The sequence below is a fragment of the Lachnoclostridium phytofermentans ISDg genome, from assembly GCF_000018685.1.
In the GTDB taxonomy this organism is placed as follows: Bacteria; Bacillota; Clostridia; order Lachnospirales; family Lachnospiraceae; genus Lachnoclostridium; species Lachnoclostridium phytofermentans.
Window position 1 is genome coordinate 507,672 of record NC_010001.1, and the last position, 57,671, is coordinate 565,342.

The window sequence follows — 57,671 nt, forward strand, 5'->3', positions numbered from 1 at the left end:
ATCAATGCCAGATTTACAGCAGATGAGTCTGAGCGCGGTAATGTAATCGAAAATGATTTATATACCTATGTAACAATGATGACAACCAAGTTTATCATTGGTGAAGTAAGTATTGATAAGTTTGATGAATATATTGACACTTTAAATAAAACAGGTCTTCCAGAGCTATTAGAAATCAAGAGAGCAGCTTTAGCAAGATGGAATGAGGCTATGAACTAAAAAATTAAGATAAGGCTGCTGTGAAATGAAATTGTATGTAGGAAGTTCATTTGTCAGCAGCCTTTTTAAGAGGTTAAATAATGCAAAAAGAGAAGACATCCTTTGAGACAGACTTTAGTAGATTCGGAATACTAGATGGCTCTGTCTCGGCAGATACTGCATTGGAAGAGATGCTTTCAGATGAGACAATTCGAGTAATCCATGCGTATACGCCACTTAATTTTACAAAAAGGCATCTTATAAAACGTAGTAATATTACCTTTGATTTTCATGGGAATATGGTAACCGCGATAGGGATAGAACATGCAAATCATAACGATCCCTTCTCTGCGCTGTTTCATATTACCGGAGAGAGGCTGAGTGATATAAGAAGCGTCAGTTTATCTCATCCGTTACAGGAACTCTATGATATTTTTGAAGTGGATGATTCCGACCAATTTGAACTGGATTCTTGGTGGATTGTCACTTGCAATGCGTTATGCGGAAGAGAAGAAAAAGAAATTGATAAGATGCTTCAGGTAACAGAAATCATTGATAAGACTCATGTTCGGTTTAACTATAAGATGGGATGGCCCTTTGAAGCGGGTAGGGTATTAACTTACCAAAAAGTAAAGCCCATTTTTGATGTTTCGGTTAATAATATGAGGTTTACTGGAAACCAAGAAGGAGAGGAAACAGGTGTTGAACCTCTTGCCTATGAATATGCAGTTAATTGTAATGCTAGTAATATTCATGCAAGGTTTACCTATTGGCCAGTAATATTACGAAGGCATAACACAGGCTATGTGACGGAAAGGTGCTCTTTACATAATCCCATCGAGGTGGTGGTAGGGGGGACTGGTTATCTGACACAGCAAATACATTGTCTATATGGAAAGGTTAGAGATTGTGAAGCAAGCAATGCAAGGCACCTAAACGACTTTACGGGTAGTGCATACTGCATGGTGGAGAACTGCCATGGTGACGGTGATTTCCATGGTGCCTTTGTTACTCATGGACAATTTGAGCACGACCTTACCTATACTGGGAACTCTGGCTTGCTATCATTTGCAAACAGTGGACCTACTTGGGGATCCAGCGCAAAAAGAATTACGGTGATACGCCATGTGGGTTGCTGGGGACTGGCTTTTGCAAAGGTAAGTGATTTAACACTACAGGATGTGGTAATTCAAAAGACAGAAAAATATGAGGAATGCGGAAATCTTCTGTTAAACGCAGACGGACTTCAGGTGAGAGGATGTACGGCAGAACGCTTAGTCCTGACACAGCGTTCCAATCGTTCCAAACGCCCTGTTGTTATTGAGAACAGTTATTTTACGGAAGGTGTTGAGATAACAAAGACAGGAGAGGCAGCAGTGAAAACTAAGATTAGAATTATAAATACAATAGACAAAGATGGAAAGGAATGTTGAAAAAATCGCGATTCAACATTCTATGATTAATTGAGACCAGAGTAGTTTCAGTTTAACTAGCGCGTCGCAACGCGCAGATAGGTACTCATATGTTAAATATATTGGTTACGATCCCAACATTAAGTGCAGTATTCCCAACATTTTTTGATGATAAGCGAAAGAGAGAACTTGAAAGCATCGGTAATGTTATCTGGAATGTTTCTGACAAGCAATTTTCAAAAGAGGAATTTACGGAAAAATTAAAAGACATCGATATTTGTGTAACAGGCTGGGGAACTCCTGTGATGGAGGAAGAAGTATTAACCTACGCGAATCGTCTTCGATTTATCGCTCATACCGGTGGTTCCGTAAAACCTTATGTAACGGATGCTTGCTATGAGAGGGGAATTCGTGTAGTTAGTGGTAACTCAGTTTTTGCAGAAAGCGTTGCAGAAGGTGTAATAGCCTATGCTCTTTCTTCCTTAAGAGATATTCCGAGATTTTCTTATGAGCTTAAGCAGGGAATATGGCCAGCCCAATTTTATAATCGTGGGTTATTGGAACGAAAGGTTGGCATTGTTGGTTATGGAATGATTGCCCGCTATGTAGTATCGATGCTAAAACCATTTCATTGTGGGATAAAAGTATATTCCCGCCATATTGCTAACGAAGAGTTAGAGCAGCATCAGATGGAAAAGGCTACCTTGGATGAGATTTTCAGTACTTGTGATATTATCTCTATTCATAGTGGGATGACACCGGAGAATCACCACCTAATAACAGAAGAACTATTAAATCAAATGAAACCTGGAGCCCTATTAATCAATACAGCAAGAGGAGCTATTATTGACGAAGAAGCATTAATTAAAGTTTTAGATAAGAAGGAGATTTATGCAGCTCTTGATGTCTATGAAACAGAGCCATTGCCTTCTGACCATCCTTTACTAGAGTGTGAAAATGCTTTACTGCTTCCTCACATGGGAGGGCCGACCATTGACCGCAGATTGTCTGTAACTTCCTCTGTGATTACGGATATTCATAATTTTATAGATGAGAAGCCTCTCCTCTGTGAGATAAGCGCGTCATATGCCGCAAAGATGTCAATGTATTAAAAATTTGACTGGATTTATATAGGAATTTAAAAGAAAGGATCAAACTATTCAGCTTTAAGGCCACTATTTTATAGTTAGCTTACAGTAACTTATTAGTTATGGTTACATAGAAAATTCTGAATAGGAAAAGGATGAAAGATGGAAAAAATTAAACTAGCATTAGTAGGGGCAGGAGAGCGTGGTCAGAATAGCTATGCACCTTATGCAAAATTGCATGGCTATGAGATAGAGTTCGTCGCAGTAGCGGAGCCGGATTTCGGTAGAAGAGAACAGTTTTGTAAGGATTATGGTGTATCGAAGGAGCATGCATATGAAAGTGCAGAGGACTTCTTATCCCAAGGAAAAATCGCCGATGCAGTTCTTATTTGTACACAGGATAAAGACCATTTTGATTATGCCTGCACAGCAATCCATTTAGGGTATGATATATTATTAGAAAAACCAATATCACCAGATCCTCTTGAATGTATCCAATTAGAGGAGCTTGCGGTGAAACATGGGACGACAATTGTAGTATGCCATGTTATGCGTTATACCAAATTTTATAGAAAAATAAAAGAAATTATGGAGTCCGGTGTGATAGGAGATGTGGTATCCATTACTCATACCGAAAATGTGGCTTATTGGCACTATGCACATAGTTATGTAAGAGGAAACTGGCATAGAAGAGAGGATTCCTCTCCAATGATACTTGCAAAATGCTGTCATGATATGGATATCTTAGCATGGCTGTTAGACAGTCGTTGTAAGAGTATCTCTTCCTATGGGGATTTAACTTATTTTAAAGAAGAAAATGCTCCGGTTGGCTCACCAAAACGATGTATGGATGGGTGCCCGCATAGTTCTACCTGTCCATATTATGCACCAAAGATTTATCTTACTGAGGATACGAAATGGCCTACCTCTTGTCTTGGAACAGATACCAGCTATGAGGCCAGAAAGAAAGCTTTGCAGGAAGGACCTTATGGCGTTTGTGTATTTCATAATGACAACGATGTTGTGGACCATCAGGTGGCATCTATCTTATTTGAAAATGGAGTAACGGTTGCATTTACCATGTGTGCCTTCTCTAATGCTTGCGATAGAACAATAAAGTTCATGGGAACAAAGGGTGAGATTCGTGCCAGTATGGAAAAGAATACAATTGAAGTAACTGAGTTTGGTCAGGGAATCATGACAGGAACAACAAATGTATATACTCTGATTCCTGGGGATACCGGTCATAGTGGCGGTGATGAAGGAATTATGGAAGAGTTCGTTTCCATTCTAAAAGGAGTTAGAAAGAATACCAATACAATTTCACAGTCCGTTCATAGCCATATCATGGCGTTTGCAGCAGAGGAATCAAGACTTCAGGGGAAGACAATAGAGATTGTAGATTATGAAAAAAAATTCAGATCATAAAAGAATTCAGATCATAAAAAATTTTAGATTATAAAAGAATTCAGATCATAAAGGAATTAGGAGAAGTCATGGAATATAAAACGGGAAACGGCTATCCCATCGAGAAGTTCATTGAATTTGGCAATGAAGTATTTGGAGATGAGGTTTTACCTGGTGGTTTTGAATGTTTACTTCCAAAGTTAAAGAAGGATACGGAATTACCGAAGCATTTTCGCGTGATAGAAGAGGAGGGGGAGTTAAAGGCGATGTTACTCTCCCTGCCACTAACCCTCAATGTGTATGATCAAATGCTATCCATCCGATACATAGGTCTCGTGGCTGTTCATGAAAGTGCCAGAGGCAAGGGATATATGACTTTTTTAATGGAGCAAGTGATCAAGGAAATGAAGGAAGAAAAAACAATGCTTAGTGTTCTTGGTGGCCAGCGACAGCGTTATGAATACTTTGGATATGAACCGGCTGGTTTGGAATTTCATTGTGCAGTGAACAAAACAAATCTAAAGCATAGCATGTTATCAAAGCCGATGGATAGCGGTATTACAATTGATTTATTAAAACAAGAATCAGTAGAAGTTGGTCAAGCTTATAAACTTTTTATGTGCATACCAGTAAGGACATTACGGGAAGAGGATTCCTTTTATGAACTCTTGCAGTCATGGAGAAGTACTCCCTATGTCATCTATAAAGATGGAGATTTTAAAGGATATCTTAGTGTCAGTGTAGAAGGAGAAACAGGACAGATAAGGGAACTGTATCGGAAGGATGATTCCGTGTCTATTACCGATATTTGTTATTTATGTATGGAGAAATGTAAGGTAGAAAAATTGGAATTTGCATTATCCCTGCCAGAAATAAAAAAGGATAAGGAATTACAAAATCTTTGTGAAACCTATGAAATTACATGTAACCATTCGTTTTGCGTCTTTGATTTTGAGGCAGTTATTAAGGCTTATCTTCCTTTCTTATCGCAAACAAACACAGTACTAGAGGGAGAAGCTAGATTCTATATTGAGGATGAACTATATACCATTTGTGTTGACGAAGGCTACCAAACGGTAAGAAGGGAAAGTACACTTCGGGATGTGAAGTTAAAAGATGTTCCGTCCTACACCCATAAAGAAGCTGTGAGGTTATTGTTCACACCGCTTTCATCATTACAGGGGAATGAAAATTCAGAAGAACTACGCAAGTGGTTTCCGTTGCCTCTTTACTTATCGATTTTGGATGCATGCTAATTTCTGGATGACGGTAGTGGAATAGCGGTAGCATGCGAAACAACTCATTATACCTAATAGTACAAAAAAAGAGGCGGTTAGGAGGTAAGCATGTTTAATATTGGATTGAGTGAATTCTTACTACTGTTATTGATTGCTTTCCTTGTAGTAGGACCAAAAGATCTTCCAAAGATTGCAAGAGCAATTGGTAAAGGGGTGAGGTACTTAGGTAACTTAAAAGAGGAATTCGGAGAAATTCTTAATATTGAGGAAGAAATAAATGCAGTGAAAAATGACTTTGAAGAAATAAAAGACATTACGAAAGAAGCGGAACAAGCGAGCAGAGATATTATTGATGTAATGAACGAGGCGAAAAAAGACCTTAAGGATATTGATGGTGCTATTAGTGAGGCTAAATCAGTGGTTGAGTAAGTAGCCGGGAATCAAGTTTAAGAAAACATCAAGTAAATTATCACGTAAAACCTTAAGTAAAACCTTAAGTAAAACCTCAAGTAAAACCTCAAGTAAAACCTCAAGTAAAACATAACATAAGAAACTTTGTGGTAGTACATAAATCAATCATTGAAAGAAAAAGGAGGATTATTATGAGAATCGGTACAACAGAAGTCCTATTAATTTTGGCACTTGCATTAGTACTCTTTGGCGGCGGTAAATTAGCTGGTGTAGGGAAGGCATTAGGGACAAGTATTAAAGAGTTTAAAAAGGAGGTACATAGCGAAGATTCCATATCAGAAGCGAAAGGAAACTCATCCCATGAAAACTAAGCGGATGGAAAAGCGAAACCAGGGTTACATGGATTCAAAAGAGCTTGGCGAATCCAAGACTCTGATGGAACATCTGCTAGATTTTAGAAAGGTTCTTATATTTAGTACGGCAGTAATTGTGTTATTTTTTCTTGTGATTTGGCTTTGCTGTTCTGAATGGTTACTTAACATAGTTGCAAAACCATTAATTGACCGAAATATCACAATTGTATATACTGCAATTGCAGAGTCTTTCTCAGCCCAGATGAAGGTGTCGTTTTTATTCGCGGTCATTCTTGCCTTCCCTTTTGTACTGGGAAAGCTATGGAGGTTTGTTGCCCCTTCACTTTACCGAAGAGAAAAGTTTGTTTACGGAGGAGTATTTTTCATAGTATTATTACTATTTGTTCTTGGTATTTTATTTGCTTATCTGATTGTATTTCATATGGCGATTAATTTCTTTGTGTTTTCAAGTGGTGCACTTGCAAAACCAATGATATCAATAGAAAGCTATGTGGGATTTATGATTCGTTTTATGATTCCCTTTGGTATTACGTTTGAACTACCGTTGGTTATCTTAATCTTGACAAAACTTCAGATTGTAAAGCTTTCTCAGTTGATGAAGAGTCAGAAATACGTAATTTTACTATTGTTTGTTCTTGCAGCGATTCTAACACCACCAGATGTTATCTCCCAGATTATGCTTGGATTACCTCTAACGCTTTTATATGAGATAGGAGTATTAGGAGCTGCAATCGTAACAGCAAGGAGAAAGCGAAGAGAGAGTTATGAAGCAGAATCGTGCAGCCAGGCTTAAGTTTACTTTCTTGTATTCGCTTGAAATATTTATTAAGTATAATAAACCCGAATAACAATCCTTGCAGTAAGTCTTAAGGATTAATATTCGGGTTATTTTTAAGCATTTTATTCTTAGTTTTAAAGTCCCCTGTGACCTAGTTACATACGGAAGTTTTCTTCTTTGGTATCATCCCAGTACGAGACTATGTGAGTTAGTGATTGAAAGGAAGGAGCAGCAATGTTACCAAAAGTGAAGAGGAAGGCAGAGGTTGTGAAAAATCATTGTGTTGCTTGTGGAGTGTGTGCAAACGTCTGTCCGAAGGATGCAAGTACAATTTATCGTGGAATCTATGCAGTAGTAAACGAAGAACTTTGTGTCGGATGTAGTAAATGCAGCAAGGCTTGTCCAGCAGGAACGATTCGGATGATAGAAAGAGAGGTTTCACAATGAAAATGAAACAACAGACAAAATGGTATGAGAAGCTATGGATAGCATCTTCAATATATCTTATATTATCACCATTTAATATTTTATTTGCATGGCTAGGATTACTTTGTTTTTTTATTCCTCTTTTAATTTCCATGTTTAAGGGAAGCAAGGTATACTGTAACCGCTATTGTGGGAGGGGACAGTTACTTACCATATTAGGTGATCGCTTTAAGTTATCAAGAAATAAAGCAACACCTAGATGGATGCGTTCCAATTATTTTCGATATGGATTTTTAATATTCTTTCTTACTATGTTTGTAAATATGCTCATGAACACTTATTACGTATTAAGAGGAGCGAAGGGTTTAAAGCAAGTGATTACGATTTTATGGACTTTTAAATTACCTTGGAATTTTGCCACGTATTCTTATGCATCATCTTGGATTGTGCAATTCGGATTTGGATTTTACAGTATCATGTTAACTTCCACGATCTTAGGACTTATTACAATGCTACTTTATAAACCAAGGTCTTGGTGTGTGTATTGTCCTATGGGGACTATGACACAAGGCATCTGTAAGTTAAAAGATAAGATGTAAAAGAATCTAAATAACTATAAATAATTACACCCTCCTTTTTATTGTGGTATAATATGGGAGGGTGTTTTCTTTTACAAAGACAAAGGAGAACGGCTTGGTGATAAATGCAAATAAGGCTTTTCGATATTTGTTTTCGCACGAGAATTTCTCTTTATTAGCGAGCGCAAGGCGCTAGAATGGTGGTTAGTATGAGTGTCGGGTATTTAACGATGGATGATGGACCGTCTGATATTACACGAGATATTATCGATTATTTGACGGGAAGAGGGATAAAACCAGTTTTTTTCTTTACAGGTCAGAATATTGAAAAAAGGATGGAAGAGGGAGTTTATGCAATAAAAAAAGGAGCTATCATTGGAAATCACAGTTATTCTCATCCAAATTTTGAACAGTTAACATTAGAGCAATGCATAAGTGAAGTTGAGAAGACAGAGGAGTTAATCAATGAGCTATACAAAAAAGCAGGTGAAGTAAGAAAGTTTAAATTATTCCGATTTCCGTATGGAGCAAGAAAACTTAATGAATCGAAAGAGTTTCAGGAGTATTTAAAGAATCAAAGGTTTTGTAAATTGGATGATATGCACATAACGAGTGAGTGGTATGATAGGGAAGGTTTGATAGAAGGCGTCGATGTTTTGTGGACCTATGATTTTACAGAATATCGCATTCAAAATGATACTTCCCTGACCTATGATGATCTTGTTGCACGCATACACGAAAAGAAACAAGGAAGCAGTGATTCACTTCTTAATGAGGGAAGCAGACATATCGTATTATTACATGATCACGAGGAAACAAATGCTGTAATTTCAAGGTATTATCAGAAATTTCTTGATTATGTTATGTTGCATGGGGTAGATTTTATTGAACCGGAGTTCCGATATCTGTCCTAAGATAATGAAAAAAAATCTACATAATTAGTTCCTATGAAGGAAGAAAATTTTAAATTCACATAGTATTTAAAAAAGATCACTTTTTAATTACTTTTAACATGAAAGATTATTTATTATTAACATGAAAGATTACTTATTATTATCATGGAAGGTTTTTTGATTACTATTAACAAGAAAAATTACCTTACGAATTTTATCTTATTTAGAATCATAAAAAGTGTATCAAAATGGTTAGACACATATTCTAAACCATTTTGATACACTTTTTTATTATTTTCATGTATATTGTAAGTTTAATTATCCATGATGAGGAAAAGTACGCGAAGCGTAATTTTCTTATTTAAGGTTAGCTTTTAATGTCTCGATTAATTCCTCGTATTCCTGATCGGATAATGTTTTTTGCTTAGGGTCCATAGCAAACGTGCCACCCCATTCAAACTCATCCTTATACTTAGGAACAAGATGGAAGTGAAGATGATGTCCGGTGTCGCCGTATGCGCCGTAGTTTACTTTATCCGGATGAAATGCGTTATGAATAGCATTAGCAACCTTATTTACATCTGCAAAAAATGCATTACGTTCTTCCTCTGATAATTCAATCATTTCGCTAACATGAAATTTACTTGCAACAATACATCTTCCTTTGTGGCTTTGCTCTTTAAAAAGATAAACCTTGGATGCAGGTAATTCACAGATTTTGATGCCGAATTTAGCAACTAATTCGCCTTCAGCACAATAAGCACAATTTGGGTCTAACATATTGAGTCCTCCTAAATATATATATATGTAAACAAAGGGCGATAAATATTTTGCTCTTTGTTTCATTTAAATTTAATCTGCAATCAAAGAAGAGATTACATAGGTATAGATATCAGAGCTTTTCTGCTTCCAATTGTTACAGATGAGATTTGCTTCCCGCTCAGTTGGAACGGATAATTTTAAATCAATAATTGCACTGGAACCTTCCATAACACGAAGGTGTGTAATAAATTCATCTTTTTTAACTTCAAAATAATCCGCAAGAGTGGATACCTCCTCACGCAAACTATATTTATGCTCTTTCAGATAAATATCAATGTCGTCGCGGATGGCTTGTGCAATTGTATTGCAAAAGAAGGATAGTGTTTCCTTACCGGAGTCTGTAATTTGATAAAGAGAGCTGTTTCGAATAGTTTCAGCACTAATGTATTGATCGTCAATTAACTCAGAGATTGTCTGTTGAATGCTAAAGTAATTCGTATATTCTTTTTCTAGTATAAAATTTGTTAATTGGCCATTGGTTAGTGGAAAGTCCACCTTGTCTAAGATGTAAAGTACAATTAATTTGTAAAGCATTAGAGTTTCCGCTTGCATTGTTGTTCTCCCTTCTATTCGAGATTGGTTCGAATGTATTTTCCTTGGTAAGAATTACGCTCTTTTAGTTCTTTTTGAATTGTATTTAAAACATTGCGTTTATTGCCGCTCCATAGTGGTGCGATTAGTAGATTTTTTGGTCCATCCCCAGTTATTCTATGAATTACAATATGTGGTGGTAGGTGCTCCAAACATTCTACAAGAGCATTGATATAATCTTCTAGCTGTAAAAGTGAAAACAGAGTTGGTTCTTTCCTATAGAAAGTTTCCAAATCGGTATTCTTTAAAATATGCATGAGTTGTAACTTGATCCCGTGTATTGGTAGTTTTGCTAAATAGTCAATGGTAGATAACATCATTTCTCTCGATTCACCAGGTAAACCAAGGATAACATGTACAATAACTGGGATATTAAGATTAGACAAACGATTTAGCGCATCTTCAAAAATAGGAAGGGTATAACCACGCCGTATCAATTTAGCACTGTTTTCGTGAATGGTTTGTAGTCCAAGTTCTATATAAATTGGCTTTCTTTGATTTAATTCTGCAAGGAGTCTTAACACCTCATCAGGGAAACAATCTGGTCTGGTTGCGATGGAAAGAGCCACAATGTCTTCATGGCCCATCGCTTCTGTAAAAATAGAGCGAAGATAATCTACAGGAGCATAGGTATTGGTATATGCTTGAAAGTAAGCAACATAACGGTTACTTTTCGCCTTTTTTGCTACCCGTTCTTTCGCTGCTTCAATTTGCTCTGTAATTGATAACTTCATACTGGTGGCAAAATCACCAGAACCACCCGAACTACAAAAGATGCAACCACCAGTCCCTAAATTTCCATCTCGATTAGGACAAGTCATGCCGCCATTTAGTGATAGCTTGTATATCTTATCACCGAATTGTTCCTTATAATAAGCATCTAAGGAGTAATAACGCTTACCTTGCCATAAATTCATAATATCATCCTTTATATAAACAAATTAGTATCTATTCTGTTATCCGTTTCTTAGTACTTAATCGTTCCATTATTGAGAATTTGCTTCGGAACACAAAAATCAGAGGGCCGGTGCAAAAAAGTGGACTTTTTATGAGAAATAGCTGCACAATTTCTCATAATTGTATTAACTACTTAATATATGCTTTCACCGCATTACTTACTACTTCACAAACACGTTCGTCAAATGCTTCTGGAATAATATAATCTTCATTTAATTCCTCATTACTTACTAAGTCAGCAATCGCCTTAGCAGCACCAAGTTTCATTTCTTCGGTGATTTGAGTTGCACGACCCTCCAAAGCTCCTTTAAAGATACCAGGGAAAGCAATTACGTTATTGACTTGGTTTGGAAAATCGCTTCTTCCGGTTCCAACGACTTTAGCACCAGCTTCTTTTGCAAGGTCTGGCATAATTTCTGGAACAGGATTTGCCATAGCAAATAGAATGGAATCTTTATTCATAGAAGACACCATTTCAGGTGCAACAATATTAGGAGCGGAAACACCGATGAAGATATCAGTACCCTTTAAGGCATCAGCAAGTGTTCCAGTAGCTCCTTCTAGGTTCGTTACCTCCATCATCTCTTTTTGCATCCAGTTTAAATTCTCAGTTTGATTTGATAGAATTCCAACTTTGTCACATAGAGTCAGATGACAAAATCCGTAATTTAATAGAAGTTTTGTGATAGCGATTCCTGCGCTACCAGCACCATTTACAACAACCCTACAGTCTTCTTTTTTCTTATTGGTTACTTTCAAGGCATTGATTATACCAGCAAGCACAACGATTGCAGTACCATGCTGATCATCATGAAAGACAGGAATTGAGAGTTGCTCTTTTAATCTAGCCTCGATTTCGAAACATCTTGGCGCAGAGATATCTTCAAGATTAATTCCGCCAAACGCTGGCGCTATATGAATAATAGTTTTAATAATTTCTTCGGTATCCTGTGTATCTAAACAAATAGGAAATGCATTAACGCCACCGAATTCTTTAAAAAGGACACATTTTCCTTCCATCACAGGCATAGCTGCGTGTGCACCAATATTACCAAGACCAAGAACGGCACTACCATCACTAACTACTGCAACAGTATTTGCTTTAATTGTGTAACGATAAGCAGCTTCTGAATCATTTGCAATTACTTTACAAGGTTCTGCAACTCCAGGAGTATAGGCAAGTGCTAAATCTTCTCTTGATTTTACCTGACACTTTGAAGTTGTTTCCAATTTCCCGTTCCATTCTTCGTGCAATTTTAGTGCTTTTTCGTTAAGCGTCATATAATAACCATGCCTTTCCGTTGCTTGCAAACTTTGGGTAGCAAGCACAATATTTGAACAGTGAGTAGTTAGGCAAATCACTGTACGAAAAAACTTTGTTTTTTCACACTACTTTCTTCAAACTTTGTGATTTAATTCCTTGGAATGATAGAAAGTTTGCCCTCTTATCTGAGGGCTATACTTTCATAATAATAACACTTAGTACATGGTAAATCAAGTTGAAAGCTTTCGAATAAAATTAGTGCAATTTTGTTAAATTTTGTGTTAGTTTAAGGTTGTTGTAAAAAATACTTTTCTTTTTTAGCAAATAGTGTATAATGAAGCTATCATAAGAAATGTCTCTAGGACACATCATTTTTTCTATATCATTTCTCAACCAATCCTAAGATAGATTAGTTTAATTAAAGGAGCAGAATGAATGAGTAATTTGTATGAAACAAAGTCACTTTCTGAATTGCGTGATATTGCGAAAGAAAAGGGTTTGAAAAGTATTAGCGCATTACGTAAGCAGGAACTGATAGATGCTTTGAATGCATTGGAGAAAGGACAAGGATCAGTTGCCTCCATAAATAAAAGTACGGATGATAAACCTATAAAGCTTGGAACAGAAGAAGTTAAATTGGCAACAGAGGATACAAAGCAGAGTGTAGAGAATCGTGGTATGGAATCTTCTCATATGCAAGGAAATCGAAATAACGTGATACGCAGGCTACCAGAGCAGAATCGTCAACATGAATTGGTAAAAGCACCTGATCAATCTAAGGGAAATGATAATAGCCGAATGAGTGAGAGCTATCGCAGTAATGAAGGTCGGAACATGGATAATCGTTTAGAGAACAGAAACAACGATAATAAAAATAACGATAATAGAAATAATGAAAATCGTAATAATGAAAATAGAAACTATGAAAATAGTAGAAATTATGAAAATAGAAGTAATGAAAATAGAAACAATGAAAATAGAAACAATGAAAATAGAAACAATGAAAATAGAAGCAATGAGATGCTAAGAAATTATGATAATAACCGCCGTACGATGGATAATCGCAGACCAATGGATAACCGCAGATTAAATGAAAATCGCGGATATAATGAATCGGATCGTGTAGTCAGAATAAATCCAACAGGGGATATTTCAGGTAATCAAGCTACTGAGTTAGGCTATAATACAACTTCCTCATCGGATCGTTTTCTTTCACAAGCAAATCAACAGGAAGAAAAATTGCCAATTGATATGGAACAATTGGATTCTGGTGAAACAAAAGAAGGAATTTTAGAGGTATTATCCGATGGATACGGATTTATTCGTTGTGATAATTTTTTACCTGGGGAAAATGATGTTTATGTTTCTCCGGCACAGATTAGAAGATTTAATTTAAAAACTGGTGATATCATTGTAGGAAATACTAGAATACGTAATCAAAACGAAAAGTTCAGCGCTCTTCTTTATATCAAGCTTATTAATGGATTACATCCTTCTGAAGCAGTAAAACGGAAGAAATTCGAAGATTTAACACCGATCTTCCCAAATGAAAGAATTCATCTTGAAACGCCTGGCTGTCAGGTAGCTATGCGAATGGTAGACTTAATTTCACCAATTGGTAAGGGACAAAGAGGTATGATTGTATCCCAGCCAAAAACAGGTAAGACTACCTTGTTAAAACAAGTTGCTAAGGCTATTACAAGAAACCATCCTGAGATGCATTTAATCATTTTATTAATTGATGAGCGACCAGAAGAAGTTACCGATATTAAAGAGTCTATAGAAGGTGGTAATGTAGAAGTAATTTACTCCACTTTTGATGAATTACCAGAGAATCATAAGCGAGTTTCAGAGATGGTTATAGAACGTGCTAAGCGTCTGGTAGAGCATAAAAAAGATGTTGTTATCTTATTAGATAGTATCACAAGACTTGCAAGAGCCTATAACTTAACGGTACAAGCTAGTGGACGTACCTTATCCGGTGGTCTTGACCCTGCAGCACTTCACATGCCGAAAAAGTTTTTCGGAGCAGCAAGAAATATGAGAGAGGGCGGAAGCCTCACTATTTTGGCAACAGCGTTAGTTGAAACCGGTAGCCGTATGGATGATGTTGTATTTGAGGAATTTAAGGGAACCGGTAATATGGAACTTGTATTGGATCGTAATTTATCAGAGAAACGAATCTTCCCAGCAATTGACCTTCCAAAGTCTAGTACACGTCGTGATGATTTATTACTAAATTCCGCTGAGGTGGAAGCAAATTATCTTATGAGGAAGGCGTTAAACGGTCTTAAATCAGAAGATGCAGTAGAACGAATTATTCAAATGTTTGTTAATACAAAAAACAATGCAGAATTTGTCGAAATGATTAAGAAAACAAAGATATAAGTAAAGCTGTTTTAAGATATTTTTAAAGTTTGTCCAGTAGACAATAAAATATACAATAGGTATTGCAATCTTAGTAGGCGTATGCTATAATAAGAAAGCTGTTTATTTGAATGAACAAGTTTCCTCTTTGTTGAAGAGGAACTATCATAGGAATCGGATATAGAGAGGTGAAAATAATGCAAGAAGCTATTCAACCAAAGTACTATCAGGCAAAGGTTACATGTAACTGCGGTAATGAGTTCGTAACTGGATCTACTAAGCCAGAGATCCACGTGGAAGTTTGTTCAAAGTGCCATTCTTTCTACACAGGCCAGCAGAAAGCTGCTGCTGCTCGTGGTGCAATTGACAAGTTCAACCGTAAGTACGGTTTAAACAACTAGTTTTTGAGATAATATTGCATAAAATCAGGTTGAGGTTGTATAATCTCAACCTATTTTTAAATTGTAAATATATGGAATGCCAAACATAGGTAAAAGCATGGCAGGAAAGAGGGATGTAGATGAAATCATCAGGTATTGGTGGTCAGGCAGTTTTAGAAGGCGTTATGATGAAAAATAAAGAGCAATACGCCGTAGCTGTTCGTAAACCCGATAATGAAATCGCTGTTGAAATTAAGGAATACCAAGGCATCGGAAACGGAAATAAGATAATCAAGGCTCCAATTATCAGAGGGGTTATTGCGTTTGCAGACTCCATGGTTCTTGGCGTTAGAGCGTTAACATATTCTGCCTCTTTTTATGAGGAAGAAGAGGAAATAAAAAAAGACTCTAAGAAAAAGGATGGGGTTCTTTCTTTCTTAGTTGTGCTACTCTCCATCTGTATTGCTATAGGATTATTCGTAGCACTTCCAATGTTTTTATCTGATCTATTCTCTAAAGTTATTACATCTTCTATTGTTCTTGGGTTTATTGAAGGTATTATTCGTGTATTATTATTAGTAGGATATATCGTTTCAATTTCATTTATGAAGGACATTAACCGCACCTTTATGTATCACGGTGCTGAACATAAAACAATTAACTGCATCGAACGCGGTTATGATTTAACAGTATCAAACGTTAGAAAACAGTCTAGAAAACATAAAAGATGTGGAACCAGCTTTCTCTTATTTGTAGCATTTATTAGTATTATTGTATTTTTATTTATACGAGTAGATCAAATCTGGCTGCGAGTTGTTCTGAGAGTATTATTAGTCCCAGTCGTTGCTGGAATCTCCTATGAATTAATACGATATGCTGGAAGTCATGATAATGTCTTAGTTACAATTATTAGTGCACCTGGAATGTTAATGCAGCGTCTTACCACAAAAGAACCAGACGATAAAATGATTGAAGTAGCAATTGCGTCGGTGGATGCAGTATTTGATTGGCAGGGATATCTTGAAGGAATCAAGGGAAAAAGTGCTAAGAGAAAACATTCCAATAAAAAAGGAAAAAATCAGAGTAAATCAAATCAAAAGATAAAAGAGGATACTGAGGAAATCGAGGAAATTGAGGATATCGAGGCAGAAGTATTTGCAGCAAACCTAGAAGAAGATTTAAATATTAATACGAAACAGGAAACAAATAAGGTAGAGAAGAAATCAAAGCAAACTACTACAAATTCCACTAAAATAAATTCAAAAAATAACCAGAACAAAGCTCATCAAGCAGTGAAGGATGAGAATAAAGAAGAAATCAAAACTAAGGAAAACAATAAGGTTAGTCAGGGTAGCAAGAGTACTCAAAACAGCAAGAATACTCAAAGTGGTGAGAATGCTCAAAGCAGTAAGAATGCTCAAGGTGGCAAGAATACTCAAAGCGGCGAAAATACTCAAAGCGGCAAGAATACTCAAGAGAGTAAGAATACTCAAAACGATACCTTAACTAGTAACGTTGATTCTTCAGAGGAATTTAAAAATTTGGATAAACTGTTATATGAAATGCCAGAAGTTGCAGTAGAAGAAAAGCAAAACAAGTTAAAAGAGCGTGCACGCAATCAAGAGCAAGTGGTGTTAAGTTCTACAGAGATTGCAGCTTCTCTAGAATCTACTGAGGAAGAAGATGACGAAATTTTACGTGCACTTGATAAGTATTTTTCCAGTGGGAAAGATGCGTAGTAATTAGGATAGATAATTTAAGGAATGATAATGTCGAAAATAACTTATGAAAGTGCCTTGAGGGAGGGATGTACCCTCCTTCAGGCTTCAAGCATCCAAGATGCAGAATTAGATGCCTGGTATTTACTTGAGCATGTGACCGGGCTTAGACGAATTGACTATATGATTCGGGCTAAAGAAGATATGTCGATAGAAGTGTATGAACGCTATCAGCAACTTCTTAAAAAGAGAGCCTTGCATATTCCGCTACAGTATCTTACTGGGAGTCAGGAATTTATGGGGCTTTCTTTTCGCGTCAATGAATCTGTATTAATACCGAGACAGGACACGGAAAGATTAGTAGAAGAAGTCTTAAAAGTTAGTAAGGATAAGGATGTTTTAGAACTGTGTACTGGTTCTGGGTGCATTATTATTAGTCTTGCAAAGCTTGGAAATATAAAAAATGCGGTAGCGGTTGACATCTCTAGTGATGCAATTAAAGTGGCAAAAGAAAATGCAAAGGATAACGAGGTTTTGGTTACTTATCTTTTGAGCGATATGTTCTCTAATGTTTCTGGAACATACGATGTGATTGTTTCAAATCCACCTTATATCGAGTCTGAGGTCATAGAAGGGTTAATGCCGGAAGTAAAAGATCATGAACCAAGAATTGCTCTTGATGGTGATGCAGACGGATTAAAGTTCTATCGGATATTAGCAAAAGAATCTGGTAGATTTTTAAATAAAAATGGTAGACTTTATTTGGAAATTGGCTGTAATCAAGCAGCTTTTATAGGTGAATTATTAAGTCAGAATGGATTTGCCCAAATTAAAGTGGTGAAAGATTATGCTGGTTTGGACCGTGTGGTAAGCGCAGTATATGAGGGGTGAAATGAAGTAAAAGGAGTAAAAAGACGTTTATGAGAAATATTAGGTGTATAGAGATGGTTTTTCTCTAGCTACGTAAACTATATAACAAAGATTTCACTTGAAATACTATGTGTATTAATAGTGTAAAATAAGGAGCATCTCGCCCTTCTTGTGTAAAGCATGTAATGGGTGTTAGCATGAGAAAGATACATTAATAAGACTAGGAAAGATGATGATCTGGTGGTTATGTTAGGCATAAGGTTTTGTAAGACATAAGGTTTTATAAGACATAAAGTTATGCAAGACATAAAGCTATGTAAGGTATAAAATTATACAATGCATAACTGGCCAGTGTTAATAAAAAGCATAAAGTGCTAGAATAGAGGTTAACATGTTTGATAAATTAGAAGATCTATTAATTCGATTTCAGGAAATCCAGAATGAATTAAATGAACCAACCGTAACGAATGACCAAGCAAGATTTCGTAAATTGATGAAAGAGCAAAATGACTTAGGTGAAATCGTAGACAAATACCTTGAGTATAAGCAAACTAAGAAAAATATTGAAGAAAGCTTGGAACTATTAGATGAAGAAAGCGATGAAGAGATGCGTGAGCTTGCAAAGGAAGAATTATCAACCAGCAAAGCAAATCTAGTAGTGATTGAAGAACAGCTTAAGATTTTATTACTTCCAAAGGATCCAAATGATTCAAAGAACGTTATTGTTGAAATTAGAGGTGGCGCAGGTGGAGATGAAGCAGCTTTATTTGCAGCTGAACTTTTCCGTATGTATTCTAAATATGCTGAAACAATGCGTTGGAAAATCGATATGATGAACTTAAATGAAAATGGTATCGGTGGTTTTAAGGAAGTAATCTTCATGATCAATGGCCAAGGAGCTTACTCTAAACTTAAGTACGAAAGTGGAGTACACCGTGTACAAAGAATTCCAGTAACAGAATCTGGCGGAAGAATTCATACTTCAACAGTAACCGTTGCAATTATGCCAGAGGCAGAAGAAGTCGATGTTGAGCTTAATATGAATGATTGTCGATTTGATGTATTCCGTTCTTCTGGTAATGGTGGTCAGTGCGTTAATACGACTGACTCTGCAGTACGATTAACCCATATGCCAACCGGCATCGTAATATCCTGCCAGGATGAGAAATCCCAGTTAAAGAATCGTGATAAGGCATTAAAGGTATTACGCGCAAGATTATACGAATTGGAACTTGAAAAAGCTCATGATGCAGAAGCTGCTGCAAGAAAGAGTCAGGTAGGAACAGGAGACCGTTCTGAGAAGATTCGTACGTATAATTTCCCACAGGGACGTTGTACAGATCATAGAATTAAGCTTACCAGCCATCGTTTGGATGACATTATGAATGGTGACTTGCAAGAAGTAATTGATAGCTTAACTGCAGCAGATCAAGCAGCTAAACTTTCCAATATGCAGGATGAATATTAATATTTAAAAGAGGTTAAGTTTAAAAAGAAATCTCACTCTTGAAAACATGCCCCAAAGGCATCTTAGAAATTCTCTTCACACTTCACACTTACCATAAACAAGGAAAAGTTCGCAAAACGTGCTTTTCCTTGTTTATAGTAATATGATATTGGCAGGCAGTTGTCGTGTGCATAGAGTGTAAATTGTAATAGGAGACAGCTATGTTTCAGAAGAAAAGAAGGTTTTCAACAACAAGAATGATTGCAACTGGTTTCTTAGCAGGGATTATGCTAGGAGCTTTGTTGCTTTCTTTACCGATTGCCACGAAGGCTGGAATTGTTACTCCGCTTGAAGATTCGTTCTTCACAGCGACGACATCCATCTGTGTGACTGGACTGACAACTGTAACAACAGGGGAACATTGGAGTTTCTTTGGACAGTTAGTAATCCTGTTGTTAATACAGTTTGGAGGATTGGGAGTTGTAACCTTCACAACAACAATATTCTTACTTCTAGGTAAGAGAGTAAAATTATCAGATCGCTTGGTAATTCAAAATGCATATAACATTGATACCTTATCAGGTCTCGTAAAGTTAACGAAGAAAATAATTAAGTTTACCCTTATTGTTGAGGGAATAGGAGCTTTTTGTTATTTATTTCAGTTTGTCCCAGAGTTTGGTGTTGTAGATGGGGTATGGTATTCCATCTTTCACGCAGTATCAGCATTTTGTAATGCTGGTATTGATTTAGTTGGTGGTAATAGCTTTATACCATATCGTGATAATCTATGGATTAATCTGGTTACAATGGGCTTAATTGTTCTTGGTGGTATCGGTTTCCCGGTATGGTGGGATGTATTTCACATTTCAAAACAAGCAGTGAAGAAAGATATTAAGGTTCGCTCCATGTTTCGAAGATTAACCTTGCATTCTAAAATTGCCATTACTGTTACAGTAGTTATGATAGTGCTCGGGGCAGTTTTAACCTTTATTCTTGAATTTAACAATCCAGCAACCATTGGAGAATTATCGATAGGAAAGAAAATGCTTAGTTCGCTGTTTCAGTCGGTAACGACCAGAACTGCGGGGTTTGCGACAATTCCACAGCAAAATTTTAAAGATGCGACAAGTATTGTATACTTAGTATGGATGTTTATAGGCGGATCACCTTCTGGTACGGCCGGTGGTATAAAGACAGTAACAGTTGCAGTGATTTTACTATCAACAATATCGATTGTTCGTGGTAAAAAGGATATTGAAATCTTCCAAAGAAGAATATCAGATCAATATTTAAAGAAAGGTCTTGCAGTTGTAATGGTTAGCTTCCTAGTGTTAATGGTAACTACCATTTCATTAAGTGCAATCCAGAATAGTAGCTTTTTAGATACGCTTTATGAGACAACCTCAGCCATTGGTACAGTTGGTCTTACCAGAAATATGACAGGTAGTCTGATGACTGCTGGTAAAATTATCGTTATGATAACAATGTATTTAGGACGTATTGGTCCGATTACGATGGCACTGGCGATTAATGCAGGGAAACATCAAGGAGAAAAATCCTTACCAGAAGGTAAAATCCTGGTAGGATAGTGTGAAATGGGCGTTAGTGAGGTTTTATTAGGAGGCAGTTATGGCAAGAAAAGAATTTGTAGTTTTTGGATTAGGCCGTTTTGGTAAAAGCGTAGCAACCACGCTTGCAGAAGGTGGATGTGAAGTAATGGTTGTAGACAACGATGAAGATAAAATACATGAAATTGCGGATTATGTTACTTATGCGGTACGAGCTGATGTAACAGAAGCCGAATCATTAGAAAGCCTTGGTCTGAGAAATTTTGATGGTGCAGTTATAGCGATTGGTGAGAATTTAGAGGCAAGTGTTATGGTAACAATACTTGTAAAAGAGTTAGGAGTACCTTACGTTCTTGCGAAGGCACAAAATGAGCTACATGCGAAAGTGCTAAAGAAGGTTGGAGCTGATATGGTGGTATTTCCAGAGAAAGAAACTGGAATCCGTATCGCAAACAATTTGATGATGGGAAATTTCTTTGATGCAATTGAATTGTCTTCTACATCTAGCATGATGGAGCTTGACATCTTACAAGAATGGATAGGACATTCTTTACGAGAGTTAAATTTACGCGCTAAAAATAAAATTAATGTAATTGGGATCAAAAGAGATGACCAGCTTAATATCAATCCAGATGCAGATATGCCACTGGAAAGAAATGATGTATTAGTTATCATCGGTAAAAATGAGATATTAAATAAGTTAGCGAATCAGTAAAAATGGTAACTTACTATCTATTCTAGTACGCAAAATTGCTATTGTATAAAAATAAGCGAAAGCAGTGAAGAAATGAGGAATATATGATTACTAGTTCATCGAATAGTCAAATCAAAAACTTAATAAAACTTCAAAAACAAAGCAAGGTTAGGAATGAACTGAAGGTATTTGTCTGTGAAGGCAAGAAGATGTTTGAAGAAGTTGCAAGCCAACAGCGGAATCAAATCAAGAAGGTTTACCTAGCAGAAAGCTATTATCATCAATATACGAAACAAAATCCAGAATACTTAAAAGGGTTGGATTTTGAAGTATTATCTGATCAAGTTATGAAGGAAGCATCTGAAACGATAACACCTCAAGGAATATTAGCGATTGTTAAGCAGCCAATTTATACCCTAAAAGATATGACTTCCGGTGATTCCATCCGATTGCTTCTACTTGAAGATATCAGAGATCCAGGAAATTTGGGTACGATGGTAAGAACAGCAGAAGGTGTTGGAATGACTGGTATTGTACTTAGTAAAGATAGTGTTGATATGTTTAACCCAAAGGTAATCCGTTCTACCATGGGAGCTATATTTCGGGTGCCTTTCTTCTATGCTGAAGATTTTTATGCATGCCTAAATCAAATCAAAAATGAGGAAATAGCGATATATGCAGCTCATTTGCAAGGTGCGGTATGGTATGATAAAGTTTCTTATCAAGGGAAGTCCGCTATTCTAATTGGAAATGAAGCGAATGGGCTAAGTGATAAAGCAACTTCACTTTCTACACAGAGAATTAAGATACCGATGGAAGGCAATGTTGAATCCCTAAATGCAGCAATCGCAGCGGCTGTGTTAATGTATGAGTCTTATCGTCAGATTCGAAACCATTAGGTGGATTAGATAAAGGAATTTTATAACGGATTTTTTTGCTTAAAGTGCATTCGATAGTTTTCATTATTTTAACATTAGTTATAACTATTTTAATTCACATCAGTAAGGTGGGGCATTTACTCTTTAGATATGCAATTATCTATGAGAATGCTCTTTTTTGTTGCGAATAAGTAGCGTTTTGTCACCGTAGCTGACATCCGAATTATGAGGAACATAGAATGGCAATGTATTTCTTCCCTAGTAAAAATCTATTTTTTATTATAAAACATGGGCAGATTGTCTTAGATTTATGTATCTTTCTCTTATATTTTGTACATGGAAAAATAGAGTAGTCACGTTTTGTCAAATGGTGACTAGCGGTTTGACTTTTCAAAGCGGGATTTCTTCGTTATAATGAATGTAAAATTATGGAAAGGACAAACCACCATGAAGTTCATCGAGAGTTTTTACGATAATTATACGTTCTTGTACATCATGGGCGGGATATGTTGCATTGGAGTACTGATGAAATGCTGCCTGCTGTATGGGTACGCAAGATTAATTCGCGCCTCGGAATCGATGGCCACGACAAATACAAATTGGATGAAAAACATGAAGATGCGATTTGAAACCTCATACCAACTAAAAATCGGTGTGAATAACGTGGATATTTTTGTGGACAAGCATGTGAATAGAAGTAAATTCTGTGGAATATTGTTATCCACATGGGAGAATTTAAGTGGACAGACTATTACTTTATGCCTTGCAATAGGTACGTTTGCAGGTATTTCAGGACTTGTCTATAATTGTGGAACAGGACGCGTTTTATTCACATTCTTTGTTGGCGCTTGGACAGCTATTATTGTGAATATTGTGGATAACGTTGTGAATATCCCTGCTCATAGGCAATTATTAAGGCTGAATTTAAAAGATTATTTCGAAAATTACCTAAAGACTCGTATGGAACAGGAGCATTTAAATGCTGAAATCCGAAAGCAAACGAGACGAGAATATCTCTATGAGATAACGAACAGTGTCGCATCTCAAACAGCTGCTACCTTACAAGATCCCGAACTAGCAAAACGTTTAGAGGACGCTAAGAGAGAGGTGGAAGAGGCATTACTAGTGACGCCAGTAAAAGTAGTAAATCCAAGGCCAGTAGTGGTAAAACAAGCCCTTTCCAAAAGTGCTCCATTAAAAGTTGAAAAAGAGTTTGAGAATAAAATTGATAAGAAAGAGGATAAAATTGATAAGAAAGAGCAAAAAAATCAATTGAAACTCTTAAAAACAATGGAAATGGAAAGAGAAAAGGAACTTAGAGAAGAGAAAAAAAGATTAGAAGCTTTATCAAAAGAATCCACCAAGGAAAAGAAAAAAGAGGACAAAAAGATTGCCAAACTTGATAAGAAAAATGAAAAATTAGCCTTAAAAGAATCCTTCAAGCAAGAAAAATTTCAGAAAAAAGAAGAACTAGAACAAGCAAAGTTGCAGGCTTTCCATGAAGAAAGGCAAGAAAAACTTGCTAAAAAAGAAGAAAAGAAACAAGTGAAACAAGGCAAAAAGCAATCTAAGATAGATGCAAGTATCGCTAAAAAAGAGCAAAAAGAAAAAGAAAAGGATTTGGAAAAACAGGCTCTGATGGCAAAGCAACAAGAAAGGGAAGAAAAAAAACAAGCAATTTTAGAAAGAAAGGCTACGATAAAGCAAGAAAAAATAGATAAAAAAGAAGAAAATCGTCTTGCAAAATTAAAGGCAAAAGAGGATGCTAAAATTTCAAAGTATGTTCATAAGCAACAAAAGCTTCAAGAAAAAATAGCAAAAGCTTCTAACCCTAATGTGAACATGATGGAAAAAGAAGAGAAATCGAATGGTTCAAAAGTTTCTCAAAAAGCATATATGGAAAAGATGAGATTAAAAGAAGAGAAGCAAAGAAGTCAAGTTCGTTTGGAAGAAGAAAGAAGAATAAAAGCCCTTAATAGTGAAAAAAATGCAAATCTTCCAGAAACTAATCTTTATGAAGCTGCTCAGGACATTATTGATGAACTTGTGAAGCAAAAGAAAGAGGATAGCATTAATCTTAAACAAGCTATGGAAAATGAGAGTGAAATGAAACAAGAAGCTAATGAATGTTTAGCAACAAGTAAGGAAGATGATGAATTAATAGAGGAAGTATTAAGAGAGTTTTTCATGTAAGTAAAAATTAGTATTTGCGAAAATTTACGAAAACCTTGAAAACATTAAATAGGAATGGTAGAATAGTCATGTTTATAATAGAGCATTTGTAGAGAATAGATTTCCTGTGATAAGGAAATCCTGTAAGATATGAATGCTTTATTGATATCATTTTATAAATTTGTAGTTGATACTTTAAATACATAAGTAAGGAGTGTAAATTGGTATGGCGAAAGTAAACTTTGACTATTCTATTGCAAAACAGTTTTTTAGTAAAGAAGAATTAAGTTACATGAAAGGGGCAGCAGAAGCTGCAAAACAGATTTTATTAGAGAAGACAGGTGCGGGTAACGATTTCTTAGGCTGGATTGATCTTCCTGTAGATTATGATAAAGAGGAATTTGAGAGAATTATTACATCTGCGAAAAAGATTCAATCCGATTCTGAAGTATTGCTTGTAATTGGTATTGGTGGTTCTTACCTTGGTGCTAGAGCTGCAATTGAATTTTTACGCCATAGTTTTTATAATTCTGTGTCGAAGGAAGTTCGTAAAACACCAGAAATTTATTATGTCGGAAACAATATTAGCAGCACATACTTATCTCATTTAATTGAAGTAATTGGTGATCGCGATTTCTCTGTCAATATCATCAGTAAGTCAGGTACTACTACAGAGCCAGCGATAGCATTCCGTATCTTTAAGAAGCTCCTGATTCAAAAATATGGAAAAGTTGAAGCAGCAAAGAGAATTTATGCAACTACTGATAAATCAAAAGGTGCATTAAAGAATCTTGCGACCGAGGAAGGTTATGAAAGTTTCGTTGTACCAGATGATGTTGGAGGTCGTTTCTCTGTGTTAACAGCGGTTGGTTTATTGCCAATTGCAGTATCAGGTGCTGATATCAAGCAACTCATGGATGGTGCTGCTAGCATGAGAGAACGTTGCTTAAATAATAAATTTGAAGAAAATGATTCCCTTCTCTATGCTAGTATTCGAAACATCTTATTAAGAAAAGGAAAGAATATTGAAATCCTTGCTAATTACGAACCAGCACTCCATTATGTTGGGGAGTGGTGGAAGCAGTTATATGGTGAAAGTGAAGGTAAAGACAAGAAAGGTATCTTCCCTGCAAGTGTTGACTTAACTACGGATTTACATTCCATGGGACAGTTTATCCAAGATGGACAAAGAACCATGTTTGAGACTGTTATAAATCTAGAAAAATCCACCTGCGAAGTTATTCTTGAGGAAGAAGATGTTGATTTGGATGGATTAAATTACTTAGCAGGTAAGAGCGTTGATTTCATTAATAAGAGTGCAATGAAGGGAACCTTATTAGCTCATACAGATGGTGATGTACCTAATCTTATTGTCAATATTGCAGAACAATCTGAGTTTTGCTTAGGTGAATTATTCTACTTCTTTGAATTTGCTTGTGGAGTAAGTGGATATATCCTAGGAGTAAATCCATTTGATCAACCAGGTGTTGAAAGTTATAAAAAGAATATGTTTGCTTTACTTGGTAAGCCAGGTTTTGAGGAGCTAAGTAAGAAATTACAAGAGAGATTACAGTAAGAGAATGATGATTCATGAAAGGGTAAAGTTTGCGAAGTGTACTTTACTTGTATAAGAATCTCTGTTTTAATAAATTAGTTTATATTAAAGTTTTGAGAGGCTGTTTCGTGTAACGGCCTCTTTCTTTATCGCATTGGAAGGTTCGCAAAGTGTGCATATTGTATTAATATAATGATTATATTATACGGGATAGTTCATGTAGTATAATGATATTACGTGTGAAAATAAGTGACATTGGTTAATACTAAGCAACAAATGGTGTTTACTTTACAATATTAATTGATTACATTGTAATTATAAGAAATAGTACATAAACAAGAAAGGATATGTAGATGGAAGGATTCGATTTTTCAAAAGAATATGGAATCGTGCTGGAAGGTGGAGGTGCCAAGGGAGCTTACCAAATTGGAGTTTGGAAAGCAATGAGAGAACTAGGCATCAAAATTAAAGGAATCAGCGGAGTATCCGTAGGTGCTTTAAATGGAGCTCTCATCTGCATGGGAGATTTTGATAAGGCAATAAAGCTTTGGGAGAGCATAACTTATGACAGAGTTATGGAAGTTGATAATGAACAGATGGAACATCTGATAAAACGTGAGTTAAAGCAGTTGAAATTGGTGGATTTAACTAAGACAGGGATGAGGGTTCTTGCTTCTCGAGGTTTTAAAGTTGCGCCATTAAAAAGCATGATTGAAGAGGTTGTCGATGAAAATAAAATTCGTGAATCTAATATTGAATTTTATTTAGGAACATTTTGCATTAGTGACATGAAGCAATTAGAGATCTGCGCTGCAGAAGCTGAACCAGAAAAATTAAAAGACTATCTTTTAGCAAGTGCATATTTCCCTGCATTTAAAAATGAAAAGCTTCATGGACTTAGTTATGTAGATGGCGGAGTTATGAATAATGTGCCAATCGATACTCTGATTAAAAATGGATATAAAGACATCATTGTTGTTCGTATCTATGGGATTGGTGTAGAGAAACGTGTGAAGATACCGGAAGATGTTAGGGTAACAACAGTTGCACCGAGGGTGGATCTAGGTAGTATTTTGGAGTTTGATGGGAAAAAGACGCAGCGGAATATAACCATTGGCTATTTTGATGCGATGAGAGTATTCAAATTCTTAAAGGGAAAGATATATTATGTAGATGCAATGCTTAATGAAAGAGATTGTTTAGAGCTATTTTTAGAATGTCATCCAAGCGTTACAATGGCCTATCACGAATATTATAAACTCGATTACTCCAATGAAGCTCTTTATACCAGAGATATGTTAGAGACGATTCTACCTCTTATTGCGGAGGAACTAAAATTAGCGAAAGATTGGAGCTATTTTGATTTATATCTCGCCCTACTCGAACTTTGCGCTAAATATATGCATGTCCAAAAGTATTATATTTATACAGAACAAGAATTAGTTAACAAGATAAAAATAAAATATGAACTTCGAAAGAAGAGGCATGATTCTAAAGAAATACCACCATTTGTACAGCTTGCTCTAGGATTCATAACCATACAATAGTAATATACAGAAGAGGATAATTATTGATAAAATGATAATAATTATTTAATTAATTCTTGACTTTTCCAATCTATCACATATAATGTATAAATAAGAATTTTAAACGTATAATTATACAACCTATTACGGTAGAATTGGAGGAAATATGAATTTAAAAGGACGTTCTTTTCTTACATTAAAGGATTTTACACCAGAAGAAATTACGTATTTATTAGAATTGGCAGCAACACTAAAGGAAAAAAAGAAACAAGGAATTACCGGTAATAGTCTAAAGGGGAAAAACATAGCGTTAATTTTTGAGAAACCATCTACCCGTACCAGATGCGCATTTACGATTGGATGTATTGATGAAGGTGGTCATCCTGAATATCTCGGAAAAGATGATATTCAACTGGGGCATAAGGAGAGTGTGGAAGATACTGCTAGGGTGTTAGGGCGTATGTTTGATGGAATTGAGTATCGAGGATTTTCTCAAGAAACCGTTGAAAAGTTAGCGAAATATAGCAAAGTTCCAGTATGGAACGGATTAACGGATGAATATCATCCCACGCAAATCTTAGCAGATTTCTTAACATTAAAAGAACAATTTAAAACATTAAAAGGGCTTAAACTAGTGTTTGTCGGGGATGGAAGAAATAACATGGCAAATAGTTTAATGATTGGTTCCAGTAAGATGGGGATCCATTTTACAATCTTAGCACCTAAGAGTTTATGGCCAAAGGATGAATTGGTATCATTATGCTTAAGTTATGCTAAAGATTCAGGTAGTAAGATTACAATCACAGAGGATTTAGAGGCTGTTTCTGGTGCAGATGCAATCTACACAGATGTATGGTGTTCGATGGGAGAAGAAGATAAGGCGGCAGAACGTGTCGCATTATTAAAACCATATCAAGTAAATGAAGAATTAATAAAAAAGTCAGGGAAAGAAAGTACGGTTTTCTTACACTGTTTACCCGCTGTAAAAGGAAATGAGGTTACAGAAGAAGTATTCGAAAAGTTTGCAGATGTCGTATTTGATGAATCAGAAAACCGTATGCATACGATTAAAGCAGTTATGGTTGCAACTCTCGGAGAAGAGTAAATTGTGAAAGTCAAGATTTTTCACAATTTACTGATCAGGCGTGAAAATACCATGCATAAGAACTTTTAAATCTCACACTGAAGAATGACTCTGGAGAGCTATTTTTCTCATGGATTAATATGTTAATGGTATATTAAAAATATTAGTTTTTCATAGACTAACTCTAATGAAATATTAATTTGAATTTCTCTCACTAAGAAGGTATGATAGATACATACAAAGCAATAGGGTGCGAGAAAGACTTGTTGCTATACGACGCAAAATGAGTGCATAAGCATCATGAGCGATACTATAAATAAAACAGATTTATAGTAGGAGGGTTAAAAAAAATGAAAGGAGAGTTGGTTTATGAAAAAAAATCATTCCAGTTACATCTGGGGCGGACTACTCGTGTTATTTGGAGTATTATTAGCAGCGAGAGCAGTAGATATCTTTACTTTTGATATCTTTTTTGATGGATGGTGGACCTTATTCTTAATCATACCATGTTTTATTAGTTTATTTAATCATGGTGGTGATAAAACTGCTAATTTGATTGGTTTATCAATTGGTATCTTCATGTTATTGTCTGCACAAGGATTTATTACGTGGAGAATGTTTGGACCATTATGTTTTGCAGCAATTCTAGTTTTTATTGGATTAAATATGATCATGCCAAAGAAGCATAGAGATCAAGACTATTCCAGTCAAAATTATAAGACCTATCAAGGTAGTGGTAGTACTGATCAGACATACGATAGAACTTATACGTATGAACAGAACTTTGATGGTACTGAGAACGGACAGCAGTCTGGTAATTATGGATCCACACAGAATACAGGTGGTTCAAACGATGCAAACAGTGGGTATCAAAATACTTACCAGGGTGCCAGGCAAAGCGGACAATTCGCATGCACCGCGGTCTTAAGCGGTAGGGAATTACGTTTTGATAATGAAGTATTCCAAGGGGCTATGTTATCTGCTTTATTGGGTGGAATTGAACTAGACTTAAGAAATGCTATTATCAGAGAGAACGTTGTGATTGAATGCAAAACGATTCTCGGTGGAATAGATATCTACGTTCCAAGCTATGTTAGAGTTGTAGTTAACTGTAATCCAATTCTTGGCGGTGTAGATAACAAGACAATTACACCATTAGGAGCGAATGAACAAACTATTACAATCTATTTGAATGCAACTTGTGTTTTAGGCGGTATCGATGTAAAATAGTACATGATAACACTAAAATGATACAGGGCTGTTGAATACACAGATTCCAAGTGTGATTCAGCAGCCCTGTTTTTGGTAAAATAGCGACTTAGTTGCTAATGGGTTGCGAGTAAGGTAGCGAATTGTCAGCGTAGCTGACATTCGATTACGAGTATCCTTTGACTAGAATAAAATAATATATTTAAATTGGAAAGCATTGATAGGAAGGTAGGTACAAGAATGGAAAATGTCATCTTATGTGTTAGTAGTTCTTATGACAGGAAGTACTATTTAGACGACAAATTTGCTGGACTTCCCGAGCAAATTAAAGACGAGCTTAAAATTATGTGTGTTTTATATACAGAGGATGTTGGTGGTATTCTAACCTTAGAATTTGAAGAAGATGGGACACTAACATTTCAAGTAACCAACGATGAACGTGATTTTTTATTCGATGAGATTGGAAGCGTATTAAAAGTTAAGCAGCTTCAACATACCAAGAGAGAATTATTAGAATCGCTTGAGACGTATTATAAAGTTTTCTTTTTACATGAGGAAATATAATTAGTATAACAAAAAAGTATAGAATGTAAGTTACGATTGAACCGAAAAAAGGAGGATAACTACATGTTACTCGTTATAGATGTTGGTAATACCAATATAACTTTAGGAGTATTTGATGAGGATAAGATTGTAGGTACGTACCGAATTACAACAACTATCCCACGTACTTCGGATGAGTTTGGCCTTTTATTTTGTGATTTATTACATGTAAAAGGGATTGAAAGAACAAGTATTGATTCTGTAATCATAGCATCTGTTGTTCCTGCTATCATGTATTCTTTAACAAGTGCGATTATCAAATACCTTGGCATAACGCCACTGATAGTTGGAGCAGGAACCAAAACGGGAATTAAAGTACTAACCGCAAATGCGAAAGAAGTAGGGGCGGACCGAATCGTGGATCTTGTCGCTGCCTATGAGGAATATGGTGGACCTGTATTTGTCATCGATTTTGGAACAGCAACTACGTATGATCTTGTAACCGAAGATGGAAAGTTCACTGCAGGTATCACAAGCCCAGGAATTCGTATTAGTGCGAATGCCTTATGGAATGATACAGCGAAGCTTCCGGAAATTGAAATTCTAAAACCAGACTCCATCTTAGCAAAAGACACGGTAAGCAGTATGCAGGCTGGACTTGTCTACGGTAATATCGGTGCAACAGAATATATTATTAAAAAAGTAAAAGAAGAATCTAAGTTAGGGAGCCTAAAAGTTGTTGCAACGGGCGGTCTTGGTAAAATAATTGCAGATGCTACCGATATGATAGATATCTACGATCCAAATTTGACCTTAAAGGGATTGCGATATATTTACCAGAAGAATAGATAGAATGTTAAACATATTAGAAAGAGGATAAAATGAGTTTTACCATAGGAAATGTAAATATAAACGGTAATTTGGTACTAGGGCCAATGGCAGGTGTTACAGACCTGCCGTTTCGTCTCTTATGTAAAGAGCAAGGGGCTGACTTGATTTATACAGAAATGGTCAGCGCGAAAGGGATTTATTATAACAATAAAAATACAGAGGTACTTCTTGAAGTAGAAGAGAAGGAGCGTCCTGTTGCTTTACAATTATTTGGAGAAGATCCCTATATTATGAGTGAAATGGCAAAAAGGATTGAACATCGTAATTTTGACTTTCTCGATATTAATATGGGATGTCCAGTTCCGAAAGTAGTAAATAACGGAGAAGGATCTGCACTTATGCTAAAGCCTGAAAGAATTGGTGAGATCGTAAGTGCAATAAGTAAAGCAATTAAAAAGCCTGTTACAGTAAAAATAAGAAAAGGTTTCACGAAAGACAATATTAATGCAGTTGAGGTTGCAAAGGTAATTGAACAAAGTGGTGGAGCTGCAATCGCGGTTCATGGAAGAACTAGAGAGCAATATTACAGCGGCGAAGCTGACTGGGATATCATAAAAGCAGTAAAAGAAGCGGTTTCCATACCTGTTATAGGCAATGGTGATGTACAAACGCCAGAGGATGTAAAAAGAATGATGTCCTATACCGGTTGTGATGCTGTCATGATTGCACGTGGTGTTCGTGGGAATCCTTGGTTTTTCTCGCAAGCAAAACATTATCTTAATACAGGCGAGATTTTAGCAAAACCTAGTGTTCCTGAAGTAATTGAAATGATATTACGTCATGGTAGATTAGCGATTGAAGTTAAGGGTGAATTTACTGCAATGCATGAGATGAGAAAGCATGTAGCTTGGTACACCATGGGATATCCAAAGTCTGCGAAGTTAAGAAACCAAGTCAATGAGATCGAGACATATGAAGACTTGATAGTCCTTATGAAGAAGTATGAAGAAATGCTTGATCTCTAAGATAGTCATTAATATACGCATAAAACGTTATCGTCGTAATATCTATTAACCAACGATAGATAATGCGATACGACTTTTCGAACAAAATAATCTAGTAACGAATATATATGTAGTTGTATAGTAATAAAATAATATTAGATTTCATTTTGTAATACTAGTACAATGACTGAAAGCATTAAAATAGTGACAAACACAAGTAGAAATGTCTGGTACACATTGTCATTATTCACAAAACGCCATAATAAGAGCAGAAAATAGTTGCTTTTTTGCATATAATGTTATAATATACTTAACAAAAATACAAATGTACGCCCTATGAAAACATTTGTGTGTATTATGGTGATTATAGGATTGGAGGAGGAAGTTTATGAGCAAGTTAAGAGTTGGAATTTTAGGTGCTACCGGTATGGTTGGTCAGAGATTTATTTCATTACTTGAGAACCATCCTTGGTTTGAGGTTACGACTTTAGCAGCAAGTCCAAGAAGTGCAGGAAAAACATATGAAGAAGCAGTGGGAAATCGCTGGAAGATGGTAACACCAATGCCTGAAGCTATGAAATCCTTAATTGTAAAGAATGTTAATGAAGTAGAGGCTGTTGCTTCCGAGGTTGACTTTGTCTTCAGTGCTGTAGATATGACAAAGGATGAGATTAAAGCAATTGAAGAAGCTTATGCGAAAACCGAAACACCTGTAGTATCCAACAACAGTGCTCATCGTTGGACTCCTGATGTACCTATGGTAATTCCAGAAGTTAACCCGGAACATTTTGAGGTTATTGCTAGTCAGAGAAAACGTCTTGGAACAAAACGTGGCTTTATTGCGGTAAAACCGAATTGTTCCATTCAAAGCTATACACCTGCCTTAAACGCATTAAAAGAATATGGCCCTAAGGTAGTTGTTGCAACCACATATCAGGCAATCTCCGGAGCGGGTAAGAATTTTGCAGATTGGCCTGAAATGGTAGATAATGTGATTCCATTCATCGGTGGGGAAGAAGAAAAGAGTGAGCAGGAGCCACTTCGTATCTGGGGTAAAGTTTTGGATGGTGAGATTGTCAAAGCAGATGCTCCTTTAATTACAACACAATGTATTCGTGTCCCAGTAACGGATGGTCATACTGCAGCTGTGTTTGTAAGTTTTGAGAAAAAGCCTGAGAAGGAAGAAATTATTAGGGCTTGGAATGAATATAAAGGACTTCCACAGGAATTGAACCTTCCAAGTGCACCAAAGCAATTTATCAAATATTTTGAAGAAGACAATCGCCCTCAAGCAGCACTTGATCGTGACTACGAAAATGGTATGGGAATCTGCTTGGGTCGTTTAAGAGAAGATACTGTTTATGATTATAAATTCGTTGGATTATCTCATAATACAGTTCGTGGAGCAGCAGGTGGTGCTGTATTGAATGCAGAACTATTAAAGGCTCTTGGATATATTGAGGCAAAAGAAAACTAAGATTTAAAATGCAAAGTTGGTTATAAATGAATAAGGGTGTACAGCCAAAGATGTTAAGAAGTAAGTAACTATTCTTAAATATTGGTTGTACACCCTTATGATTTTTATACCAATTCATATCTTTTAAATCTTAAAAAGTATCATCGAAGCAAAAGTCAAACTAATGATTGACTTTTTTTATATTAGGTAACTAATATAACGTTTGTTTATTTATCAAGTCCATATAGATGACGGATTGTGGCCACAGCATTTTCTGAATGTTTTGAGGTTACAATAATTCCAATCACAGGTGGGTCTTGCATATATCCTTTATACGCCTTAAACATCGGAAGATCTTCTGCGTAGATTCCGTAGACACCTACCGGACCTTGTGCTTCGGATGGCAATTCTTCATCATTTAAACGAGTACGGCAGCCGAATAATCGATCGGATAATGCACTGTAAACATCGGTTGGCAATGCATCAGTTAATGGTGTTAGTGAATTTGAAAAAGCATATTTTTCAAACTGTGACTCTGGAGCTATAAAGAGGTCAAGTTCGCCTGAAAAAGAATAGACTGATAACTTTTCTGCGGAGGCATAATCGTTATTATTTAAGTCATAAGTTGTATCTATTAAGATTTTCTGAGTTTCCGGATTAACATCAAGTAACTCATTTAGTTCATTCTCCAATAGTGTTAGTGTTTCTTCATCTAGTGGATAATTAACCATTGCGACGCTAAGCACAGTGTCAGGCTTTGGTGATAGTACCTCGTATAAGAGATAGCTAACAAATCCGATGATGATTAAGGTAGCAAGTAACTTTTTAAAGTAATATTGCTTAAAATAATCCCACTTTTCAGCAGTATTCATTTCACCTATTTTTTGACGCTCTGTCATTTTTTCGCGTTTCTTATAGATTTCAGCATTATCGTCTAAACGCGTTTCCTTAGTAGCCATAAAATACCTTCTTTCTATCTAAACTTGTACGAGAATTTCTAGAATTAGTTTAGCATACAAGGAGGTGAAAAGAAAGAAACAATTTATAAAATAAATTATAAATTACTATGAATAAAATAATGAAAAAATAGCACATATTTCTATGTGCTATTTCTTCATTATATATTAGTTTTACATACCATACATCATAGACGTTAAGTCAACTCCGATGGCATCACCAACTGTGCCAACCAATTCAAGAAGTCCCATAAATGCGTTAGACATATAATCGTTCATTTCAGTTTCTGTATCATAAACATTTGCACCAGCAGCTGGGATAACAATCTCAGCGCCTTCTGTTACCTGATAAGATGCAGTCAAAGAGAATAGGGACATACTAGCAGCTGAAACATTAAAGGTAACATCTTGTTTTTTGCCAGTTACGCCAAATGTTAGTTCAATCGATGTTCCACTAAGTTGTGGTGATGTAAGATAGAAAGAACCAGTGAAATGACCATTCTTTTCATCTACAACCTTTACATTCTCAAAATCAATTGTAAGAGATACATCGCTGTTAGCTATTGAAGAGGTGGAGTCTAATTCGTTAACAAAGAGTTTAACAAATCCTTGATAACCGTTTGATGATTTTGTATAGTTTGAGGTAAGGGACATAAGATTCTGATCATTAACTGCTACATTAAGTTCGATACCATTTTTACTTCCTTTTGCAGTTAAAAAAGAAAGTACCATATTAGATCCATCTGCTGACATGGAAATCCCACAGCCGTGTAACTCATTTTTCTTATCTACAAATATAGAAAACTCTGCAACGGTATTATTAGATGCTTCCGCAGTCTCTAGTATAGAAATAAATTCGTCAAAAGTATTTACTGAATCTGAATTAAGGAGAGCAGAATCAAGAAGATTTTTATAGCTTTCTACGTCATAAACTCTCTTCATTAATTTAACTAGAATATTTTTAGCATCCTGTTCAGAAATTTTTGCAGTTAATTTATCATAAGTAGCAGATACATCAGAAGCAACAATTTTTACATCTTTTACTACGGATACATCATTAATATCCTTTGTTAGAATTTTTGCGCTATCTGTTAATAAGCTTGTTACCTCCTTAGCATCAGGAGTCTTATAGCTTTCAATATTAAATTGTGGAAGAGATGTATCACTCTCAAGAGCTGATAAGTTAAGTGGAGTAGATAAATAGTCAGAAGATAATTCTGGAATACGGAATAATAAAGTATCAGCTGCCTTCTCAAAATAACTCTCTACATTGAAAAGTTTAGTATTATTTGCAGAAAGAGTTGCATCTACATTATGCTTATCTTCTTTATTCTTAATAACAAAGTTTCCGCCAATATTATCAAGTTTTAAGTCAGCAAAAAGGTCAGGATCCGTTTGCTTTATCATAGAAGTTAACATATTATTTACAGTAACATTAAAATCTACAGAAATGGTACTGTTCTTAAGATCGGTAGAAACTTTATTAGATAAAGTCTTTTCATAGGATTTAGCTTCGTCTAATAAATAGTTTTCAATTGCAGATTCGAAACGTTCTTTTGGTGAAGAACTACTTCTTGAAACAGCCTCAATAATGCGTGGAACTGCAAATATTGCAATCACGATACATGCAGCAATACCTGCGACTAAAGCTATGATACCAGCTGTTCTATTGTTCTTCTTAGGTTTGTTTGGTGTGTTGCCGCCTAAAAAGTTGGTTGTAGGTTCTTCTACAATATTAGTTTCTTCTGTATTTACGGTCTCAAACTCAGGTCTTTCTATGGAATTACCTGGTGTCTCATTTGTAACCTTACTTTCGTCTAAATCTGACATAATTTCTCTCCTTTTACCATATAATGCGCTAAAAAATAGCAGACAAGCCTCCCTATCGATTTCTTGCCTACTGGTGTAGATCGCTTATTCCCGAAATGGGAATATTTGAAAGACTAATGAAATTATAGAGGATACCAATAAAAATGTCAATCAAACTGGATTAAAACTTCATTAAAGAATTTATATTTTTTATGTTATTTATATGTAAGTATATTGGTATAGCAATATCAATTTAAACAAAACAGAGGAAAAACTGAAATCTATAATAATGAAGTATTATTATATTAATCTGGTAGGATTGTAGTTTGTCCTCTGTCCTTTGTTTAATTATTTCTTATAATTTGAATGTTAATTCATCATGCTTTTCTTCTGTACTAAAGACATAATCATTTCCTGGTAGAATGGCATTTAATACAATACCAGCAATTGCAGCGACTGCTAAACCAGAAAGTGTAATCTCATAAGAACCAACCATAAAGGTTAAACCATTGATTCCGGTAAAACCAAGTGCACAACCAAGAATTATAGCTGCAATGATAAGGTTACGACTCTGTGTAAAGTCTACGCGGTTCTCAACGACGTTACGAATACCAACAGATGAAATCATTCCGTATAATATTAAGGAAACGCCTCCGATGATAGCTACTGGAAGTGTGTTTATAATAGCAGAAAACTTAGGGAAAAAGGATAAGAAAACCGCAAAACAAGCAGCAATCTGCATAACCTTTGGATCGTAAACTTTAGTAAGAGCAAGTACACCAGTATTTTCACCGTAGGTTGTATTTGCTGGTCCACCAAAGATTGCAGACATACTAGTTGCAAGACCGTCACCGAGTAAAGTACGGTGAAGACCAGGGTTTGTCATATAATTCTTACCTGTAGTAGCACTAATAGCAGAGATATCTCCAATATGTTCCATCATGGTAGCTAATGAAATTGGTACGATAGAGATGATGGAGCTTACACTGAATTTAGCAAAGCCACTTAAAGGAACAGGGTTACCAATCCAATTAGCAGAGGTTACTGCGGTAAAATCAACAGCACCAGTGATAAGTGCTACGATGTAGGAAACAATGATACCTAGCATAATTGGTACAATTTTAACCATACCTTTACCATAAATATTACAAATGATGATAACAGCTAATGCAACGAATGCTAAAAGCCAGTTTTGTTGACAGTTAGCAATTGCAGTTGGAGCAAGAATTAACCCGATAGAGATAATAATTGGACCAGTAACAACAGGTGGGAAGAAACGCATGATTTTATTCACGCCAAATACTTTAATTAATGCAGCTAAAACGACATATACGAGGCCGGCAATCACAACACCACCACAAGCGTAAGGTAAGAGCTCTGTATTTGGTGTTCTTATTATCTGACCATTTACCTCTGTTTCGATAAATGGAGCAACTGCTAAATAGCCTCCGATGAATGCGAAGGAGGAGCCTAAGAATGCTGGAACCTTTCCTTTGGTTAAAATGTGAAATAATAAAGTTCCTAAACCAGCCATTAAAAGAGTTGTAGATACATTAAGACCAGTTAATAATGGTACAAGCACAGTAGCACCAAACATAGCAAAAGCATGCTGTAACCCAAGAAGTATCATTTTAGGTAAGCCAAGTGCTCTGGCATCGTAGATTCCAACAGTGCCTATGGTGTTTTGTTCTTTTGTCATTATTTTTTCCTCCATACATAATAAGATTTTGATTACTAAAAAAACTTTCTAACAAGGGTGCTTAGGACATAAAAATAAGCCTATCATTTAAAAGAAAATGAAAGACTTTAATAACGCCGACAAATCGACTTCCCTGATATAAAATTAGGTATTCTATTTTTACAATACGACAAGCTTTTCATAAATAACTCCTATCATTTATCAGTAGAAAATGTTTCCGGTATATGCACCGTAGACTATAGTATCTTATCTTATTTTTTTTGTCAACCAGAAAAAAAGAAATTTGCAAAAGAAGATTAATTATGGAAAATTTATGATATTTAGAAATAATACGTGGTATGCATTGCATATATTCTGAAAACATAGAGTTTTGAATGCTGAATATAAGGATAAGTGGGTGGAGGAATAATAAGAACAGTGGGTACTCTCTGGATTATGCACTGTGATACTCTTTAAAAATAATTAGATGAAAAATATCTAGTAGTAGAAACATATTTAATAGAGAAGAAACATAAAGAACAGTAATTTAAAAACAGTAATATAAAAAATAGGCATATCAAACAGGAATATAATACTGGAAAGTATAAATAGAACATATAGAGCGGGAACGTATATAGCTGGAACATATAAAGCTAGAAAATATAGAGCTGGAACAAATAAAGCGGGAACATATAAAGCGGGAACATATAAAGCGGAAATATATATAGCTGGAATAAATAAAACTGGAACAAATAAAACAGGAATATATAACAGGTATATATAAAACTGGAAAACATAAACGAGAAGATATTGAGCGGGAAAATATTAAATGGGACATCAGGAAGATATAGAACAAAGCACTTAGAAGAAAAAATAGAACAAGAAAAAATAGAACAAGAAGATATAGAACAAGAAGATATAGAACAAGAAGATATAGAACAAGAGATAACAAGTAATTACAATTGGAACAGGAATATAAAATAGAAAACATATAGAATCATGATAATAAAAAAACGTATTAGTAATATATAATAGTACTAAAGATTACAAAATAACTATATTTATATTTCTTTTAAGTTCCAACTTTTGCATAAAAATAGGAAAAATATTAAATAAAACAAAAGCATAACCATTGAAAGAATGAAATATTTCTTAAAATAACGAAATGGTTTCGTAGCGGAAAGCAAAGGAATACACCGTATGGACGAAAATTTCGTTAAAAATTAGTGTAGTTTTCACAAGGAAACCCTATGGTTTTTGTTGATTAATTCGATTTACTCTTATGTAATCTTGTTATATAATGTGATATGGACAGTTGTACTTACTAAAATGTTTCGTAATGACCTTTCCTTACTCGAAAAAACATTTTTACCAAGAATAATAAAGGAGAATTCGCATGAAATTTGGATTTTTTGATGATTTAAACAAAGAATACGTTATCACAACTCCTGAAACGCCGTATCCTTGGATTAACTATCTTGGATCGCAAGCGTTCTTTTCCTTGATATCAAATACTGCTGGAGGTTACAGTTTCTATAAAGATGCAAAACTACGTAGGATTACAAGATTTCGTTATAATAATGTACCATTAGATCTCGGTGGTGGTCGTTATTACTACTTGTACGATAATGGTGATTTTTGGTCTCCGGGTTTTGCCCCTGCAAAAAAGGAACTAGAATATTATGAGTGTCGTCATGGCATGGGTTATACTAAAATAACAGGAAGAAGAAATGGAATTGAAACAAAGATAACCTTCTTTGTACCATTAGACTATAATGGTGAAGTACATAAAGTGTCAATTGTTAATACAAGTAATCAAGTGAAGAATGTGAAATTGTTTTCTTTCCTCGAGTGGTGTCTGTGGAATGCACAAGAAGATTCTACAAATTTTCAACGAAATTTCTCGACAGGTGAAGTAGAAGTTAAAGGGTCTGTAATCTATCATAAGACAGAGTATAAAGAAAGACGGGATCATTATGCATTTTTCTCTGTAAATGCACCGATTAGCGGATTCGATTCTGATCGCGAGAGTTTTCTTGGTACCTATCATGGTTTTGATAACCCGCAGGTAGTTGCAAGGGGAGAATCAAATAATTCTGTAGCAGATGGTTGGTCTCCAATCGCCTCTCATTGTGTAGAAATTTCCTTACAGCCTAAGGAAAGCAAGGAACTAGTATTTATTCTTGGATATGCTGAAAATAAATTAGAAGAAAAATGGGAGTATCAAGTTGGTGAGGTAGATACCGATGGGTTATTACTATCTTCCGTAGCGCCAAATGGTACGAATGTTATTAATAAGAAGAAAGCAGAAGAGATGATAGCAAAATATGCTACAGTAAAGGCTGTTGATCAAGCGTTACTGGAGCTTAAAGATTATTGGGATAAACTGCTTTCGAAATATAATGTAAAGTCTCACGATGATAAACTAAATCGTATGGTGAATATCTGGAACCAATATCAATGTATGGTAACCTTTAATTTATCAAGAAGTGCTTCCTACTTTGAATCTGGTATTGGAAGGGGAATGGGATTTCGAGATTCCAATCAGGATTTACTTGGATTTGTTCATCAGATTCCAGATCGTGCAAGAGAGAGAATCATTGATCTTGCATCCACGCAATTACCAGACGGTGGAGCATATCATCAGTATCAACCATTAACGAAAAAAGGAAATGATGAGATTGGTGGTAATTTCAACGATGATCCATTGTGGCTTATTCTAGCAGTTACAGCTTATATAAAGGAGACAGGAGACTATGATATCTTAGAAGTGAATACTCCTTATGATAATAAGTTAGAACTTGCGAAACCATTGTCAGATCATTTAAAAAGAGCATTTAACCACGTAATAGAGAATCTTGGTCCACACGGACTACCTTTGATTGGTCGTGCAGATTGGAACGATTGTTTGAATCTAAACTGTTTTTCCATGGATCCAGGAGAATCTTTTCAAACAGTTACAAGTAAGGATGGTAAAGTAGCGGAATCTGTTATGATTGCCGGAATGTTTACTTATATTGGGGAAGAATATGCTATTCTTATGGATAAGGTAGGAAATAACGAAGAGTCTATTCGCGCCATGAAAGAAGTAGAGAATATGCGAGATGTAATTATGAAGCATGGCTATGATGGATCTTGGTTTTTACGTGCCTACGATGATTTTGGAAGAAAAATTGGTAGTGATGAGTGTGAAGAAGGAAAAATATTTATCGAATCGCAAGGCTTCTGCGTTATGGGAAAATGCGGTCTTAACGATGGGAAAGCACAAAAAGCTTTAGATTCTGTAGAAAAACGTTTGGGTACAAAATTCGGATTAGTTCTAAATAATCCAGCATTTACACGATATTATGTGGAATATGGCGAGATTTCTACCTATCCAGCTGGATATAAAGAAAATGCAGGTATCTTCTGTCATAACAATGCCTGGATTATGTGTGCGGAAGCAGTGATAGGCCGTGGGGATAAAGCCTTTGATTACTATACAAAAATTGCACCAGCGTATACAGAAGAATACTCTGAAATTCATCGTTTGGAGCCATATGTCTACGCTCAGATGGTTGCAGGTAAGGATGCCAGACGTTTTGGTGAAGCAAAAAATTCTTGGTTAACCGGAACTGCATCTTGGAATTTTGTAGCGATATCACAATATATACTTGGAATTAAACCAGAATATGATGGTTTAATGATTGACCCTGCAATCCCAACTGATTGGGAGGTATATCAAATAACACGTGAATTCCGTGGTGATAGGTATGATATTACAATAGTAAACCCATATCATGTTTCGAAAGGTGTTAAGAAACTAGTTGTTGATGCGAAAGAGGTGGAGGGTAATATCATTCCGGTATTTGGTGACGGATTAGAACATAAAGTAAAAGTCATCTTAGGTTAAAAAAATAGCTTACTAGCCTCATGAATTATTTGCAAGGCAAGTAGTTCATTGTATGATTCTCCTATCCGAAAGAGAGTGTCCGAAGGGGCACTCTCTTTCGTTAATAATAGATAATTTGTATAAAAGAACATAAATTTATTAAAAATTTTTATTGCCAAAATTAAATTTTAAGTATATGATAAAAACGCTATGATTCAACATAGCGTTCATACAGACGCATTGTCTTAATTCATGACAAGGAAAAGTTCGTTAGGCGTGCGCTTTCTTGTTTGTATAACGAATTTGGCATTGTATCATAATAATGAGAGAATATCATTTTTACTATCTATGGTTGAAAATATTTTCAACTAAGAAGTTTGTTCCATTAGATATGGTCAAACTTTAAGAATGGAGGATTTATGAAAAGAAGAAAGCAGTTATTCTTTTTAGGTCTTCTTCTGAGTTGTATGATTGCACTCTGCGCATGCAGTGGCAGTACAGAAAACAAGGGAAATGATCAAAAAGAAGCAGAAAACGGCGAGGCTTCAAAAAATGGTGGCTCTGTTATTGTAGGTATAACAAACGATTTGGATAGTCTTGACCCACACAAAGCAGTTGCGGCAGGAACTAAGGAAGTTTTGTTTAATATTTTCGAAGGCTTAGTAAAGCCTGATAAAGATGGAAATTTAGTTCCTGCTGTAGCAAGCGACTATAAGATCTCGGAGGATGGAATGACCTATACGTTTTATTTACGTGAAGGGGTAAAATTCCACAATGGTGCGCTTGTAACGGTAGATGATGTAATATATTCATTAAAACGTGCTACCGGCCTGCTTGAAACTTCCGATCCAGAAGTGAGAGTTGAGTCGGTATTTTCTTGTGTAGAATCGATAAATGCGATTACTACTGAGGATGGAAAACAGGCCGTAGAAGTCAAATTAAATCAACCTAATATTGAACTTCTATCTTATTTTACCATTAGTATAATACCTAAAGACTATACCGAGCAGGCGACTAAGCCGGTTGGTACAGGTCCATTCCGTTTTGTATCCTATTCGCCGCTGGTTAGCATTGTGATGGAGAAGAATCCTGACTATTATGTTAAAGGGGTTCCTTATCTTGATGAAGTAACGTTTAAGATATCTGCAAATACAGATGCAGCATTTATGGAATTAAGAGCTGGTACTATCGATATTTTCCAGCAATTAACCTATGAACAATCAAATCAATTAAAGGATTTGTACAACATTGAGATTGGGCATATGAACCTGGTACAGGCTTTGTTTTTAAATCACAAAGCTGCTCCATTTGATAACTTAAAAGTTCGCCAAGCGCTCAGCTATGCAATTGACAGACAGATGATTCTTGATATTGTTGCAGGTGGAAATGGTACGATTATTGGAAGTAATATGTTTCCTGGATTCGGTAAATACTACGATGAATCCTTAGCAAGTTACTACACTTATGATGTAGAAAAAGCAAAACAACTTCTTAATGAGGCAGGTTATCCGGAAGGATTTCATTTTACAATCACTGTCCCATCTAATTATCAAGCACATGTTGATACAGCACAGGTGATTGTGGAACAGTTAAAGAAGGTTGGAATTACTGCGGAAATCAAGCTAGTAGAATGGGCAAGTTGGATTTCTGATGTTTACCAAGGAAGAAACTATGAATCAACGATTATAGGACTTGATTCCAATCTTTCTCCTAGTGATATTGTAAAGCGATATGAATCTACATCAAAAAACAACTTTTTAAATTATTCAAATTCACAATTTGACAGCCTTTATCCGAAGGCTTATGCATCGGTTAAGGAAGAAGAAAAAGTAGACCTTTATCATCAGTTGCAAAGAATATTAACAGAGGATGTAGCTTCTGTTTATCTTCAAGATCCAGCTAATTTAGTAGCAGTAAACAAAAAATTAGCAGGATATCAATTCTATCCTGTTTATGTACAGGATATGTCAACAGTTTATTATAAGTAAAAGAATTACAGATTTTTTACAAGTATCTGCTAGTAAATAAAAGTACTTTTATAATAGCTCGAGATTTACTTGGGAAGGAGATGGCGCTATGAAATTTTATATAAAAAAGTTGATAACTCTCATTATTACCTTAGTCTTCGTATCTTTTATCACGTTTTTCGCCTTCCAAGTAATTCCCGGAGATAGCGCGATAGCAAAGCTTGGGATGGATGCAACAGAAGAACAGTTACAGGAGCTGCGTGAATCGATGGGATTAAACGATCCTATGTTTGTTCGTTATGGAAGATTTTTAAAAAGTACAGTTACTGGCGATTTTGGAACTTCTACTCAATATAATGTAAGCGTAGCATCCTTAGTAGCGGATCGTCTGCCAGTAACAGCTTGGCTTGCTGTTCTATCTGTTCTTTTTATGGTAGTGATTTCGTTGCCATTGGGTCTAATATGTGCAAGAAAAGAAGATGGGTTTATAGACCGATTTATAACATTTTTAAGCCAAACCTTTATGGCGGTTCCACCTTTTTTCTTGGGAATTTTAATTTCTTTATTATTTGGTATCATTTTAAAATGGTTTGTACCTGGTAGGTTTGTACCAGTATCACAGAATTTTGGTGCTTTCATAAGTTATATGGTATTTCCGGCATTAGCGGTTAGTATTCCAAAGGTAGCGATGTTAACCAAATTTCTAAAAACCTCCTTACTTAGAGAATTATCTTATGATTATGTTCGAACTGCAAGGAGCAAGGGATTAAAAAAGAAGCAGATCATGACAAAGCATGTACTTAAAAATGCCTTAATTCCTGTCATTACATTTTTTGGAATGCTGACTGCGGATGCTTTAGCTGGTAGTATTGTAGTCGAGCAAGTATTTAATCTTCCAGGAATGGGACGAATGTTAGTGTCTGCAATTGCAAATCGTGATTTTTCTGTAGTAAGTGCAGCGGTATTATATATTGCTGGAATTGTCATAATAATTAATTTTATTGTAGATATGACATATCAAAAAGTTGACCCACGTGTCAGAATTTCATGACGATAAAAAGGAGCAAAGGAAATGAGAAAACAAAAGAATCGATTTAATTTTATAGTTGGGCTTTCCTTAGTTTCGTTTGCTTTGCTCCTTGTTATCGTAGGTATTTTTTATACACCTTATGATCCGAATGAAATGAATGTGCTGGCAAAAAATCAAGCACCAAGTCTTTTCCATCTTTTTGGTACCGATTATATGGGAAGAGATGTCCTTAGTAGGGTGATGGATGGAGCTTTCACCACTTTTTTTGTTGGTATTGCTACCGTTATCATAGGTGCTACCGTCGGAAGTATTCTAGGTGCGGTTACCGGATATTTCGGCGGAGTAGTAGATGAAATTTTGATGCGAATCAATGATGCGGTGGCTTCTTTTCCTAGCATCTTATTGGCATTAGTGTTTGTTAGTATCTTTGGTACAGGTAAATACAATGTCATATTAGCATTAGGAATACTATTCATTCCAAGTTTTGCCCGTGTTGTAAGAAGTGAATTTATCATACAAAAAGAAATGGACTACGTTAAGAGCGCTAGGCTACTTGGAGCAAGCCACATTCGGATTATATTTCTACATATCTTTCCGAATACGAAAGCAATCTTACGTTCTGCCATTACCATAGGTTTTAATAATGCCATACTAGCGGAAGCAGGAATGAGTTATTTAAGTTTAGGTGTCAGGCCTCCGGATGCTAGTCTTGGGCGTATGCTTTCTGAGTCTCAGACCTATTTGTTTGGAGCACCATGGATGGCATTGGCGCCAGGATTAATGATTGTAATCACTGTACTTGGATTTAGTTTATTAAATGAGGGAGTTTAGTTTGAAAGAACAAAGTTCTTTCAAACACGAAATTGTGCTGTCACTCAAATTCGCAGAATTGCAACAGAATGGAGATAAGTATGAATAGTAAAACAGATCTCTTATTAGTACAAGATCTTAGCATCAGTTTTGGTGAAAAGAAGAAAAAAGAAGTAGTCCATAACATTACTTTCTCCATAAACAAAGGGGAAATTCTAGGCGTTGTGGGAGAATCCGGTTCTGGTAAAAGTGTAACAGCTCACTCAGTCCTTCGCTTATTAGCGGAAGGTGGTAAAATATCAAACGGTTCTATCTGGTTTGATGGGGTAGATTTAACCAAACTACCAGAAGAAGAGATGGTGAAGATTCGAGGGGATGAGATATCAATGGTATTTCAAGAACCGATGACTTCGTTAAATCCGGTATTAACGGTTGGAGTGCAGATAGAGGAGATGCTACTTCTTCACACAAAGAAGTCAAGTGAGGAGCGAAAAGCTTCTGTCTATGAGATGATGGATGAAGTGGGTTTACAAAATCCAGAATCTCTTTATTCGAAATATCCTCATCAGTTGTCTGGTGGTATGAGACAGCGTATTATGATAGCCATGGCAATGATTTGTAAACCTAGATTATTAATTGCAGATGAACCTACGACTGCACTTGATGTTACAATACAAGCCAAGATATTAGAATTATTAAAGGAGCTAAATCGTAAGCACGGAACAACGATACTATTTATATCTCATGATTTAACGGTAGTTAGGAACCTATGTGATAGACTGCTTGTAATGTATGACGGACGGATCGTGGAATCTGGGATAAGCGGAGAACTATTTCAAAATCCGAAAGAGGAGTACACAAAAAAACTACTTGCCGCTGCAGAAATCGTACATGACTCTTCCTTGGCGATGGATTCAAAGGATTCGTCAGTAACGAATCGAATCTTAGAGGTGAAAGATCTCAAGGTTTATTATACGGAAAATGCTAAAAAGTTATTTCAAAAGAAGCAACGGAAAGAAGTTGTGAAGGGAATTTCACTGGAGGTAATGCAAGGAGAAAGCGTTGGAATTGTCGGGGAAAGTGGCTGTGGAAAATCTACCTTAGCAAAAGCTATAACGAACTTAGTCAATGATATGGAGGGACGGATTATTCTTCGGGAAGAAAAACCTCAGATGGTATTTCAAGATCCTTACGGCAGTTTAAATCCTTGCAAACGGATTGGCTGGCTATTGGAAGAACCTCTAAAATTACAAAAAGTATTATCAAAACAAGAAAGAGAACAACGTGTGGAGGAAATCCTACAAAAAGTAAATCTTCCGATCGAGTATAAAAACCGATATCCGAGAGACTTAAGTGGTGGACAACGCCAGCGCGTTGCAATCGCACGAGCAATGATCTTGCATCCGAAATTTGTAGTGCTAGATGAGCCAGTATCCGCTCTTGATGTAACCGTACAGGCTCAAGTCCTTACCTTGTTAAAAAATCTGAAACAGGAATTCCAACTCTCTTATTTATTTATCTCTCATGATATGGGAGTGATACATTCCATGTGTGATCGGGTATGTGTGATGTATCAGGGAGAAATTGTGGAAAGTGGAAAAACCGAAGAGGTCTTTCAAAATCCAACACATGAATATACCAAGAAATTACTTTCTTCTGTACCGAAATAGAACCGATAAAAGGCGCTCTTCATAACTTCTACACATTAAGTTGCTATAATTAAGGATAGGAGGACTTATATGTAATTAAGACATAGAAGTCTAAACTATACTTGATATTATTAGAAAGGATGAAATATATGAATTGTCATGATAATAATAATAATAGCAACAATGGTAAAAAGAATGAAAAAGGACATAAAAGGCATTTATCCCATATTTTTATGATGCTTATATGCTGTGGAGCACCAATAATACTACTTATGCTCATTCCGCTTCTAAAAAGAGTTGGAATAGGAGCTGGAGCAAACGGAATATTATCTTTACTTGCTTCACTGGCATGCCCTTTAATGATGATGGTAATGATACCAATGATGATGAAGGGTCTTAAAAATAAAGAGGATAATCATAATTCTATCAGCAGTGCTTCAACTGAACAGATGGAAATCGGGCAGATGAAAGAATAAGAGTGTACTAAATAGAGGCAATATAGTCAAATGATATTTACTGCATGCTCCTCAATGGTATAGGTTAAATGTAAATAACCTATACCATAGAAGGAGCATTTTCATGACTAAATAAGCCGGCACAATGTAGTAAAAAACATTACATAAGTACTTCAAAATAGACAATTAGATAAAAGATGCTATATTTAATTTTTTTTCATAATATTTTCACATTTTTATGCTAACTTAAGTAAAAGCGGAAGGATATCCCAATAATGAATAATAATGGGATGCCTATCTGTTTAATACTGACTAGAAGCGAGGAGCGTTAAATGTTTAATACGATACGAAAAAAACTTATTGCGGGGTTTTCTTTAATATTGATTATTATAATAGCTAGCACTGTATATAACATGTACATATACAATAATAGCAGGACACATATCATATCAATCAGAGAAAATGCTGTTACAAGCTATAAGTACGCAAGTGAAATGAAAAACAATGTTATTCAGGTAGGGCAGTTTTTAACTGATGTGAGTGCATCAAAAGATACGGCTCAATTAAAAGAAGCTGAAGAACAGTATAATAGCTATAAAAGTAATTCTGAGGAGCTTGCTAGTTTAAATCCTGAGTATACAGATCAGCTGAATGCATTAAATATTGAGGTTGATAAGTTTTATACTATCGGCAAAGAAATGGCAGATACTTATGTTAAAAGTGGTCATGAAGTTGGAAATATAATGATGGTTGATTTTGACAAAGCAGCCGACAAGATATATGCTGAAGTTGATGAAATTCAGAAGAAAAGTGAAGCTGCCATGGACGATAGCTTAATGACTATTCAAATGCATATGGATATGAACCAAAATATATCTACTGTTTTAGCGATAATAACTATAATTATAGCACTCTTAACAGCAATACTGCTTGCTGGAAGTATTACCAAGCCTATAAATAATCTACTTGAGATATTTAAGGATCTTGAGAGAGGTCAAGGTGATCTAACAAGCAGAATTAATATAAAATCAAAAGATGAACTTTCTAGGTTGGCACGTTCCTTTAATACATTTATGGACAGTCTAGAGAGCATGATGATAAATATAAAGAAGAATTCTGTTAGAGTATCACAAGGCTCTGAACTATTGAGTGAAGGTGGCATGCAGACTTCTTCTGGTGTTGTTACGATTAATACTCATATGGAAAAAATGGTGAAGGACACGCAAATAATAAACACTTCAATCAACCAGATTACGGATAGCATATATGAGATGACACAGGCTTCTCAGGATTCGGCTAATGATGCGCAGCGAATTAGTGTAGAGGTTGATAGGGTAAATATGCTTGCCCAAGAGAGTGGAAAGTTAGCACTGGATACAAAACTTGAAATGGAGAATACTGAGAAAATCTCGTCCTACACAATTGACATAGCTGAAAAGCTAGGAAATGAAGCTGAGGAAATAGGGAAAATAATAGGAACAATAAAATCAATCACTGACCAAACAAATATGCTAGCATTAAATGCGGCGATAGAAGCTGCGAGAGCAGGAGAGCACGGCAGAGGATTTAGTGTCGTAGCGGAGGAGATTCGAAATCTTGCAGAAAGCAATAGCCAATCAGCCAAAACAATTGAGGATATCGTTAAAAATATTCAGGATATGATTCAGAAGACAATGGCAGCAACTATGGATGTTGGTGGAGATATAAAAAGAAGTTCTACTATGGTTGAAAATGTATATACACAGCTTAATCATATTATTGATGGAGTAAAAAATATAAATAACAGAATTCAAAATATTGCAGCAATCACAGAAGAGCAGAGCGCTTCAACCGAGGAGCTTTCAGCAACGATGGAATCTATCAATGATAGTAATACTGCAATTACATCAGCTATGCAGGAAGTGGCAGCTAGTATATCTACTCAAACAGACACAATTACAGGCTTAAGTACAACGGCTTCAGATCTGAACGAGTCTGCAAAACAGTTAAATGAACTGGTAAGTAAATTTAAATTTAGGGAGAGCTAAATCTTATAAGAATTCAAATGCTTAAGGGAACTCGTGAGAGTTCCCTTAATTCCTATATTCTGTAGGAAGTCCTAGGTTTGTATATTTAGGATAAGTAATTGAAATACCTTGACAAACATAACTTTTAGAAGTAAAATGAAAACCATTTTCAAATTATAATTATTGCTATATTTGATTCTATTCATTATTAGCGTAAGATGTAATATGTGGATATAGATAAAAAATTATATTTGAAACAAACAGTAGGTGGTGAATTTATGAACACAGGTAAAAAATATAATACAAAGCAGAAAGAAAGTATTTTGGAATGTATTAAAAAAAATTCAGAAGAATACATAACAATCCAAAAGATTTATGATGATCTTATTAAAAAAGGTCAAAAGGTTGGCTTGACTACAATATACCGCAATTTAGATAAGCTGGAAGCTGATAAAGAAATTGTAGCAATTAATATTGAGGGTTATAACGGAACTTGTTATAAATATCTTTCTGATAAGAAGGATAACATTCTGTTTTATATTAAATGTGAGGAATGTGGGAACCTCATTCATATAAAATGTCCGGAACTTTCAAGTTTATATGTGCATCTTCAAGAAGAACATCACATTCAAATTAATCCGGTAAAAACGATGTTTTACGGAAGATGTGAATCATGTCTAATTGGCTATTGTGGAGATAAGAGCTAAATTAAGTATAGATTTTAAAACTTGTGTAGTTAAGAAATGTATATTCATCGGGATGATTTCATAGTAATGTTTTTATGTAATAATCCGCCATAAGTATATGAGCAAGAATAGGAGGATGATAATGAAGTACAATCAAAAGTGTATTAAATATGTTACAATCCTGCTTGCTTTCTGTATTTTATTTGTAATGTTGCATTTAACTATATTTAGCGCAAACCGCACATACCATTATTGTCCTGGTGTGGATTGTTCCGTTTGTCAAGAGTTACAAGTCGTTGATAATATCGTAAAACAATTCAGCGCTGCCATTACCACCGCTGCTCTTGGAATTTCTTTGGTAGTATTTTATAAGGTGTCAAATACTACTTCTTCTTGCCTGATTCTTGGGCGTACTCTCATAATGGATAAGGTTCGGATGGACAATTGAATCATGTTTTCATAACGATTGGTTTTAACACCATTCCTATGAATGAGACAGATATGGCTGCCTCATTTGTTTGTTTACCCCAAAATAAGAAAATATGATTTAGTTGGAGGTATTTTCAATGAAAAAATGGAATAAGGCTTGGTACTTACTGTTCTTTTTCATATTGTCAGTGGTATCTTTAACTGCATGCAATATGAAAAATAAGAAAGAAGCCAGTGGAACATTAAGTATCGTTTGTACGAGTTTTCCACAGTATGATTTTGTAAAACAAATTATCGGAGAAAATCCGGCTGGGATAGAAGTAACGTATCTATTAAAGAATGGCATAGATCTTCATAATTATCAGGCCTCTGCAGAGGACATGGTAAAGATCCGATCAAGTAACTTATTTCTTTATATAGGCGGTGAGTCAGAAAAATGGGCGAACGAAGTTGTAAAACAAGTAGAATCCACCGACTTTCATGCGCTTGCACTTATCAATGTAGTACAGGCAAAAGAAGAAGAAATCGTCGAAGGGATGGAAACCGAACATCTTGAAGGAGAAGACCATGAAGGCGAAGTTCAAGAGGGAGTAGAGCATAAGGAAGAATATGAGTATGATGAACATGTATGGCTTTCGTTAAAAAATGCTGAAGTAATCGTAAATGAAATCTGTGAAGAATTAAGTAACATAGATTCGAGTAATTCAGAGTACTACAAAAATAATGCAGCATCTTATATTCAAGAATTAAAGGAACTGGACGAACAATTTTATAATTTTACGAAAAAGACAGCAAGAGATACGATATTAGTGGCAGATAGATTTCCTTTCCGCTATTTTGTTGATGATTACAATCTTCGTTATTATGCTGCTTTTGTCGGTTGCTCGGCTGAAACGGAGGCTAGTTTTGAGACCATAGCATTTTTAGCAAAAAAGGTTGAAGAATTAGGTCTACCAGTTGTACTAATTATTGATGGCTCTGATGGTTCGATTGCAAAGACAGTGATTGAAAATTCAAAGCAGGAGAATGCTTCTGTAAGAACGCTAAATTCGATGCAGTCTGTTTCCATGGAGAATATAGCATCAGGAGCTTCTTATTTGAGCATTATGAAGGAGAATCTTCAAATTTTAAAGGAGGCTCTAGATTAATATGGCATTAATTTCGTGTAGTGATACAGTTCTAGCTTATGATGAGAAAGTTGTTGTATCAAATCTTAACTTTCATGTAAGGGAAGGAGAGTATCTTTGTATTGTAGGGGAAAATGGATCTGGGAAATCAACTCTGATTAAGACAATCCTAGGTCTTAAGACGGTATCCTCCGGAACAATAACCTATGGTGATGGAATAAGAGCAAATGAAATAGGATATCTTCCACAGCAAACAGAGATACAGAAGGACTTTCCGGCATTAGTAAAAGAGGTTGTGTTATCAGGGGGTCTTAATGGTTGTGGATTAAGACCATTTTACAATAAATATGAAAAAAGTAAGGCTCGTCGAAATATGGAGTTGTTAAATATTGAGAACTTGGAAAACAAATGTTACAGAGAGCTATCGGGAGGACAAAAGCAAAGAGTATTATTAGCCCGTGCATTATGTGCCAGCAAAAAGTTACTGCTCTTGGACGAACCTGTAACAGGGCTTGATCCCAATGCCACAAAGGATATGTATGATTTGATTGAGAAACTAAACAAAGAAAATCATGTTACAGTATTAATGGTATCTCATGATATTAGTGCTGCTGTAAAGTATGCAACTCATATTCTTCATATCGGAAATACTCCTTTATTTTATGGAAGTAAAGGGGAGTATTTAGAATCAGAGATCGGAAGGATTTATACTGGAAAGGCAGGGACATTATTATGATGGAAAAACTAGTGTACTATTTTGAATTCCCCTTTGTGAGATATGCGCTTTTGGTTGGGGTATTAATATCACTTTGTACTTCTTTACTGGGGGTTCCGCTGGTATTAAAGAGATATTCTATGATTGGAGATGGGCTGTCCCATGTAGCATTTGGAGCGACTGCAATTGCTGCAATATTTCATATCACAACGAATGTTTACATTACTTTGCCAATCACAGTGATTTGCGCAGTCTTATTAATACGAAACGGAGAAAACAAAAGAATTAAGGGTGATGCATCGATAGCTATGTTGTCGGTGGGAGCGCTTGCAATAGGATATCTTTTCTTGAATATATTCTCTACATCAACAAATTTGTCAGGAGATGTTTGCAGTACCTTGTTTGGTTCGACTTCTATTCTAACATTATCAAAGACAGATGTTGTTTTATCGATGGTACTGTCAGTCGTTGTTTTATTGGTATTTACTATATTTTATAATAAAATCTTTGTAATTACATTTGATGAAAGTTTTTCTAAGGCGACCGGAGTAAAAACTGGTGTTTACAACCTAATGTTAGCAATTATAACCGCCATCGTTATTGTTCTTGCGATGAATCTTGTTGGTGCATTGTTGATATCAGCATTAATTATTTTTCCGGCAACTTCTTCGATGAAGGTATTTAAAAGTTTTCGTACTGTTATCCTAAGTTCTGCAATCATTGCAGTATTATGTGCAACTCTTGGGATACTTACTTCGATTCTCTTAGGAACACCAGTAGGATCAACAATTGTAGCAGCCAATATTATAGTTTTTGTGTGTATAGAGATTATGACACGATCTTTTAAAATTATTAAAGGATAATGGTGTATATGTGCTTAAGCGCGCAGAAAGGAGCTTGGATGAAAAGATCGTTAATTATAACTTTGGTAGCTTTGATGTGCCTGACTTTTAGCGGATGCGGAAACGGCAACTCGAAAGTTTTTGATGTATTAGATGAGAATACTAGGGATAAAGGACCTCAGAATAATTCAGATAGTAAAGAGAAAGAAGAGAGCCAACAAGCTGAGGAAGGAGCACAAGTCCCTGAGGGGAATTATGGTAGTATGATTGATTTAGCGGAAGAGTATCTTAATAATGAGAGCTTCCCAGAAGAAAATTCTGATGTCACCTCTGATCTTGAATTTGATACTGACAAGAAAGACCTTAGCGTTGATGTAGACTTGACTCAGATGAGCAGTATTATGATATATTCGGAAGTATATAATATGATGACAAACCCAGAGGCTTATATCGGGAAAACAATTAAGATTCGTGGTCCATATTATACTTCTTATTGGGAAGATACGGGGAAGTATTATCATTTTGTAATTATTAGTGATGCAACTGCCTGCTGCTCCAGCGGTCTGGAGTTTATCTGGGAGGAGAATTCCCATAAGTATCCGGATGAATATCCGGAGGATGAAACAGAAATTGAGTTAGTGGGTAGGTTTGATTCGTACGAGGAATTAGGTCAGACTTATTATTTCTTAGCCACAGATTCATTAGATTATTGATAAGCGAGATGAATTCATTGGTGGCTTATTTAATCTTATGAGATAAAGAAAGATAAGTATTTTTGTTAAAGACTAATATGGTAGAAAAGTAAGGAATGATGATGTATTTAATCATCTTCCTTACTTTTTTAGATTATATTTCATAAAAGTATTGCTATAGTTTTGATGTAGAATGATTGTGAAGCTTGTCTCCGGGAGATGCATAAGATAGTTTGAGCTTCGATAGTACATTCTTTCAGAGTGCATTTTCTGTAATATCTTTGCTACTGAGTTAGTACAATCATACCAATCGGTAAAGTAATTTTAAAAAAGGTTTGAATCTAAGTAAAGTCTGGTGTATGATGGAAATACACTTTGTTACGGAGATATAGTGAAGGAACGCATTGTTTTGTAAGCAAGACAAATGTAGCACAGAAATGAGGAGAGATATGATAGGAAAGTACATCAAGAGATATAAGTGGAGTTATCTCCTAGGAATTATAACCTTATTTGCAGTAGACCTGTTGGGGCTGCTAATACCAGAGTATACTGGTAAAATCACCGATGGCCTAAAGGACAAAACGATGGATTTTCAAGGTGTTTTATATATGATAGGTTTGATTCTGGCGGTCGGAGGCTTAATGGCCCTCGGGCGTTTTTTATGGCGTATTTTTATCTTTGGTGGAGCCAGAAAAATAGAGTATGCTCTAAGAAATGATATGTTTGAACACCTTACCACACTTTCTACTCGTTATTTTAACGAAAATAAGACTGGGGACTTTATGGCTCACTTTACCAGTGATCTTTCTGCCATTCGTATGGCGCTTGGTCCAGCAGTAGTTACAACATTTGATGCGATTATAATGACGATAATGGTAGTAGTTAAGATGGTGTTTTACGTTGACCTTCGTTTAACGTTGCTTGCCTGTATTCCAATGACCTTCATTATGATTGGTGGTATTTATTTTGGCAGTAAGGTGGAAAAAAGATTCACGAAGAAGCAAGAGGCTTTTTCAAATATGACAGATGAGGTACAGGAGAGTATTTCTGGAGTAAGAGTAGTAAAAGCATTTGTCCAAGAAGAAAAGGAAATTGTATCTTTTTCTAAGACAAATTTAAAAAATAAAAAAGCAAATCTCCAGGTTGTTAAACTTCAAGCAACCGTGTTACCACTACTTGATTTATTGATTGGTCTTTCGAGTGTTATTACACTTCTTTTTGGTGGTAAACTTGTTCTTGATGGTGTGATTACTGCTGGTAAATTTGTTGCATTTATTTCTTATATAGGAATGCTAGTATGGCCAATGATAGCAGCTGGGGAGAGTATTAACTTGCTTTCTCAGGGGTTTGCATCAATAAAACGAGTACGTACCATTTTTATGGAGCAACCTGAGATTGTAGATGGGCCTGAGTGTGATAATAAAGTTACGAAACTTCTTGGTGAGATAGCTTTAAATCATCTCACATTTTCCTATAAGGAAGGGAATACCCCTGTTCTACAAGATATCTCAGTAAAGATTCCAAAAGGTAATACGCTTGCAATACTTGGTCGTACTGGTAGCGGAAAGACTACAATAGCGAACCTATTACTTCGTTTATACGACGTAGAAGATGGAATGATAACTTTTGATAGAAATAGCATTCGTAAGATTCCGCTTCATGTTTTAAGAGAGCAGATTGCTTATGTACCACAAGATAATTTCTTATTTTCCGATACGATTCAAACCAATATTGCGTTTGGTGTACGAAAACTACGTGACATAGAAGAAGAGGAAGAGAAGATGAAGTTATTCCCTTCAAAAAAGGAACGAATGGAAGCGCACTTAGAAAGTGATTTCATGAAGACAGAGAGTAAGGCAGATGGCATCTATCAGGATTTAGATATGGTACAAGAGGCCGCTAAAACAGCATGTATTCATGATAATATCATGGACTTCCCAAAACAGTATTCAACAATGGTGGGTGAACGAGGAGTAACTGTATCCGGTGGGCAAAAACAACGAAGCTCCATCGCAAGGGCTTTAATGAAGGATGCGCCTATTTTAATCTTAGATGATGCACTTTCTGCGGTTGATACGAATACAGAAGAGCAAATTCTTCGTAATCTGAAAGAAAATCGTAAGGATAAGACAACCATTATTATCGCACATCGTATCTCAACCATTCAGAATGCAGATAACATTTTAGTGCTTGAGGAAGGAAGGGTTGCCGAATATGGCAATCACGAGAATCTGTTAGCAGAACAGGGTATCTATGCTAAACTCTATGAAAAACAGCAGTTAGAAAAACAATTAGAGAGAGAATAAGGGGAAAGAACATGAGTCGAAAAGAAATAGAATACGAAAAATCAATTCATGGAAGTGTGTTCCTCCGCTTAATGAAGTATGCAACTCCATATTTTCCTATGATGATTCTGGCATTTATTCTGGTGTTGGCATTAACAGGGCTTGAATTATTACGTCCTGCCTTGATTGGCCGAGTAGTTGATTTGTTTAAGGTGGATGGAACCTTGGATGAAATTAAGTTCATAGCTGTTATATACGGTGCTGCCTTAGTATTGAGTTTTGTATTTAACATTTTACAAACATGGATCTTACAGCTTACCGGACAAAACATCATCTATAATATACGTCAGGAGCTATTTGAGCACATTCACAAACTTTCATTACGTTTTTTTGATATCACGCCAGTAGGTAAGATTGTTACCAGAGTGACCAATGACGTAGAAGCACTGCATGAAATGTATGCGAATATTCTAGTCAAACTCTTAAAGAATATAGTAAAAATCATCGGTTTAGCCATCGTTATGCTTTTTATGAATGTACGGATTGCATTGTTTGGATTTAGCTTATTACCACTTATCATTGGTTTAACCTGGATTTTTAAAAGAACATCTAGATTAACTTATCGTATTACTAGAACGAAGATAACGGCAATCAATACCTATTTATCTGAACATTTATCTGGTATGAAGTTAATACAGATATTTGCAAGAGAAAAAGAAAAAAATGCAGAGTTTGGGCAAAAGAGCAAAGGATTATATCGTGCGAATTACCGTGAAATGATGGTATTTGCAATCTTTCGTCCATTGATGTATATCTTATCTATTATTGCCTTAGTAATTATTGTGGCTGTTGGCGGTGATAGTGTATTAAAGGGTACAGTTACTGTTGGGACCTTGATTACGTTTATTCAGTACATCTCTTTATT

General features: G+C 35.6%; 51 protein-coding genes (2 of these 51 cut by a window edge). 44 read left to right on the plus strand and 7 right to left on the minus strand.

Going from position 1 to position 57,671, the window contains the following annotated elements:
- The 11 genes from CPHY_RS02210 to CPHY_RS02260 all read left to right on the plus strand — a co-directional run.
- Nucleotides 1-219, plus strand: the final stretch of a protein-coding gene (locus tag CPHY_RS02210; protein WP_012198425.1) for an ABC transporter substrate-binding protein. It extends 1,461 nt beyond the left edge of the window; only the last 219 of its 1,680 coding nucleotides appear in the window; the start codon falls outside the window, past its left edge; the stop codon is at nt 217-219.
- 80 nt (nt 220-299) lie between these two features.
- On the plus strand, nt 300-1,631 hold the full coding sequence (locus CPHY_RS02215; protein ID WP_012198426.1) for a hypothetical protein: 1,332 nt from the start codon (nt 300-302) through the stop codon (nt 1,629-1,631).
- A gap of 89 nt (nt 1,632-1,720) precedes the next feature.
- A complete protein-coding gene (locus CPHY_RS02220; RefSeq protein ID WP_012198427.1) occupies nt 1,721-2,722 on the plus strand; it encodes a hydroxyacid dehydrogenase in 1,002 nt (333 codons plus the stop codon).
- A gap of 138 nt (nt 2,723-2,860) precedes the next feature.
- On the plus strand, nt 2,861-4,126 hold the full coding sequence (locus CPHY_RS02225; RefSeq protein WP_012198428.1) for a Gfo/Idh/MocA family protein: 1,266 nt from the start codon (nt 2,861-2,863) through the stop codon (nt 4,124-4,126).
- 68 nt (nt 4,127-4,194) lie between these two features.
- Nucleotides 4,195-5,361 carry a GNAT family N-acetyltransferase gene (locus CPHY_RS02230; protein WP_012198429.1) on the plus strand — a complete coding sequence of 389 codons (1,167 nt, stop codon included), beginning with the start codon at nt 4,195-4,197 and terminating at the stop codon, nt 5,359-5,361.
- 90 nt (nt 5,362-5,451) lie between these two features.
- Nucleotides 5,452-5,772 carry a twin-arginine translocase TatA/TatE family subunit gene (locus tag CPHY_RS20500; RefSeq protein WP_012198430.1) on the plus strand — a complete coding sequence of 107 codons (321 nt, stop codon included), beginning with the start codon at nt 5,452-5,454 and terminating at the stop codon, nt 5,770-5,772.
- 173 nt (nt 5,773-5,945) lie between these two features.
- Nucleotides 5,946-6,125 carry a twin-arginine translocase TatA/TatE family subunit gene (locus tag CPHY_RS02240; protein ID WP_012198431.1) on the plus strand — a complete coding sequence of 60 codons (180 nt, stop codon included), beginning with the start codon at nt 5,946-5,948 and terminating at the stop codon, nt 6,123-6,125.
- Nucleotides 6,115-6,921, plus strand: a complete 807-nt coding sequence (tatC, locus tag CPHY_RS02245; RefSeq protein ID WP_012198432.1) for a twin-arginine translocase subunit TatC — start codon at nt 6,115-6,117, stop codon at nt 6,919-6,921. The genes CPHY_RS02240 and tatC overlap by 11 nt, the downstream gene beginning before the upstream one ends.
- Before the next feature lie 219 nt (nt 6,922-7,140).
- Nucleotides 7,141-7,353: an ATP-binding protein gene (locus tag CPHY_RS02250; RefSeq protein ID WP_012198433.1), complete on the plus strand. Its 213-nt coding sequence runs from the start codon at nt 7,141-7,143 to the stop codon at nt 7,351-7,353.
- Nucleotides 7,350-7,931 carry a 4Fe-4S binding protein gene (locus tag CPHY_RS02255; protein ID WP_012198434.1) on the plus strand — a complete coding sequence of 194 codons (582 nt, stop codon included), beginning with the start codon at nt 7,350-7,352 and terminating at the stop codon, nt 7,929-7,931. The genes CPHY_RS02250 and CPHY_RS02255 overlap by 4 nt, the downstream gene beginning before the upstream one ends.
- A gap of 188 nt (nt 7,932-8,119) precedes the next feature.
- Entirely contained in the window at nt 8,120-8,824 is a 705-nt protein-coding gene (locus CPHY_RS02260) for a polysaccharide deacetylase family protein (protein ID WP_012198435.1), read from the plus strand.
- Nucleotides 8,825-9,160: 336 nt separating this feature from the next.
- On the opposite strand, the gene CPHY_RS02265 is transcribed toward CPHY_RS02260, so the two are convergent.
- The 4 genes from CPHY_RS02265 to CPHY_RS02280 all read right to left on the minus strand — a co-directional run bounded on the left by CPHY_RS02265 (nt 9,161) and on the right by CPHY_RS02280 (nt 12,454).
- Nucleotides 9,161-9,583 (minus strand): HIT family protein, encoded by a 423-nt coding sequence (locus tag CPHY_RS02265; protein ID WP_012198436.1) that lies wholly within the window; start codon nt 9,581-9,583, stop codon nt 9,161-9,163.
- A gap of 72 nt (nt 9,584-9,655) precedes the next feature.
- Complete coding sequence (locus CPHY_RS02270) at nt 9,656-10,177, minus strand: DUF4364 family protein (protein WP_012198437.1); 522 nt, start codon at nt 10,175-10,177, stop codon at nt 9,656-9,658.
- Nucleotides 10,178-10,191: 14 nt separating this feature from the next.
- Nucleotides 10,192-11,133 carry a TIGR01212 family radical SAM protein gene (locus CPHY_RS02275; protein ID WP_012198438.1) on the minus strand — a complete coding sequence of 314 codons (942 nt, stop codon included), beginning with the start codon at nt 11,131-11,133 and terminating at the stop codon, nt 10,192-10,194.
- 169 nt (nt 11,134-11,302) lie between these two features.
- On the minus strand, nt 11,303-12,454 hold the full coding sequence (locus tag CPHY_RS02280) for an NAD(P)-dependent malic enzyme (RefSeq protein ID WP_012198439.1): 1,152 nt from the start codon (nt 12,452-12,454) through the stop codon (nt 11,303-11,305).
- Between the two features lie 418 nt (nt 12,455-12,872).
- On the opposite strand from CPHY_RS02280, the gene rho reads away from it, so the two are divergent.
- From rho to asd, 17 genes are all read left to right on the plus strand, one after another.
- Entirely contained in the window at nt 12,873-14,825 is a 1,953-nt protein-coding gene (gene rho / locus CPHY_RS02285) for a transcription termination factor Rho (protein ID WP_012198440.1), read from the plus strand.
- Between the two features lie 176 nt (nt 14,826-15,001).
- Nucleotides 15,002-15,205, plus strand: coding sequence for a 50S ribosomal protein L31 (gene rpmE / locus CPHY_RS02290; RefSeq protein WP_029502121.1), 204 nt, complete (start codon nt 15,002-15,004; stop codon nt 15,203-15,205).
- 119 nt (nt 15,206-15,324) lie between these two features.
- Nucleotides 15,325-16,923, plus strand: coding sequence for a DUF1385 domain-containing protein (locus CPHY_RS22385; protein ID WP_012198442.1), 1,599 nt, complete (start codon nt 15,325-15,327; stop codon nt 16,921-16,923).
- 30 nt (nt 16,924-16,953) lie between these two features.
- Nucleotides 16,954-17,793: a peptide chain release factor N(5)-glutamine methyltransferase gene (gene prmC, locus CPHY_RS02300; protein WP_012198443.1), complete on the plus strand. Its 840-nt coding sequence runs from the start codon at nt 16,954-16,956 to the stop codon at nt 17,791-17,793.
- Nucleotides 17,794-18,163: 370 nt separating this feature from the next.
- Complete coding sequence (prfA, locus tag CPHY_RS02305) at nt 18,164-19,240, plus strand: peptide chain release factor 1 (RefSeq protein ID WP_012198444.1); 1,077 nt, start codon at nt 18,164-18,166, stop codon at nt 19,238-19,240.
- 200 nt (nt 19,241-19,440) lie between these two features.
- Entirely contained in the window at nt 19,441-20,808 is a 1,368-nt protein-coding gene (locus CPHY_RS02310) for a TrkH family potassium uptake protein (RefSeq protein ID WP_012198445.1), read from the plus strand.
- Between the two features lie 40 nt (nt 20,809-20,848).
- Nucleotides 20,849-21,502, plus strand: a complete 654-nt coding sequence (locus tag CPHY_RS02315; RefSeq protein WP_012198446.1) for a potassium channel family protein — start codon at nt 20,849-20,851, stop codon at nt 21,500-21,502.
- An 83-nt stretch (nt 21,503-21,585) separates the two neighbouring features.
- Complete coding sequence (locus tag CPHY_RS02320) at nt 21,586-22,380, plus strand: TrmH family RNA methyltransferase (RefSeq protein ID WP_012198447.1); 795 nt, start codon at nt 21,586-21,588, stop codon at nt 22,378-22,380.
- A gap of 1,104 nt (nt 22,381-23,484) precedes the next feature.
- The gene (locus CPHY_RS02325) at nt 23,485-24,552 is read left to right on the plus strand and encodes a coiled-coil domain-containing protein (RefSeq protein WP_157668638.1); all 1,068 of its coding nucleotides are present in this window, start codon (nt 23,485-23,487) and stop codon (nt 24,550-24,552) included.
- 205 nt (nt 24,553-24,757) lie between these two features.
- Nucleotides 24,758-26,107 (plus strand): glucose-6-phosphate isomerase, encoded by a 1,350-nt coding sequence (locus CPHY_RS02330; protein WP_012198449.1) that lies wholly within the window; start codon nt 24,758-24,760, stop codon nt 26,105-26,107.
- Nucleotides 26,108-26,439: 332 nt separating this feature from the next.
- A complete protein-coding gene (locus CPHY_RS02335; protein WP_012198450.1) occupies nt 26,440-27,633 on the plus strand; it encodes a patatin-like phospholipase family protein in 1,194 nt (397 codons plus the stop codon).
- Between the two features lie 145 nt (nt 27,634-27,778).
- Nucleotides 27,779-28,717, plus strand: a complete 939-nt coding sequence (argF, locus tag CPHY_RS02340) for an ornithine carbamoyltransferase (protein WP_012198451.1) — start codon at nt 27,779-27,781, stop codon at nt 28,715-28,717.
- Between the two features lie 348 nt (nt 28,718-29,065).
- On the plus strand, nt 29,066-29,926 hold the full coding sequence (locus tag CPHY_RS20505; RefSeq protein WP_012198452.1) for a LiaF transmembrane domain-containing protein: 861 nt from the start codon (nt 29,066-29,068) through the stop codon (nt 29,924-29,926).
- A 219-nt stretch (nt 29,927-30,145) separates the two neighbouring features.
- Entirely contained in the window at nt 30,146-30,469 is a 324-nt protein-coding gene (locus tag CPHY_RS02350) for a DUF6145 family protein (RefSeq protein WP_012198453.1), read from the plus strand.
- Between the two features lie 63 nt (nt 30,470-30,532).
- Nucleotides 30,533-31,300 (plus strand): type III pantothenate kinase, encoded by a 768-nt coding sequence (locus CPHY_RS02355; RefSeq protein ID WP_012198454.1) that lies wholly within the window; start codon nt 30,533-30,535, stop codon nt 31,298-31,300.
- A 29-nt stretch (nt 31,301-31,329) separates the two neighbouring features.
- Entirely contained in the window at nt 31,330-32,304 is a 975-nt protein-coding gene (gene dusB, locus CPHY_RS02360) for a tRNA dihydrouridine synthase DusB (protein ID WP_012198455.1), read from the plus strand.
- A gap of 367 nt (nt 32,305-32,671) precedes the next feature.
- Entirely contained in the window at nt 32,672-33,760 is a 1,089-nt protein-coding gene (asd, locus tag CPHY_RS02365) for an aspartate-semialdehyde dehydrogenase (RefSeq protein WP_012198456.1), read from the plus strand.
- Nucleotides 33,761-33,966: 206 nt separating this feature from the next.
- Here asd and CPHY_RS02370 read toward each other — a convergent pair whose 3' ends face one another.
- From CPHY_RS02370 to CPHY_RS02380, 3 genes are all read right to left on the minus strand, one after another.
- Nucleotides 33,967-34,698 (minus strand): hypothetical protein, encoded by a 732-nt coding sequence (locus CPHY_RS02370; RefSeq protein ID WP_012198457.1) that lies wholly within the window; start codon nt 34,696-34,698, stop codon nt 33,967-33,969.
- A 171-nt stretch (nt 34,699-34,869) separates the two neighbouring features.
- Nucleotides 34,870-36,525 (minus strand): hypothetical protein, encoded by a 1,656-nt coding sequence (locus tag CPHY_RS02375; RefSeq protein ID WP_012198459.1) that lies wholly within the window; start codon nt 36,523-36,525, stop codon nt 34,870-34,872.
- 334 nt (nt 36,526-36,859) lie between these two features.
- On the minus strand, nt 36,860-38,203 hold the full coding sequence (locus CPHY_RS02380; protein ID WP_012198460.1) for a uracil-xanthine permease family protein: 1,344 nt from the start codon (nt 38,201-38,203) through the stop codon (nt 36,860-36,862).
- A 789-nt stretch (nt 38,204-38,992) separates the two neighbouring features.
- On the opposite strand from CPHY_RS02380, the gene CPHY_RS21560 reads away from it, so the two are divergent.
- The 16 genes from CPHY_RS21560 to CPHY_RS02455 all read left to right on the plus strand — a co-directional run.
- Nucleotides 38,993-39,166: a hypothetical protein gene (locus CPHY_RS21560; RefSeq protein WP_157668639.1), complete on the plus strand. Its 174-nt coding sequence runs from the start codon at nt 38,993-38,995 to the stop codon at nt 39,164-39,166.
- 412 nt (nt 39,167-39,578) lie between these two features.
- Nucleotides 39,579-42,074 (plus strand): GH36-type glycosyl hydrolase domain-containing protein, encoded by a 2,496-nt coding sequence (locus CPHY_RS02385; RefSeq protein ID WP_012198461.1) that lies wholly within the window; start codon nt 39,579-39,581, stop codon nt 42,072-42,074.
- 398 nt (nt 42,075-42,472) lie between these two features.
- Complete coding sequence (locus tag CPHY_RS02390) at nt 42,473-44,041, plus strand: ABC transporter substrate-binding protein (protein WP_012198462.1); 1,569 nt, start codon at nt 42,473-42,475, stop codon at nt 44,039-44,041.
- Nucleotides 44,042-44,129: 88 nt separating this feature from the next.
- Nucleotides 44,130-45,071 carry an ABC transporter permease gene (locus CPHY_RS02395; RefSeq protein WP_012198463.1) on the plus strand — a complete coding sequence of 314 codons (942 nt, stop codon included), beginning with the start codon at nt 44,130-44,132 and terminating at the stop codon, nt 45,069-45,071.
- A gap of 21 nt (nt 45,072-45,092) precedes the next feature.
- Nucleotides 45,093-45,881, plus strand: coding sequence for an ABC transporter permease (locus tag CPHY_RS02400; protein WP_012198464.1), 789 nt, complete (start codon nt 45,093-45,095; stop codon nt 45,879-45,881).
- 80 nt (nt 45,882-45,961) lie between these two features.
- Nucleotides 45,962-47,530 (plus strand): ABC transporter ATP-binding protein, encoded by a 1,569-nt coding sequence (locus CPHY_RS02405; protein WP_012198465.1) that lies wholly within the window; start codon nt 45,962-45,964, stop codon nt 47,528-47,530.
- 128 nt (nt 47,531-47,658) lie between these two features.
- Nucleotides 47,659-47,985 (plus strand): hypothetical protein, encoded by a 327-nt coding sequence (locus CPHY_RS02410; RefSeq protein ID WP_041703104.1) that lies wholly within the window; start codon nt 47,659-47,661, stop codon nt 47,983-47,985.
- Between the two features lie 311 nt (nt 47,986-48,296).
- Nucleotides 48,297-49,991 carry a methyl-accepting chemotaxis protein gene (locus tag CPHY_RS02415; protein WP_012198467.1) on the plus strand — a complete coding sequence of 565 codons (1,695 nt, stop codon included), beginning with the start codon at nt 48,297-48,299 and terminating at the stop codon, nt 49,989-49,991.
- Between the two features lie 257 nt (nt 49,992-50,248).
- Nucleotides 50,249-50,677 carry a Fur family transcriptional regulator gene (locus CPHY_RS02420; protein ID WP_157668640.1) on the plus strand — a complete coding sequence of 143 codons (429 nt, stop codon included), beginning with the start codon at nt 50,249-50,251 and terminating at the stop codon, nt 50,675-50,677.
- A 121-nt stretch (nt 50,678-50,798) separates the two neighbouring features.
- Nucleotides 50,799-51,104: a hypothetical protein gene (locus tag CPHY_RS02425; RefSeq protein ID WP_041703107.1), complete on the plus strand. Its 306-nt coding sequence runs from the start codon at nt 50,799-50,801 to the stop codon at nt 51,102-51,104.
- 118 nt (nt 51,105-51,222) lie between these two features.
- On the plus strand, nt 51,223-52,233 hold the full coding sequence (locus CPHY_RS02430) for a metal ABC transporter substrate-binding protein (RefSeq protein WP_012198469.1): 1,011 nt from the start codon (nt 51,223-51,225) through the stop codon (nt 52,231-52,233).
- A 1-nt stretch (nt 52,234) separates the two neighbouring features.
- Nucleotides 52,235-52,948 carry a metal ABC transporter ATP-binding protein gene (locus CPHY_RS02435; RefSeq protein WP_012198470.1) on the plus strand — a complete coding sequence of 238 codons (714 nt, stop codon included), beginning with the start codon at nt 52,235-52,237 and terminating at the stop codon, nt 52,946-52,948.
- Nucleotides 52,945-53,790, plus strand: coding sequence for a metal ABC transporter permease (locus CPHY_RS02440; RefSeq protein WP_012198471.1), 846 nt, complete (start codon nt 52,945-52,947; stop codon nt 53,788-53,790). The genes CPHY_RS02435 and CPHY_RS02440 overlap by 4 nt, the downstream gene beginning before the upstream one ends.
- Before the next feature lie 38 nt (nt 53,791-53,828).
- Nucleotides 53,829-54,482, plus strand: coding sequence for a hypothetical protein (locus tag CPHY_RS02445; RefSeq protein WP_012198472.1), 654 nt, complete (start codon nt 53,829-53,831; stop codon nt 54,480-54,482).
- Between the two features lie 428 nt (nt 54,483-54,910).
- Nucleotides 54,911-56,767 carry an ABC transporter ATP-binding protein gene (locus CPHY_RS02450; protein ID WP_012198473.1) on the plus strand — a complete coding sequence of 619 codons (1,857 nt, stop codon included), beginning with the start codon at nt 54,911-54,913 and terminating at the stop codon, nt 56,765-56,767.
- Nucleotides 56,768-56,778: 11 nt separating this feature from the next.
- Nucleotides 56,779-57,671, plus strand: the 5' portion of a protein-coding gene (locus CPHY_RS02455) for an ABC transporter ATP-binding protein (RefSeq protein ID WP_012198474.1). Its footprint extends 874 nt past the window's final position; the window shows 893 of its 1,767 coding nt (coding positions 1-893); its start codon is at nt 56,779-56,781; its stop codon lies off the right edge, out of view.

Bases quoted from the DNA above. Each gene is read 5' to 3' on its own strand.
- CPHY_RS02435 (WP_012198470.1), top strand. From the start codon at position 52,235: ATGGCATTAATTTCGTGTAGTGATACAGTTCTAGCTTATGATGAGAAA.
- tatC (WP_012198432.1), top strand. From the start codon at position 6,115: ATGAAAACTAAGCGGATGGAAAAGCGAAACCAGGGTTACATGGATTCA.
- prmC (WP_012198443.1), top strand. From the start codon at position 16,954: ATGTCGAAAATAACTTATGAAAGTGCCTTGAGGGAGGGATGTACCCTC.
- CPHY_RS02315 (WP_012198446.1), top strand. From the start codon at position 20,849: ATGGCAAGAAAAGAATTTGTAGTTTTTGGATTAGGCCGTTTTGGTAAA.
- CPHY_RS02445 (WP_012198472.1), top strand. From the start codon at position 53,829: ATGAAAAGATCGTTAATTATAACTTTGGTAGCTTTGATGTGCCTGACT.
- asd (WP_012198456.1), top strand. From the start codon at position 32,672: ATGAGCAAGTTAAGAGTTGGAATTTTAGGTGCTACCGGTATGGTTGGT.
- CPHY_RS02430 (WP_012198469.1), top strand. From the start codon at position 51,223: ATGAAAAAATGGAATAAGGCTTGGTACTTACTGTTCTTTTTCATATTG.
- CPHY_RS02385 (WP_012198461.1), top strand. From the start codon at position 39,579: ATGAAATTTGGATTTTTTGATGATTTAAACAAAGAATACGTTATCACA.
- CPHY_RS02230 (WP_012198429.1), top strand. From the start codon at position 4,195: ATGGAATATAAAACGGGAAACGGCTATCCCATCGAGAAGTTCATTGAA.
- CPHY_RS02275 (WP_012198438.1), bottom strand. From the start codon at position 11,133: ATGAATTTATGGCAAGGTAAGCGTTATTACTCCTTAGATGCTTATTAT.
- CPHY_RS20500 (WP_012198430.1), top strand. From the start codon at position 5,452: ATGTTTAATATTGGATTGAGTGAATTCTTACTACTGTTATTGATTGCT.
- CPHY_RS20505 (WP_012198452.1), top strand. From the start codon at position 29,066: ATGAAAAAAAATCATTCCAGTTACATCTGGGGCGGACTACTCGTGTTA.
- CPHY_RS02310 (WP_012198445.1), top strand. From the start codon at position 19,441: ATGTTTCAGAAGAAAAGAAGGTTTTCAACAACAAGAATGATTGCAACT.
- CPHY_RS02220 (WP_012198427.1), top strand. From the start codon at position 1,721: ATGTTAAATATATTGGTTACGATCCCAACATTAAGTGCAGTATTCCCA.
- CPHY_RS02320 (WP_012198447.1), top strand. From the start codon at position 21,586: ATGATTACTAGTTCATCGAATAGTCAAATCAAAAACTTAATAAAACTT.
- CPHY_RS02375 (WP_012198459.1), bottom strand. From the start codon at position 36,525: ATGTCAGATTTAGACGAAAGTAAGGTTACAAATGAGACACCAGGTAAT.
- CPHY_RS02330 (WP_012198449.1), top strand. From the start codon at position 24,758: ATGGCGAAAGTAAACTTTGACTATTCTATTGCAAAACAGTTTTTTAGT.
- rho (WP_012198440.1), top strand. From the start codon at position 12,873: ATGAGTAATTTGTATGAAACAAAGTCACTTTCTGAATTGCGTGATATT.
- CPHY_RS02395 (WP_012198463.1), top strand. From the start codon at position 44,130: ATGAAATTTTATATAAAAAAGTTGATAACTCTCATTATTACCTTAGTC.
- CPHY_RS02415 (WP_012198467.1), top strand. From the start codon at position 48,297: ATGTTTAATACGATACGAAAAAAACTTATTGCGGGGTTTTCTTTAATA.
- dusB (WP_012198455.1), top strand. From the start codon at position 31,330: ATGAGTTTTACCATAGGAAATGTAAATATAAACGGTAATTTGGTACTA.
- CPHY_RS02280 (WP_012198439.1), bottom strand. From the start codon at position 12,454: ATGACGCTTAACGAAAAAGCACTAAAATTGCACGAAGAATGGAACGGG.
- CPHY_RS02380 (WP_012198460.1), bottom strand. From the start codon at position 38,203: ATGACAAAAGAACAAAACACCATAGGCACTGTTGGAATCTACGATGCC.
- CPHY_RS02390 (WP_012198462.1), top strand. From the start codon at position 42,473: ATGAAAAGAAGAAAGCAGTTATTCTTTTTAGGTCTTCTTCTGAGTTGT.
- CPHY_RS02350 (WP_012198453.1), top strand. From the start codon at position 30,146: ATGGAAAATGTCATCTTATGTGTTAGTAGTTCTTATGACAGGAAGTAC.
- CPHY_RS02420 (WP_157668640.1), top strand. From the start codon at position 50,249: ATGAACACAGGTAAAAAATATAATACAAAGCAGAAAGAAAGTATTTTG.
- CPHY_RS02215 (WP_012198426.1), top strand. From the start codon at position 300: ATGCAAAAAGAGAAGACATCCTTTGAGACAGACTTTAGTAGATTCGGA.
- CPHY_RS02255 (WP_012198434.1), top strand. From the start codon at position 7,350: ATGAAAATGAAACAACAGACAAAATGGTATGAGAAGCTATGGATAGCA.
- CPHY_RS02405 (WP_012198465.1), top strand. From the start codon at position 45,962: ATGAATAGTAAAACAGATCTCTTATTAGTACAAGATCTTAGCATCAGT.
- CPHY_RS02270 (WP_012198437.1), bottom strand. From the start codon at position 10,177: ATGCAAGCGGAAACTCTAATGCTTTACAAATTAATTGTACTTTACATC.
- CPHY_RS02370 (WP_012198457.1), bottom strand. From the start codon at position 34,698: ATGGCTACTAAGGAAACGCGTTTAGACGATAATGCTGAAATCTATAAG.
- CPHY_RS02260 (WP_012198435.1), top strand. From the start codon at position 8,120: ATGAGTGTCGGGTATTTAACGATGGATGATGGACCGTCTGATATTACA.
- CPHY_RS02355 (WP_012198454.1), top strand. From the start codon at position 30,533: ATGTTACTCGTTATAGATGTTGGTAATACCAATATAACTTTAGGAGTA.
- CPHY_RS02250 (WP_012198433.1), top strand. From the start codon at position 7,141: ATGTTACCAAAAGTGAAGAGGAAGGCAGAGGTTGTGAAAAATCATTGT.
- CPHY_RS02225 (WP_012198428.1), top strand. From the start codon at position 2,861: ATGGAAAAAATTAAACTAGCATTAGTAGGGGCAGGAGAGCGTGGTCAG.
- CPHY_RS02335 (WP_012198450.1), top strand. From the start codon at position 26,440: ATGGAAGGATTCGATTTTTCAAAAGAATATGGAATCGTGCTGGAAGGT.
- CPHY_RS02450 (WP_012198473.1), top strand. From the start codon at position 54,911: ATGATAGGAAAGTACATCAAGAGATATAAGTGGAGTTATCTCCTAGGA.
- argF (WP_012198451.1), top strand. From the start codon at position 27,779: ATGAATTTAAAAGGACGTTCTTTTCTTACATTAAAGGATTTTACACCA.
- prfA (WP_012198444.1), top strand. From the start codon at position 18,164: ATGTTTGATAAATTAGAAGATCTATTAATTCGATTTCAGGAAATCCAG.
- CPHY_RS22385 (WP_012198442.1), top strand. From the start codon at position 15,325: ATGAAATCATCAGGTATTGGTGGTCAGGCAGTTTTAGAAGGCGTTATG.
- CPHY_RS02265 (WP_012198436.1), bottom strand. From the start codon at position 9,583: ATGTTAGACCCAAATTGTGCTTATTGTGCTGAAGGCGAATTAGTTGCT.
- CPHY_RS02440 (WP_012198471.1), top strand. From the start codon at position 52,945: ATGATGGAAAAACTAGTGTACTATTTTGAATTCCCCTTTGTGAGATAT.
- CPHY_RS02425 (WP_041703107.1), top strand. From the start codon at position 50,799: ATGAAGTACAATCAAAAGTGTATTAAATATGTTACAATCCTGCTTGCT.
- CPHY_RS02400 (WP_012198464.1), top strand. From the start codon at position 45,093: ATGAGAAAACAAAAGAATCGATTTAATTTTATAGTTGGGCTTTCCTTA.
- CPHY_RS02410 (WP_041703104.1), top strand. From the start codon at position 47,659: ATGAATTGTCATGATAATAATAATAATAGCAACAATGGTAAAAAGAAT.
- rpmE (WP_029502121.1), top strand. From the start codon at position 15,002: ATGCAAGAAGCTATTCAACCAAAGTACTATCAGGCAAAGGTTACATGT.
- CPHY_RS02240 (WP_012198431.1), top strand. From the start codon at position 5,946: ATGAGAATCGGTACAACAGAAGTCCTATTAATTTTGGCACTTGCATTA.